Origin of the sequence: Futiania mangrovi (genome assembly GCF_024158125.1) — a bacterium.
GTDB lineage: Bacteria > Pseudomonadota > Alphaproteobacteria > Futianiales > Futianiaceae > Futiania > Futiania mangrovi.
Genome location: NZ_JAMZFT010000003.1, coordinates 1 through 53,437, shown reverse-complemented (window position 1 = coordinate 53,437; position 53,437 = coordinate 1). Strand labels below are relative to the sequence as shown.

Genomic DNA, 53,437 nt, shown 5'->3' with positions numbered 1-53,437 from the left:
TCCGGACAGTGGATACAAGAGCCGTGCCGCGCGTCCGGGACCGTCTAGCACGAAAGGCCCTCCATGTGGCAATGGGCGAACCGCGGAGCAAGGCTGCGCCCGAAACAGGCCATATGCGCTTTGCCTATGCCAATCCTCGGCGGGCTCCTGTAAGAAAACCTTCATGAGGCACGCAGATCCAGGAACGGTGGCCTATCGAACGCGCCGCCGGCTGGCGGCGCTGCCGGCAAATCTGCGGGGCGCACTGTGGATGATCGCCGCGGTGATGGGGTTCACGCTGATCTCCGTTCTTGTCCGCATGTTGGGGGATAGCGGGGTTCCTGCTGTACTCACCGGGTTCATGCGCGGTGCGATCGGTCTCGTGGTCATTCTCCCCCTGCTTGTCAGGTTCGGCGGCTTGCGCCAATTGCGCACGCGCCACGCCCACATCCATGCGCTCAGGGTCGGGATCGGGGCCACGGGCATGTTGCTCGGCTATTACGCGATCACCAAGCTGCCGCTCGCGGACGTGACGGCGATTTCCTTCACCGCCCCGCTGTTCACGGTCATCCTGGCGGCCACGATCCTGCGCGAGAAGGTCGGTTGGCGGCGGTGGCTTGCGACGGTCGTGGGCTTTCTTGGCGTTCTCGTCATCCTGCGGCCGGGTGCGGACGTGACGGTGCTGCCGCTTCTTCCGGTGCTGGGCATGCTTGCCATGGCGTTTGCGATCGCCTGCGCGGTGACGCTGCTGAAGTTCTTTCCGGAAGGGGAGAGCCAACTCAGCATGCTGACATGGTTCATGGCAGGCTCCGTGGTGATCGCGTCGCCCTGGGCGATCCCGCTCTGGCAGCCGTTCACGCCCGCGCAGTGGCTGATGCTGGCTGGCGTCGGCGTGTCGGCGATCGTGTTCCAGTGGATGATCATCAAGGCCTTCCGTACGGCCGAGGCAAGTTTCCTTGCGCCCTTCGACTACACCAAGCTGCTGCTCGCGATCGCGCTCGGCTGGGCGCTGTTCGGCGAGGTTCCCGGCGCCTGGACCTATGCCGGTGCGGCGATGATCGTCGCCGCCACCCTCTACATCGCGCAGCGGGAGGCGCGGCTGGCGCGGGCAGGGCGGCGCTAGGGCTCAGCGCCCGCGTTTCCGGTTGCGCAGGATGTGATCGTAGGCCTCGATCACCCGGCGGGTCAGCGCGCCTGCGCAGTCGACGAGCGCCGGGTGCAGGCCCGAGGCCTCGGCCTGTTGCGGGTGCAATTGCCGCAGCAGCGCGTAATAGGCCTGCTTGATCGCCTCGTCGCTATCGTCGCTGTGCACGCCCAGGACCGTGTAGGGGTCGCCGGTGAAGATCGCGTGTGCAGGGCCGCGCCCCTCGAAGGGGCGAACCGCGCGGATCTCGTCCTTGGCGATCAGGACGAATTCGCCCGTGATCGTCTCGAAGGGCAGGAAGCGGCGCGCATCGTTCACGAGGTCGACGAGACGTTCGCGCTCTGCGATGAACAGAAAGCCGTCGAGCATGTGCCCTTCTGTCAGCGCCATCGCCACCCGCACGCGGGTACGCGGTCGCAGCTGCGGGCTTGCGGGTTCGGTGCGCATCCGGCTTGCCCCCTCCGGCCCGTCAGGCGGGTGGCGCTTCGGCCTTGGCGCGTCTTTCGCGCTCGGCCGTGATCTCGTGGTAGGCCGCCGTGACGAGTTGTGTTCGTTCGGTGGCGTACTGAATGAACTCCTCGGCGAGGCCGGCTGCCCGCACCCGGTCGGGATGCAGCGCCTTCACGAGGGTCAGGTAGGCGGTACGCAAATCCTCCGCGGTCGCATCCGGCGTGACGCCGAGGATCTTGCAGGGATCGGCGTTGAGGCCGACCGGCTTGCCCGCGCGGTCGACGGGCGTGATCTCGGTGATCTCGCTCTTTGGTAGGAGCAGGAGCTTGCCCAGTACCGTCTCGAGGGGAAGGAACTTCCGGTCGTCGTTGAGCGCGTCGATCAGGCGCTCGTCATGGGCGAGGAAAAGGCTCGCCTCCATCGCACCCTTGGCGCCGCGCTCAACCAGCACGCGAACGCGCCGCTTCGAACGCTTCATCCGGTCATGATCGAACATATGCAACATACTCCGCTGTACTGGACCGGGTACCTATCCCCGTCACGACAGCGGGAAGCAAGATGTTTGCCAAGCCGCGCCGCCGCCTGGGTATTTTCCCGGAGCCGGAACGAAAAAGGCGCCCCTGCCGGATACGCAAGCAGGAGCGCCGAGACACGAAGCACACTCGGGTCACCCTGAGATACGGTGAGTGACGCAACAGTCCGACGCGTCAGGGTGCGTGCCGGCAGAACTCATCTTCCGGTAGAAAACTTAAGAGATAATGAACGTCTCTGATAGAATCATGTATGCAATAAAGAATTGCAAAACAGATTTGGCGCAACCAGAGAGTGTATTGCGCAGATGGCCGGTCCGGCGTGAGGCGGATTTCGCCCGTGCCGGGGAGGGTGGCTCAGGCCGCCGGTACGTCGATCCGGTTGAGCCTCTCGCGCTGCTCGACGATTTCCTGGTACGCAGCGGCAACGATCTGCGTGCGCTCCGTGGCGTACTGGATCAGCTCATCGCCGAGGCCCGCCGCGCGCACCCGGTCGGGATGCAGGGCCTTCATGAGCGTCCGGTAGGCGTCGTGCACTTCCTCGGGACTCGCATTTCGCGTCACGTTCAGGACCTTGTAGGGATTGGTCTTCAGCCCGACAGGTGCGCCGGTGCTGTCGACCGGCGTGATCTCGGTGATCTCCCGTTTGGGGATCAGCAGGAACTTCCCCAGCAGGGTCTCGAACGGAAGAAACTCGCGATAGTCGTTCATCAGCTCGATCAGGCGTTCGTTCTGACCGAGGAACAGATAGGCTTCGAGCGTTCCCTTGGCGCCGCGTTCGACGCTCACCCGCAGCCGCTGCTTGTACCGCTTCATCCGGTTTTGCTCGAACATCGTGCGTCTTCTCCGATGCCATCCGAAACAAGGCTTCGACCTGCCGGCCGTTCGGGCAGGGTACTCTCCGCGCGGAAGACCGCCGGACGTCAGAAAAGGAACAGGTGACGACGCAAACAGGTGGCACGTTCGATGCCGTGCCTGCGAAACTATTCGGGCGAATTCGGATTAAAAGTAGGTGAACGGCAGCAGCGTTCGGGGCCTAGCGCCGGAATTGCTTGGAAAGGGCCAACGCTTGTCCCTGGTAGTTGGACTGGATGTCGCGGCCGTAAAGCAGATCGGGCAGGGCGGCCATCCGCTCGAACACCAGGCGGCCCACGATCTGGCCGTCGTCGATCAGGAAGGGCACCTCGTGGGTGCGCACCTCCAGTACCGCGCGGCTTCCCGATCCGCCCGCCGAGGCATATCCGAAGCCGGGGTCGAAGAAACCGGCGTAATGCACGCGAAACTCCCCCACGCTCGTATCGTAGGCGAGCATCTCCGCGGCGTGGGTCGGCGGCACGGCCACCGACTCGCGGGTTGCCAGGATGTAGAAATCGTCCGGGTCGAGCACGACGCCCCCGCCCTTGCGGGCGAACACCGGTTCCCAGAAGTCGAGCGGTTCGTAATGATTGACCCGCTCGATATCGACGAGGCCGGCGTGCTTGCGCGCGCGCCATCCGACGATCGGCGGCATGCCGGCACGCGCAGCCAGGGCGCCGGAGCCGGACGCCTCTCCCTGCACGTCGACAGTGAAGGGAAGGCCGCCGCGGATGTCGTCTGCCAACTGCTCCGCCCCGGCACCGCCGAGCAGCGGGTCGGCGGCGTTGAGCGCGCGCACCGCTTCGTCGGTGTCGCGGGCGGCACCCCTGCGCAGCCGGATCTGGACCAGCCGCGTGCCCGTGCGCACCCGGATGGAGAAGGTGCGCGGGCTGATCTCCGCATAGAGCGGCCCGGTGTAGCCATCCGGCACGTCGTCGAACGCTTGCGCGCCATCGGTGATGACGCGGGCAAAGACGTCGAGGCGGCCGGTCGAGGACTTCGGGTTGGCGCGCGCGCTGACGCCGGCGGGCAGGCGCAGGCCCTCCACCAGCGGAACGATATAGACGCAGCCGCGCTCCAGCACGGCACCGTCGGTCAGGTCGAGGGCGTGCATCTGCAGATCGTCCAGCCGCTCCTCCACCCGGAAGCGGGCGCCAGGGAGGAAGGACGCCGGTACACGGTAGGCCAGCCGTCCGAGACGCAGGTCGAGGGACGCCGGCTGCACCTGCGAGGGCTCGACCCGGCGGTCGCCGAACGCCGTGATGTGACCGGCAGCGATGAACGCGCGCAAGGCCTGCGAGGGGAGGATCCCCTGCATCTCCATCGCTGCGGCGAGGCCCTGGTCGGGGCCGGTCGTCGTCACGGTCACGTGTCTCATCCCCGGGCGAAACGTCTCTGGCCTGGGGATGCTATGCGCTTCCGTCCTGCGCGCCAAGGGCAAGGCGTCCCGTCATTCCCGCCCCATGCGCGATATCTTGTGGGTAAGTCCCCGGCTGTTGTCAGATGTAGTGGGATCGGGCCGGGCCGGATGAAGGCACCGAAGATCGCCGAATGTTCCCGCTTGCCCGCCGCGACGGCAACGGGCTAGGGTGCGCCCGGGTCGGGGGGGCCTCCGATCACGGCTGGCAAGGGCACGCTGGTGCAATGGCGCCAGCACCTTATGCACGTTATCCACAGCGGCGCTGTGGATCCTTTTCCCGTGGGCGAATTCGCTTTCCGGAATGGCCGCGGGCCGTCGTGTCAGCCGCCCGTTTCCGGGGTCTCCAGCGTGCGCGCCATATCCCAGCGCCCGATACGCTTGTAGAAATTGATCGCGTTCTCGCGCAGGCGGGCCGTGGTTTCGTGCTCCGGTCCGAGGGTATCCCGGGCAAGCGCCAGTGCATCCACGAACAGCTTCTCCGCCGCCAGCCGGTTGCCCGCGGCAAGTTCCAGCAGCGCCAGGTTGTTCATCGGGACAGCGGCGTCGGCGGCGGTCGCCGGGCCCTCCTGCGCAATCTCGATCGCGCGGCGGTAATGGGGGCGGGCCATGTCGGGCTTCTGCGCCGCACGCCATGCCTCGGCCAGGTTGTTGTGACCCGTGACGAGGGTGCTGCGGTCGACGTTCGGATCCTCCTCCGCGATCGACAGCGCCTCGGCATTGAGGGCGAGCGCATCCTCAACCCGCCCGGCCCGCGCATAGAGGCGGGCCAGATCCTCCATCCGGCGTGCGGCATCCGGACTGCGTGCGCCCGACTGGCGCTTCACGATGTCGAGCGCACGCTCGCCCGCGCGGATCGCGGCAGCCGTGTCGCCCCGCACACCCTCGGCCTGCTGCTGCACGGCGAGAGCGCGGGCCTGGGCAGGCAGCAGGCTGGTGAGCGCGGCCCCCGCTGACGTGGCAGCATCGGCCGCTTCCCCCGCTTCCGCGGCGGTGCGCACGGCAAGGCCGACGTCGCCATTGGCCAGCGCCGCCTCCGCCAAGGCAGCGAGCAGGCGGGCGCGGTGCGCATGATGTGCTGCAAGGTCGGTCGAGGTGTCGCGCGCCTCCTCGAGCCGGAAGAGGGCGGTGCGCAGGGAATCGACGGCGATGCCGGGCCGGTCGACGGCGCCTGCCGCGCGGGCCAGTGCCTCCAGCCGGTCGGGCAGCGGCGGCGGTTCGTCTGCCGGGCGCCGTGCCGCGGCCTCGTAAGCGGCGAAGGCGACGTCGTGTTCGGCCCGCGACTCCGCCGTGCGCCCACGCTCCATGAGGTCGGCAGCATCCGGACCCGGCCGGACAGAAGGCGTCCGCTCCACGGCCTGCACCGGTTCGCGCGGGGGCACGACCAGAGCCGAAAGCTGGACGACCTGCGGAATGTCGTGGGTGCGCAGATACTTCACCCCGGCCGCCGTGCCGACGATGCCAGCGGCACCGGCCAGCGCCACGATGCCCGCGGTGCGCAGCCCCTCGCGGCGCGTGCGCCGGGCCTTGGGGTCCTTGCGGGCGGGGTGCTTGGTCATGCGATCATCTTCCGGGGTACGAGCGGCACGCAACGATCTACCTAGGGTATATTAACTCTTAACGCCTGCGATCGAAAAGGGGCATCAACAACAGTCCCGCGACGAAGCCGCCGACGTGCGCCTCCCACGCGATCGTGGCCCCGCCGACGACGCTCGCCGCACCTGTCCCGAAAAGCCAGTTGAGGCCGAACCACAGGCCGACGAACACCAGTACCCGGCTGTCCGTCAGCCGCCGGAGCGGCAGCCGTTCGCGCGGGTAGCCAAGCGGGGCGGGCGCAAGCGCGAATCGCGCCGCCGACCCCATCATACCCGAGATCGCCGCCGACGCCCCGATCAGGGGCGCGACCGACGCCGGATGCAGCAGCAGGTGCAGCGCCGCGCCGGCCGCCCCGCACAGAAAATAGAGCACCAGGAACCTGTCGGTGCCCAGCCGCCGGATGACCGGCGCCCCGAAGGCGGCCAGCCAGAGGCAGTTGAGCCCCAGGTGGCTCAGGTCGCCGTGCAGGAAGGTGTAGCTGACGAAGTTTGCCGCCGCCGTGACCGGCCCCGCATCGAGCAGCGATCCGATGCCGATCTCCGGGGCGCTGAGGCCATAGCGCGCCGGTACGAACCCCAGCATGTAGATCGCCTCGACCTCGACGCGCAGCGGCAGCAGCATGCGCGCCGCGTGAAACGCCGCCAGCGTACCGATCAGCGCGAGCAGCGCGAAGGGGACATTGAACACCGGTTCGCGCGGCCGGCCATGGGGTGGGGCGGGAAAGGGGCTCTGCATCGCTCCACACATAGGCAGGTGCGGCGGCGGGGGAAAGGGCGAATTCCACCGGCTGCCCGCGTTGCGCGGGCCCGGTGCCCCGCCGGCAAACGCTTGACGAGGTGTTAACCACGCCTGCCGCAGAGTGCCCGATGCAGACTTGTGCCGGGCGCTCGCCGAGAAGGAATGCGCAGATGACCACCGCCGACACCAGCCCAGAAGGGGAGGAGCGGATCCGCTCCGCCGTGCACCGGATGCGGGAAGCGCTGGGCGGCGACGAGGCAGAGGCCGCCGCGCCCGGACGCGAGGCTGCACGCGCCGCCGCCGAGGAGGGGGCCGCCGAGGTCTCCCTCCGCGACCTGGCGCGCCTCTCGGGCACCGCGCACTCCGTACAGCGGACGCTTTACCTGGTGATCGCGCTGCTTGCCCTGCCGATGATCGTCATGGCCTGGCTCAATCTGCGCGAGGCCGTGGCCGACCGCTCCACTGCCATCGGGATCGCCCGGACCAACGCCGCGTTCGATGCGCTCACCGGCGCCGCCGCAGCGCTGGCGCGCGAGAGGGACCTGACCGAGATCGCGCTCGCCCGGCCACGCGCCATGCCGCAGCATGTCCGCGCCGCCATCGGCGATGCGCGGACGGCCGCCGCCGCGGCGCTTCAGCAGTCCCGGACCGCTGTCGCCGCACTCGACCTGCCGGGGGACGGTACCAGGTTGCTGGGGGAACTCGAGACGGCTGCCGACGAGGTGCGCCGGCTGCGCGGACCGGTCGACGACATGATGGCACGCGGCGGTGGGGCAGGCGCCGATCTCGTTTCGGACTGGCTTTCCGGTGCGAACCGGCTGGTTTCCGCGGTCGGTACGCTGAAAGGCGCGGTCGCGGCCCGGGCTGCCGGCGATCCGCGGGCGGCGGATCTCTTCGCGCTCAAGTCGGCTGTGTCCGACCTCGCCAATCTCGCGGGGCGCGAGCGCGGCCGTCTCGGGGCCCGTATCGCTGCCGGCGCACCGGTCGACACCGCGGATGCGCGGGAACTGGGCGAGCTGCGCGGCAGGATTTCCGCGGCCTGGGACGGAATGCTCGGCATCGCGCGCATGCAGGGGGCCCGGATTCAGGGCGAAAGCGGCCTGGCGGATGCGATCGGGACTGCGGACGGACGTTATTTCGACCGCTACGACCGCTTGCGCCAGCAGGTGTACGAGGCCGCGCGCACCGCCCCGGCGGACGGCGGCAGCAGCGTGGCCTATCCGGTCGGCATCGAGACATGGCTGACGGAGTCGTCGCAAGCGCTTGCCACGCTCGAAGGGGTGCAGGCTGCGGTGACCGCGCGGACGCTCGCCTACGCCCAGGCCCTGGCCGACAGCGCGACCTGGTCGCTCGTGCGCGATGCGAGCATCGTGCTCATCGGCATCGTGGCCGCGATACTGTCGGTCTGGTTCGTATCCCGCCGGGTAATCGGGCCGCTGGCCCAGATCACGCGGGCGATGGGACGCCTGGCGGGGGGTGACCTCGACCGTGCGATCCCCGGCCTCGAGCGGACCGACGAGATCGGCGCCATGGCCCGCGCCGTGGCCGTTTTCCGCGACAACGCCCGGGAGGTGCAGCGGCTGGCGGCGGAGCGCGAGGACATGAAGCGGCGCGCAGAGGCGGCCCGGAAGGAGGAGCTGGGTGCGCTTGCCGACCAGCTCGACCAGACCGTGTCGGGGGTCGTGGAGACGGTCGCGGCGGCGGCCGCGCAGTTCCAGGCGCTGGCGGGCGCGCTCGCCCACAATGTCGAGCGGACGAACGGGCGCGCGACAAATGTCGCCACCGCGTCCGAGCAAGCGTCGGCCAACGTCCAGACGGTGGCCGCGGCGGCGGAGCAGCTGGCCAGTTCGCTGGGCGAGATCAGCCGCCAGGTCACGCAGTCGAACTCCGTCGCCACGCGCGCAACCGCGCAGGCGACCGACACGAATGCGACCGTCCTCGGCCTGAACCAGGCAGCCGAGAAGATCGGCGAGGTCGTGGACCTGATCACCGAGATCGCGCGTCAGACCAATCTGCTCGCCCTCAACGCGACCATCGAGGCGGCGCGCGCGGGCGAGGCGGGCAGGGGGTTCGCCGTGGTCGCATCGGAGGTCAAGACGCTCGCCAGCCAGACCGCGAAGGCCACCGAGGAGATCGGCGCCCAGATCGCGGCGATCCAGAGCGCGACAGGTGGCGCGGTCGACGCCATCACGCTTATCGCGCGCACCATCGGCGAGGTGAACGAGATCGCTGCCTCGATCGCGGCCGCGGTCGAGGAGCAAGGCATCGCCACGCAGGAGATTGCCCGCAACGTCCACGAGGCCGCCCGCGGCACCGAGGAGGTGACCGTCAATATCTCCGGCGTGACCGAGGCCGCGCGCGAGACGCGCGATGCCGCGGCCCAGCTCCTGCAGGCCGCGGGCGAACTGGGCCGGTCGTCGGAGGAACTGCGTACCGAGGTCGCGGGGTTCATCGCGAGGGTGCGCGCCGCCTGACGCGGAGAGCCCGTTTCGGTCGCCGCTCCTTTCGGATATGCAGGGGGCATGATGGGTTTGCCGAGTCGTGTGTCCCCCGTGATCTTCCGCGCCGTCCGCGCCGTAACCGCGGGCGCACTGGCCGTTTTCCTCGCGCTTGGGGCGGGTGCGGCCGGCGCGCAGACGCTGGCCGAGGTCCGCGCGCTCGTTGATGCCGGAAAGGCTGCCGAGGCGCGCCGCCTTCTCGCCCAGGTGCCGGAGCCCCAGGATCCGGTGCAGCGGACGGAGTTCGTTTTCCTCGACGGTCTGACCGCGCTGGAGCTCGGGCATCCCGAGGAGGCGATCGTCCGGTTCAGGCGCATCCTCGTCGATCAGCCCGGTCTCGTGCGGGTGCGGCTGGAGCTTGCGCGCGCCTATTTCGAGGTGGAGGACGACGAGAACGCGCGCAGGCAGTTCGAGCTTGTGCTCGCCGCCAATCTCCCGCCTGCGGTGACGGCGAACATCGAGGCGTTTCTCGATGCGATCCGCGCGCGGCGGAAGTGGAGCCTGTCGGTCACCTTCGCGCTTGCCCCCGACACCAACGTCAATGCTGCGACAGACGCGCGCCTCGTGGAGATCGGCGGGTTTCCCTTCCTGCTCGACCCAAACGCGCGCAAGACGAGCGGTCTTGGCATGCTGACGGCGGCGCAGGCAGGCTACCGGCTGCCGCTGGCGAAGGACTGGCGCGCCGAGGCGGAGCTTTACGCGAGCCACCGCCAGTACGACAACGACGACTTCAACGACAGCTTCCTGCGTCTCGGCCTGGGGCCGACCTGGCTGCCGCCGGGTGGCGAGGTGGCGCTGCGCGGCGTGGTGCGGCGGCGCTGGTTCGGCAACGATGCCTATAATTGGGGCGCGGGTGGCGAGATCGCTGCCAGCATGCAGGCGACCCCGCGGCTGGGGCTCAGCACGCGCCTGGAGGTCATCGCGCAGAATTATGACGACGATCGGCGCCAGGATGGCTGGGTCGCAACGGGCAGCATCGGGGCGCGCTACGGCATCTCGTCGAGCGCGATGGTCCGCGCCGATCTGACGTTCCTGCGCAACGAGACCGAAGAGGCGCGCTTTTCCTATGACTTCCCCGGTCTCAGCGTAGCGTGGCTGCAGGAGTTTCCCTGGGGCATCACGGCGGAAGTGGGGGGCTTCGCGGGATATCGCGATTTCGACGGGCCCGACCCGCTGTTCGCCTCGACGCGCAAGGACTGGCGCTATTCCGGCTCGCTCTATCTGACCAAGCGGGACTGGAGCATCGGCGGCTTCGCGCCACTCGTCGGCGTGCGCCACACGATCAACGATTCCGATATCAATTTCTACGACTACGACCGGACCGAACTGATGTTCGGCGTCACGCGGCAGTTCTGAGTCCCGGCTCTGAGAGGCGCGCAGCCTCAATCGTGGGATAGCTCCTCGAGGATGGCGCAGCGCGACCCCGCACCGCCCGAGCAGGCTTCGACGAGGTGCGCCAGCTGGCGGCGCAGGGCTTTCAGCTCCGCGATGCGGGAATCGACGGCGGCAAGGCGTTCGCGCGCGATGGCGCGCACCTCGCCGGCGTGCCGCTGTTCGTCCTCGTAGAGCGAGAGCAGCTCGCGGCATTCCTCGACGCTGAAACCGAGCGCGCGTGCCCGGCGCAGGAGCACCAGCCGCGCAACGTCCCCGCGCCCGAAGCGGCGATAGCCATTGGCCTCCCGCATCGGGCGAACCAGGCCGATGTCCTCGTAATAGCGGATGGTCTTTGCCGGAAGGCCGCTGGCCTGCGCCGCCTCGCCGATGTTCATGGGGCCTCTCTCTCTCTTTCCGCGGTGCCGGGCCGATCCTGCATCATGTGGGCAGCGCATCCGCCGCGCCAAGCCCTGTCGGACCGGGCACGTCCCTCGGGACGAGCAGGGCCGCTGCGCGCCTCGCGGGCCTCGCCTCGGGGGCCGCGGCCCGCTATAGGTCGGACATGGAGCAGGTACTCGCCCTGACGATTCCGTTCTTTGCCGTCGCCGGACTCGGCTATGCCGCGTCTGCGGCGGGCATGATGGGCGGTAACGCGGTCCGCTCCCTCAACGTCTTCGTATTCTATTTCGCGATGCCGGCGCTGATGGTCGGCGCGATCGCGCGCAAGCCGTTCGATGAGCTGATCGAGCCCGCGTTTTTCGCAGGCTACACGGGGTCGGGGCTGTTCCTCTTCGTCGTTGCGGCTGTGCTGGGGCGCTTGCTGTTCCGGCTGACGCCCGGCGAGGCGACGGTAATGGGGCAGGCGTCGGTGATTTCCAATTCCGGCTATCTTGGCGTGCCGCTCGCCATCGCGGCGTTCGGCGACTGGGCTGTCGCGCCCGTAGCGCTGGCCATGATCGGCGATTTCATCGTCATTGCGCCCCTGACGCTCGCGGTGCTGGAGGCCTCTCGCGGCGGAGCGTCCTCGGCTGGGCGCGGTATCCTGAGGGCGCTGAAGGGCCTCGCGCTGAACCCCTTCGTGATCTCCATCGTGATCGGCCTTGGCATTTCGGCGAGCGGGCTGGGCTTCACCGGTGTGACGGAGCGGTTCGTGTCGTTCCTTGCGGGCGCGGCGGGGCCGGCGGCGCTCTTCGCGCTCGGCGCCTCCCTCTATGGCCGGCCGATGGCGGAGGGGCTCGTCCCGGTCACCGTGGTCACTGTGCTGAAGCTCTTCGCACATCCCGCGCTCGTCTATGTCGCGCTGTCGAACGCGCCGGGCGTGCCCGACGAATGGGTCGCGGTGGGCGTGCTGGTGGCCGCGTTACCCATCGCCGGCAATGTCTTCGTGATCGCGGAGAACTACGCGATCTTTTCCCGCCGCGTCTCGAGCGCGATCCTGTTCACGACGGCGCTTGCCGCGGTTACGGTGGCGGGTACGCTGGCGCTCTTCCAGAACTAGGGCCGGGGCGGCGGCGCAACCTGTTGCGGAGGAGGTGCGGGCATGGCGCGTCCGGGATTGACGGCTGAGGACATCGACACGCTGGAGGAGCTGAAAGCCCCTCTGCCGAAGGAGGTGGAGGCCAAGGCGCTCAGCGCCGGCGGCTACCCCTACGACGACGAGATGAGCCGGAAGGACTACGACAAGGCACTCTACAAGTTGCAGGTCGAGCTCGCCAAGCTGCAGGATCACGTGCAGCAGACCGGACAGCGCATCGTCGCCGTGTTCGAGGGGCGCGACGCCGCCGGCAAGGGCGGTACCATCAAGCGGTTCATGGAGTATCTGAACCCGCGTTACGCGCGCACCGTCGCCCTGCCGAAGCCGACCGAGCGGGAACAGGGGGAGTGGTATTTCCAGCGCTATGTCCGTCACCTGCCGACGCGAGGCGAGATCTGCCTGTTCGACCGCTCCTGGTACAACCGCGCGGGCGTCGAGCGGGTCTTCGGCTTCTGCAGCGAAGCGGATACCGAACGCTTTTTCGACGAGGTGCCGGACTTCGAGGCGATGCTCGCCCGCGACGGCGTGATCCTGTTCAAGTTCTGGCTGACCATCGGCCGGGAGACGCAGATCGAGCGGTTCCACAAGCGCGCGACCGATCCCCTGAAGCGCTGGAAGCTCTCGACCATCGACATCGCCGCGCTCAAGAAGTGGGACGCCTACACGAACGCCATCTCGGAGATGATGGAGCGCACGGACACCGCGCGAGCGCCGTGGACCGTGATCATGGCGAACGACAAGCGCCGTGCGCGGGTGAACGCGCTGAGGCACTTCCTGTCGCACCTCGACTACGAGGACAAGGACGCCAGGGCGGTGGGGACACCCGATCCGAAGATCGTGCTGGGCGGGCGCGCGCTGATCTGAAAGGGGCGGCCTAGAGCCTCAGGGCCAGCGCCGCGTCGATGATCGCCACGTCGGCCCCGCGCGGCAACGGCAGGCCGCCGACGATGCGCATGTGGTCGCGTGCCTCGCCTGCGCGGGCGCCGTCCTCGCCGGCAAGGAACCAGCCGCTCAGCATCCGCTCGACGCGGAGATATTCCTGCTGGGCGGCGCGCCCGTTCCGGTTCGGCCAGGAATTGTGGACGATCAGCACATCCCGGTCCGGGTTGCCGTGCGCGTCGAGACCGTAGCCGACAAGCGTGAGGAAATGGCCAGACAGCCGCGTCAGTTCGTTGTGCGCGCGGTCGTAGGCGTAGAAGCCGACGGAGAGCCAGACGGCGCTGTCGCCCTTGAAGCTGTCAGTGACAAAGTCGAATGTCGGAACCGCGCCCGCTGCGCCGCCATAGCGGGCGGGCATCGGCCAGCGGCCCTGGTAGATCACGCGGCCGCGCACCCCGTGGTCCGCGAGATACCGGGAGAGGCCCTGCGCGAAGCCGATGTGGCTCGTGCCCCTGCGCGGGTCGGTGTTCATGTATCCGGGGCTGGCGAGCCGGGCTGCGATCTCTGCGGCCTGCTCCATCTCGTCGCCGCGCACCGGCAGCAGGTGACGATAGCCGGTGCGGCCCAGCCAGAGGATCGCGTTGGTCGCGGAGACAGGCACGCAATGCGCCTCCCCTCCGTTCTCCAGGCCGAGGCGACGGTCGGTCTGGGTGAGGTCCGGCATCTCGGCGGCCCGGTCGATGCCCCAGCCCGCCGCGCCCGCGGGCCGCGCGCTCATCAGGTAGCTCATGGCAAGCAGGGCCGTGACGGCTGCCGCCAGGAGGATGCGGGACCGGAGCAAGGGTCTGCCAGACATCAGCCACCTCCGCATGCGGGGGATGTTTCCCGGGACGAAGGCGCAAGGCTAGGGCGCGCGCCTTAACGCGGCGTTGCCGGATGCCAGGGGGCAGAATCGAACCCGCCGGCCGCGATACGCTGCGACCGGCGGGCAAGGTGGGATCGACAAGCTGCCGAAACCGGACCGGATGATACGCACCGGCGGGGTTCCGATTCCGGCTGTTCCCGAGGGGTGGGAACGTCAGATGTATTGCAGGAGGCGTGCCAGCGGCAGCACAGGCCGCTGTCCGGGGCTGCGGGTGCGGCGGCACCGGCGCCTGTCACGATGATTTTACACGATGTGCCAAAGTGAAACAAAATGAAACAGGGCGGTCACTCTGTTCCAAATTGGATCAGCGTGGCCGCCCTGCCTTACGCAGACGTCCTGTCGGATCAGCGCTTCGCCAGGAGGTCCCGGATCTCCTCCAGCAGCACTTCCTGCTTCGGCGGGGCGGCGGGGGCCGCCTCTTCCTTCTTGCGCATGTTGTTCATGCCCTTCACGACGATGAAGAGCGCGAACGCCACGATCAGGAACTTGATCAGCGCGTTGATGAACAGACCCAGGTTGAGCGTCACCGCGCCGGCTTCCTTCGCCGCATCGAGCGAGGCGTAGGGCGCAGCGGTGGCGCCTTCCTTCAGCACGAGGAAGAACTGCGAGAAGTCCAGACCGCCGATGAGCAGGCCGATCGGCGGCATGATGATGTCGTCGACCAGCGACGAGACGATGGTGCCGAAGGCGGCGCCGATGATGATGCCGACCGCCATGTCGAGCATGTTGCCCTTAAGGGCGAATTCCTTGAATTCCTTGAGCATGGATGTCCCCCTTGCGTACATGCCGGTACACCGCGCCCGTGCATGGTTACCGGCCCCTATACACCTGGATGCGAGATTCGTCAGCAAGATACACGCGGGCGGAGAGTGCGCGGCGAAACGCTTGCGCACGCCGCCCCCGGACCGCACCATCGCCGCATGAGCCGCCCCACGGTAGGAGAGTGCCCATGCCGACGACCGCGACAGGCCGCCCCGCCGACCCCGGCGTGCCTGACGACGTCTCGCTGATCGACAGCACCGGGGCGCTGGAGGCGATGCACCATCCGCCGATGAGCCGGGCGACGGACAAGGTGATCGGCCATCTCGACAGGCACTGCCGCGCGATGATCGCGCGCAGCCCCTTCGTCGTGTTGTCGACGGCAGGGCCGGATGGGGTGGACGTCAGCCCGCGCGGCGATCCGCCGGGCTTCGTCGCCGTGCTCGACGACCGGCACCTGCTGCTTCCCGACCGGGTCGGCAACAACCGCTTCGACAATTTCCGCAACGTGCTGGCCGACGGTCGGGTGGGTTTGCTGTTCATCGTGCCGGGCATGAACGAGACGCTGCGGGTCAACGGGCGCGCACGGTTGACCGACGATCCCCGCCTGCTGACCCCTCTCGCCGTGCAGGCGCGCGCGCCCAAGATCGGGCTTCTGGTGACCGTCGAAGAAGCCTTCGTGCATTGCGCCAAGGCCTTCGTGCGGTCCGATCTCTGGAACCCTGCGCACCATATCGACCGGGCGGAACTTCCGCCTTATGCGGAGATGCTGCTCGACCATTGCGCGGGGCTCACGCCGGAGGAAAGCGACCGCCAGGGGCGCGAAATGGCGCGGCGCGGCCTATATTGAGGGCATCGTTTCCTGTGCGGGTAAGGGAGGGTTATCCGATGCGCGCCCAACTTCTTGCTGCCGTGACGGCGGTCGTTCTGACCGCCGGACCTGCTGCTGCTGCCGATGCCGCCTCCGGGAGCGGAGGTGCCGCGGAAAGCTGGTTCTCGCAGGCCGGCCGCGCCCTGGACCGGGCGATGGAGGCGGCCAAGGACGCCTATCCGAAGGTGAAGGAAGAGACGCTGCGCGCCTATGAGGCGACGCGGGAGGCACTGGCCGACCTTTACACGCCAGAGGACGAAGCGGCGCCCGGCGCGCTCGATACGTCGCCCGTCCGCCCTCTGGCCGCGGTGCCGGAGGGGGCCTCCTTCGCGGGCGACGTGATCGGGCGCAAGGTCCGGGTCGCGGGCGTCGAAGGCTGGCTGACGGTGCGCGACATCATGATCGGTCCCGGGGGCAAGGCAACGCATGTCGCCATCGCGGCCGGTGCCGCCGAACGCACCGACGAGACCCGCGTTCTCGTGCCAGTTGACAGGCTCTACGCACTCCCGGACGGGAATTTCGCGGTCGAGATGGCGGCGTCGGAGGCCGCGCTGCTGCCGCGACTGCCGGATCCCGCTGCGACCGGCGGCTAGCGCGCGGCGAAACCTGCCCCGCGCCCTGCCGCCGTGCGCGAAGGGCAGGAATGCGCGCGCGGGGGCTTCCGGCGGGAGCCGGATCGCGGCTTACTCGCCAGCATGACCGAGGCTGTCCGCATCACCCGCGCCGGGATCCTGCACGGCGTGCACCTGTCGCTGCCCGCGCTGCCGGCGGTGATCGGTTTCGGCGCGGTCTTCGGCGTCGTGGCGCAGACAGAGGGGCTCAGCGCGCTCGAAGCGGTGCTGATGTCGGCGTTCGTCTTCGCGGGGGCGAGCCAGTACGTCGCGCTGGAACTCTGGCAGGATCCGATGCCTTACCTGGCGATCGCGATCGGGACGTTCGCGGTCAACATGCGCTTCCTGCTGATGGGCGCGTCGATGCGGCCCTGGCTGCAGCGGATGCCGCCGCCTGTCGCCTATGGCCTGCTGGCCCTGCTCGTCGACATGTCCTGGCTGACCTCCATGCGCTACCGCGCGGAGGGCGGGACGGACGCGGGCATATATCTCGGCAGTTCGCTGCTGATGATGGTGCTGTGGCTGCTTGGCACCGCGCTGGGCGGCGCGGTCGGCTCGCTGATCGCGGACCCGGAGACATTCGGCCTCGATCTGGTTCTGGGGGCCTTCTTCGCCTCCCTGCTGGTGCCGATCTGGAAGGGCCCGGCGCAGATCGCGCCCTGGGCGGCGGCGGCGGCCGTCGCGCTGGCGACAGCCTGGGTCGCGGGCGGCTACTGGCACATCATCACCGGTGCGCTTGCCGGCGCGCTGGTCGCGGGGCTGAAGCGATGAGCGTCGATCCGCAGACCCTCCTGGTGATCGCGATGATGGCGGTGGTCAGCTATGTCACGCGGGCGGCCGGCTATTTCCTGCTGGGCTTTTTCACGCTGACCGATCCGGTCCGCCGGGGGCTGGAGGCCCTGCCGGGCGCGGTGCTGGTGTCCATCCTGGCGCCGATGGCGCTGCGCGACGGGATCGCCGGCCTGACCATCGTGCTCGCCGTTGCCTTCACGCTGCTGACCCGGCGGGAGTGGCTGTCCGTGCCGTTGGCCGTCGCCGCGGCTGCGTCCACGAGAGCCTTGATCGGCTGAAGGCCGAGGCCCGGTTGGAGGCTTGCGGTGTCCCGGCGCATTGCGCCAAGCTTTCGGCGGACACAGGCAGGGAGCGCGGCGATGAACGGCGGCGAGCATGAGCACGAGCATGGAGACGGGCACGCCCACCCCGGCGTGCAGCCCGACCACCCCGAACCGATGAGCGATGCGGCCCTGCTGGGCGTCGCACTCTGCGACCTGCTGATCGAGAAGGGCTACTGGACGGCGGAGGACGAGCGCCGCAAGGTCGAGGAGATCGACGCGATCACGCCTGCGCTCGGCGCGCGGATGGTTGCGCGGGCCTGGGTCGATCCCGGCTACCGCGCGCGGCTGCTGGCCGATGCCTTCAAGGCCGCGGAGGAGCTTGGGATCGAGGCGGGCTACGTGCAGATGACGGCGCTCGAGAACACGCCGGCGGTCCACAATGTCGTGGTGTGCACGCTCTGCTCCTGCTATCCGCGCACGCTGCTCGGCCGCCCGCCCGCCTGGTACAAGTCCGCGGAATACCGTGCCCGCGTGGTCCGCGAACCGCGCAAGGTGCTGGCGGAGTGGGGGACGCACATCCCGCACGACCGCGAGCTGCGGGTCCACGATTCCACCGCCGAGCTGCGCTACATCGTGGTCCCCATGCGGCCCGCTGGGACGGAGGGGTGGGGCGAGGAGGACCTTGCCCGCCTCGTCACCCGCGATTCGATGGTCGGCGTGGCGGAGGCGCTGGCGCCGGAGGCCCTCCAGCCGGGCGAGGCAGCGCAATGACCGGCACCCCTCCCGCACACTTCGCTCTCGCCAAGGCGGTGGCCGCCGTGCCGCAGGGCGCGCCCGTGCCCGCCGCGGAGATCTTCGCGCACGGCACGATGAAGCTGGAGTTCTACGCCCCGGACGGCGTTGACCGGCAGCAGCCGCATGCCCAGGACGAGCTTTACATCGTCCAGCAGGGCAGCGGCGTCTTCCTGCGCGGGGAGGAGCGGTTCGGCTTCGGTCCCGGCGACGCGCTGTTCGTGCGCGCGGGCGTCGTCCACCGGTTCGAGGACTTCAGCGACGATCTCGCCGTCTGGGTCGTGTTCTGGGGGCCGGATGGCGGCGAGGCGGCCTGACCGGCACCCCGCGCGACCCCTGCATCTGTGGGAAACCTGTCCAGCGTGCGCCGCGCGGTTCGAGGGGCTTCTAAGCCGCATGCCGATCGGCTAGCTTCCGCGCCCGTAAATCCGGGGCCGTATAGCGCGTCCCCACGCCATCGGGAGCCTGTCGCACATGAAGCCGTTCCACCTTGCCTTCCCCGTCCGCGATCTGGAGGAAGCGCGCACCTTCTATCTTGATATCCTCGGCTGCGGGCTGGGCCGCGAGGATACGACCTGGATCGATTTCGACCTGTTCGGCCACCAGGTCGTCGCGCACTACAAGGCGGGAATGGACAAGGGCGTGGCCGTGCATAACCCCGTCGACGGCGACGACGTGCCGGTGCCTCACTTCGGCGTCGTGCTTTCGATGGATGAGTGGGAGGTGCTCGCGGCGAAGCTGGAAGCGCGCGACGACATCAACTGGGTGATCCGGCCGCGCGTCCGCTTCAAGGGCAAGCCGGGGGAGCAGGCGACCTTCTTCCTGCTGGACCCGTCGGGAAACGCGCTGGAGTTCAAGGCGTTCCGCGACATCGGCCAGCTGTTCGCAACGGCCTGACAGGATGGGTGCGACGCCATGACGGAGCCAAGGCTCACCTCCGGCTTCCGGGTGGCGGCGCACATCCGCACGCTCGCCGCGTACGACATCCCCGCCTTCGTCGTCCGAAAGGGCGACGAGACGGCGGGGCAGGTGCTGGTGAAGATCAACCGCCTCGTCCACCGGGGAGAGCCCGGTTGTCGGGTCTTCGTGCAGAGCTACGATGCCGGCGGCGGGAGGGTCTGGCGTGCAGGCACCGGGCCGGGCGAGGTGACCGAGGCCGAAGCCGACGCCTACATCGATCGGACGGTGCGCTACGATCCCGACGCATGGGTGATCGAGGTCGAGGACGCGCAGGGCCGCCACATGCTGGAGCCGGTGGAGGGCGACGGGGACGCCTGACCGCTCAGCGCGCGTCGTGGCTGCGCGCGAGGTCGAGGATGTCGAGCGGCGTTGCCATGACGCCGCCCAGTTCCTCCGTGAAGAACGCGAGAAAGCCGTCGAGCCAGGCGAGCAACCGGTCCCGGTCGGCCATCGTCCGCACATAGGGCGTGAGGCCCGGCACCATCGACGGCGAGTGATAGGCGAGCGTGAAGACCCGCACCCCGTCGCCCGCCAGTGCGCGGGTCAGGTCCGTCGCTTCGCGCAGGGGCACGCCCTCGGGCGACAGGTTCGCATTGTTGAGCAGGCCGAGGCGCGACAGGATGCCCGGCAGGTGCAGCCTATGCCCCAGCCCGTGCGACAGGGACGGGTAGATGCGGTGGCCGTGGCGCCGCAGAAGGCCGGTGAAGCCGCCCGTAAGCGGGATCTCGAGCAGCGCGCCGCCAGGCCCGAACCAGTAGGGGCGCACCGGCGCTGACCAGAAGTCTGGCCCGTAGCGCGGGGCGTAGGAGCGCGCGGGATAGACACTCACGTCGATCTCGTAGCCCAGGTCCCACAGGATTTCCGCCGTGTTCGGCCCGATGCCGTAACGCCCGGCCTTGTAGATCGTCGGGCGCAGGCCGAAGGAATCCTCGATCCGCCGCGTCAGGGTCTCGAGCTTTGCGCGTTCCAGCGCCTTCGGCAGGTTGCCCGCGTAGGAATTGCGCTCCGACACCTCCTCCTCGTGCGGCGGGTTCACCCACGGGTGCAGGTGGGCGCCGAGGATCGCGGTCCCATCCGCGACATACTCCCTGAGCGCGGCGACGCTGTCCGGGTTCTCCGCCACCGGATGGTCGATCACATAGGTCGGCACCGCGCCATAGCGTGCGAGCAGTTGCATCGCCGGGTCCTGGTGGGAGAGGTTGCCGACCCCCGTTTCCGCGCGGGAAAAGGGCTGGTTCCAGTCGAACTCCTCCTCGGTGTCGACGACGACGACGAGATGGGGGGCAAGGCTTTCGGGCAGCCGCACGGCCTGCGACGGCTCCGGCGACAGGTGCGGCTGCACACGGGTCGCGCCGGCGGGCAGGCGCGCGCAGCTGCCAGCCCGGTCCGTTCCGGCCTCCTCCGCCGCCAGGTTTGCCCCGGTCCCGTTCTCCATCGTCCTTCCGAGCGCCAGTTGTCTGTCCGCAATCATGCTAGCAGCCCAGTCCCCCGCCACGAAAGACCGGCGCAGGCTGGCCAGGGGGCCGCGGTCCCTGCCCGGTTTCTCGGGCGGCACGGTTTCAAGGTTAACTCAAGCTTCCCTAATGATCCGTGAGCGACATCGACGGGCGCGGCCGCGATCAGCCGGACCGGAGAAGGCACAGGCCGAGGGCGATCAATGCATCGGTCACGGCTGCGGCCTGGCGCGTGCGATCGGCCCGGCTGCCGCCCTGCAGGCCCTTGGCGATCTCGCCGAGGGTCTGGCGGCCGTCGATCAACCGGACGACCTCGTCCGCGCCGGGCGGCAGGCGGAGCGGGCGGGTCAGGCCGTCGAATCCGACCGGCGGCGTGCGGCCCGTGCCGAGTACCCGGGCGAGCGCAGCCATGTCGAGCCGGTGCGGCACCGGCACCGCATCCGGCGCGAGACGTGCCGGGCCGCGCGGCCCCTTGCCGCCCGGCTTGACGGCATAGGCGACGTGGACCTTCAGGTTGCCCGCGATCTGTTCCGCGGTGGCATGGGCTTCGCGCGCGCCGAGGCGTCCGGCGCGCCGGACAAGTTCCGGATCGTCGAGATAGAATGCGGGATCGTAGCGGGCGGCGGGAATGAAGCGGGAGAGCGTCAGGCCCGCCCCCTCGATCAGGTCCCACATTTCCTCCACGCCATAGGCCCTGTCGCGCCCGTGCAGCAGCAGGTCGACCAGCCCCGCGTCGCCGCCGGTCCGATGGTCGCCGACCGCCGGATTGAGGGCGAGCCAGTTGGTCGCGGGCAGGTTGGCGAGATAGGCGCGGGCGAGCGCGACCCGGCCGGCCAGCGGTTCGTCCGCGCCGGACAGCGCCCGCAGCACCGCCTGTGCGTCATAGACGCCGCGCCGTCCGATCCGTCCGTAGAGCATCAGCCCGATCCCGCCGCCCGGGACCAGCGCCTGCGCCAGGGCGGACAGCCCCGCGGCCGGATCCTCCAGGTGATGCAGCACGCCGCAGCAGTCGATGTAGTCAAAGGTGCCGTGGCTGGCGGCATCGAGGAGGCTGCCCGTCTCGAACCGGAGATTGGCGAGGCCGCGTGCCTCCGCCCGTTTCTCCGCAACCGTCCGCGAGGCGCGGGACAGGTCGAGATAGAGAACCTCCCCCTCGAGCCCGGCGTCGGCCATGTGCTGGGCAAGCTGGATGGCCGCGTCGCCGGTGCCGCCGCCCGCGATCAGGGCGCGGAAGGGGGCGGGCAGGGGGCGGCCTGCGAACACGTAATGGCGAATCTCTGCGAGCGCGGAGGGTGAGCCCTCCACCAGGCGGCGCCTTTCCTCGGCCGGGTCCCGGGCCGGGTAAGGATAGTTCTCGTATTGCGCTTCGACATCGCTCATTCAGGCGCTTCTCCGGCAGTTTTCGCGGCGCTGCACACTTGGCTGCACTGTTCCATGGTTAACTTTAACTTTCCCTTCATGTCCTGCGCCTAGTCTCGGCAGCGTCGCGGCGGGCCGGGCAGCGGCTTCAGGTCCGTCGCCTGCCGCGCCCGCCAATATAGGGAATTTCGCTCCATGCCGCGTATGTTCGACACTGCCTTCATCCGCCGCCGGTATGTCGCCGCCCTTGTGATCATCGCCTTCATGGCGGTCGGAGGGACGCTGGCGACGGTCTGGCAGCATGGCCGGCACGCCGAGATGCAGGCGGCCTACCAGACGGTTTCCAACGTCCGATATGGTGCTGCCCGCCTGTCCGTCTTCTCCGATCTCTCGGGGATGGCGGAGGTTGGCCAGTACAGCGCGGATATCCGCATCCAGGCGCGCGCGGCGCTGGAGGGCCTGCGCGCGGACAGCGCGGCCCTGACCGCGGGCGGGCTTCCGGGCGAGATGCACGGGCTCTGGTTCGGCGAGGAAGGCGTGGGGGCAGGGCTTGACAGGTTCCTCGACGAGGCGGAGGCCCGGCTCGACGGTGGGGCCACCGTGGCGGCCGGGGTGCCGCTCGCCGTCCTTTTCGAGGCTGAACTCCAGCCGCGCCTTCTGTCCGTCGCGGGCGCCGTCCGCCAACATGTCGCGGCCGCGTCCTCGACCGTGAACTGGCTGGCGCTCAGCTCGGCAGGTATCATCCTGCTCGGCCTTGCGGGGGTGGGCCTCACGATCTTCCGGCCGATGGAAAACGCGATCGGCGAGACCTATACGCACCTCAAGACCGCGCAGCTCAAGGCCGAATCGGCGGACCGGGCGAAGTCGGAATTCCTCGCCAACATGAGCCACGAGATCCGCACGCCGATGAACGGCGTGCTGGGGATGACCGAACTTCTCCTCAAGACTCCGCTCGACCAGAAGCAGCGCTCCTACGCCGAGGTGATCTCGAACTCCGGGAATGCGCTGCTCACCGTCATCAACGACATTCTCGACTTCAGCCGGATCGACGCCGGCAAGCTCGAGTTCGACCCGATGCCCTTCAACGTCAAGGTCGCGGTCGAGGACGTGGTGACGCTCGTCTCCTCCCGCGTGAAGGAGAAGAACCTCGAGGTGCTGGTCCGCGTGAAGCCGGGGCTGCCGGAGAACGTCGTGGGTGACGCTGGCCGGGTTCGGCAGGTGCTGACCAACCTCGTCGGCAACGCCGTGAAGTTCACGCATCAGGGCTTCGTCCTCGTCAATGTCGACGGCAAGGTGAACGGCGACCGGCTCGATCTCAAGATCTCCGTGGCCGATACAGGCATCGGGATCAAGAAGGACAAGCTGCTCCGGATCTTCGAGAAGTTCGAGCAGGCAGACACCTCCTCGACGCGCCGCTACACCGGCACGGGCCTCGGCCTCACCATTTCCAAGCGCATCGTCGAGGCGATGGGCGGGCAGATGGGCGTGCGTTCGCAGTACGGCAAGGGCTCGGCGTTCTGGTTCACCTGCTCGTTGCCGCTCGACACCCGCAACGTCGAGGTGCCGGTGCATGTGCCCGACCTCACCGGAGTGCGCGCGCTGATCGTCGACGACAACGCGGTCAACCGCGACATCCTGCGCGAGCAGGTGGAAAGCTGGGGCATGCGGGCGCTCGTGTCGGTTTCGCCGATGGACGCGCTGCGCGCCCTGCGCCAGGCGAAGGCCGAGGGAGACCCGTGCCGCGTGGCCATCCTCGACTTCCACATGCCGGAGATGGACGGCAAGATGCTGGCCGAGAAGATCAAGGCCGATCCGATCATCACCGACACCACCCTCATCATGCTGACCTCGGTCGGCCAGAAGGGCGACGGCCGCACCATGCGCGAGATCGGCGTGGCGGGCTACCTGGTGAAGCCGGCGCGCTCGTCCCTGCTGCTCGACACGATCGTGACGGTGCTGCGCGACGAGGAAGTGGGCGAATCCCGCCTCGTGACCCGCCACACCATCGCCGAGGAGCAGGCGGTCCAGCATGCCGAACCCCTGCAGCCGGTGGAGAAGCGCTACACGATCCTCGTCGCCGAGGACAACGAGGTGAACCAGATCGTGGTCGAGCAGATGCTGGAGCGCACGCCGTTCCAGCCGATCATGGCCCCCAACGGCGAGGCCGCCGTGCGTCTCTACCAGGAATACGAGGTGGATCTGATCCTGATGGACGTGTCGATGCCGCAGATGGACGGCTACGAGGCAACCGCCCGTATCCGTGACATCGAGGCGCGCACCGGCGTCCACACGCCGATCGTCGGCCTGACGGCCCACGCGATGAAGGGCGACCGCGAACGCTGCATCGACGCGGGCATGGACGACTACCTGTCCAAGCCGGTACGCCAGGAGGAACTCGGGCGGATGCTCGAGAAATGGGCGCGGGACGAGGCGCGCCGCGATATCGCCTGACCGTCCGGCGCAGCACTCTCCGCTCTGCCAGTGAAAGGCCCGCCTCCCCGAGGCGGGCCTTTTCCGCGTGGCGGAACGGGCCAGCGGGGCCCTTCCGCCCTTAACCATTGTTTCACAGGGAGGAAAGTAGAGTGAAACAATGTGAAGTTGCGTGCGCCATGCGACTTCAGTTCGGGGAAATGGAGGCGCATAGGATATGTCGCGTATCATCGACACAAGATTTCTGAGGTCCCGATATTACTCGGTTCTCCTCATTCTCGGCCTGATGGCGGTCGCGTCTCTGGTCTACACCAACCATCTGCTTGGCCAGATCGAGCGCACCCACAGGGCCGCCGTCACGGTCAAGCAGGAGCAACTGACGGTCGAGACCGTCGTCAAGCGCTCGTTCGCCCTTCTGGGGGCGCCGGGCGTCATCGAGCGCAACGTCCAGTCGATGCGCCTGCGTCAGGCGGTCGAACGCCTCAGCGAAAGCCGCGCCGCCACGCGCGCCACCCATGTCCAGGGGGGCAATTCGGCACTATGGGCCGGCCTTGGCGAAACCTTGCAGCAGCTGCACGACTATTCCGACCTCGTGGTCGGCGCGGCGACCGAGTTCGAGGCCGAGGGCGGCCGTGACGCCGCGAAGGTCGACCGGCTCCTGAACATCGCAGACGCCTATCTGACGCCGGGGTACGAGGAGGTGATGCGCACGCTCGACCGTGCCTTGGGGGGCCAGATCGCGCGGATGCGGCTGTCGGCGACAGCGATGGTGGGTGCCATCCTCGGCGTCCTCGTCCTGTTGCTCTTCGTGGTGTTCCGCCCGATGGAGCGGGAGATCCTCTCAACCCAGACCGACCTCGAGACGGCGCGACGCTCCGCCGAGGAGGCCGAGCGCAACGCCCGCGATGCAGCCGACCAGCTGGCCGAAAGCATCGAGGCGCTGTCCGACGGCTTCATCATGCTCGATGCGGACGCCCGTCTCGTGATGTGCAACTCCCGCTTCCGGGAAACCTACGCCCGCGCGGCGCACGCGCTCGTGCCGGGCACGCCGTTTGCCGACATCCTCAAGCAGGGGCTGGAGAACGGCCAGTGGGATGTCCCCCGCAAGGACTGGGGCATCTGGATCGAGCGCCGCATGGAGGTCCTGCGCAAGGGAGCCGGAGAGCTTGTCCAGCAGCTCGGTGACGGGCACTGGGTCGTGGTCCGCGACCGGCGCACCCCGTCCGGCCACTATGTCGGCATCCGGACCGACATCACCCAGCTCAAGCAGCGCGAGGAAGAGCTGAAGGCGATGACCGCCGCGCTGCGCACCGCCAAGGAGCGGGCGGAGGCTGCCGACCTCGCCAAGTCCGAGTTCCTGGCCAACATGAGCCACGAGATCCGCACCCCCATGAACGGCGTCCTGGGGATGACGGAGCTTCTGCTCAATACCGAGCTGGACGACCGGCAGCGCAGCTACCTGGAGATCATCTCCAAGTCGGGTTCTGCGCTGCTCACCATCATCAACGACATCCTCGACTTCTCGAAGATCGACGCCGGCAAGCTCGAGCTCGATCCGATTTCCTTCGACATGCGCCTTGCGGTCGAGGACGTGGTGACGCTGGTCTCCAGCCGTGCCAAGGAAAAGAACCTCGAGGCGATCGTCCGCTACGCTCCCGACCTTCCGGACATGCTGATCGGCGATGCCGGCCGCGTCCGCCAGGTCATCACCAATCTCGTAGGCAACGCGGTGAAGTTCACCGAGGAGGGCCACGTTCTCGTCGACGTCGACGGCAAGATTGTCGACGGCACGGCGAAGCTGCGCGTCTCCGTGGTGGACACCGGCATCGGCATCCCGCGCGACAAGCTCGGCGCCGTGTTCGAGAAGTTCGAGCAGGCCGACACCTCCTCGACCCGGCGTTACACGGGCACCGGCCTCGGCCTGACGATCTCCAAGCGGATCGTCGAGGCAATGGGCGGCCAGATCGGCGTCAGCTCGCAACTGGGCAAGGGGTCGACCTTCTGGTTCACGGTGGACCTGCCGGTCGATGCCGAGGCGAAGGCCGTGCCGAAGATCGTGCCGGACCTGCGGGGCTTGCGCGTGCTGATCGTCGACGACATCGACGTGAACCGCCAGATCCTGATCGAGCAGGTGGCAAGCTGGGGGATGCGCCCTGTCGCCGTTTCCAGCGGGCCCGACGGCATCGCGGAACTGCACGCCGCGAAGGAGGCTGGCGACCCGTACCGCGTCGCCATCCTCGACTACCAGATGCCGGAAATGGACGGGCGCGAGCTTGCCTTGGCGATCAAGGACGATCCGGAGATTTCCGGTACGCTGCTGATGATGCTGACCTCGGTCGGCCAGCGGGGCGACGCGCGCCGCTTCCGCGAGATCGGCGTTGCGGGCTACCTGCTCAAGCCCGCCCGTTCGGCCATGCTGCTCGATACGATCGCGGCCATCGTGCGCGACGACATCGTCGGTGACCAGCGTCTCGTGACGCAGCACAGCCTGCGCGAGGAAGCGGCCCACATGGCCCGTACCGAGGAGACGCCGAGCGCCCCGCCGGTGCGGCGGACCGTGCTGATCGCCGAGGACAACGAGGTCAACCGCCTCGTCGTCGAGCAGATGCTCTTCGGCCAGGATTTCGACCTCCTGTTCGCCGAGACAGGCGCCCAGGCTGTCGTTGCCTTCGAGAAGCATCGCCCGGAGATCGTCCTGATGGACGTCTCGATGCCGGAAATGGACGGCTACGAGGCAACCGCGCGCCTGCGTGCCTTCGAGGATGAGAACGGGCTCGAACGCACGCCGGTGGTCGGCCTGACCGCCCATGCGATGAAGGGCGACCGGGAGCGGTGCATCGAGGCCGGCATGGACGACTACCTGACCAAGCCGGTCAAGCAGGACGAGCTGATCGCGATGCTCCGGCATTGGCTCTTCGGCGAGGAGGCTCCGCTGCGCGCCTCGGCCTGACCCCGCGGCCCGCGTCGGTCCGGGTCTGGACCGCTTGGGGTCACGCGGCTAGTGTGCGCGACGGGCGGCCGGCGTCTTGCCGGCCGCCCGTTCGTTCATTCGCAGCTTGTGCCTTGAGAGGGGGCGTGCGCCATGACCGTGACCGGCGAGAGGGAAAAGCCGCCTGTCCACGCGCTGGAAACGGCCCTGGCCGCCGTGCGGGCCGTGCTGCGGCAGCCGGCGTTGCTTGCACTCAGCGCCGCCGGTCTCGCCCTCATCGAGGCGGCGATCTCGCTTTACGGTCTCATGCCCTCCGGCCAGGCAGTAGCGGTCGAGGTGTTCGGGCTCCTCGTCGCGGGGCTGATCGCGGTGCACCTGTCCGTGGCCTACCTGTGGATGCGGGCGCAACTGGCGCCGCGCGGACGCCAGGGGCCGCAGGTGCGCCGGGCGGTCCGGTTCGGCACCTTCTGCATGGCGATCCTCCTCGTCCTCGCCGTCGCGGGCAACCTCGCGCTTCTCGTGGCCGGGTTCGGGGGCAGCCTGCTCATCCAGGCCGACGTGCTGAGCCGCGCGGCGGGCCAATCGCTCAGCGTCGCAGTTGCTCTCGCCGGCCTCGTTGTCCTTGTCTGGCTCTTCGCACGGATGAGTTTCGTGCTGCCCGCCGCCGCGATCGAGCGGCGGGGCGGCTTCGTTCTCTCCTGGCGGCAGACGCGGGGACGCGGTCTGCGCCTTGCGGGTGCGATCCTGATCGGCCTGTGGCCGATGGTGCTCGCCTTCATCGTGGCGCAGTGGCTTAACCGGCAAGGCGGCTTGCAGTTGAGCGAGGCGGAGGCCGTTGCCTTCTTCCTGTTCCGTGGTGCCTGCCGGGCGCTCTCCACGATCCTGATCGCGTCGGCGGTTGTCCACGCATACCGTGCGCTCGGCCACGCCGACGATCCGGCGCTTGCCCATCCGGCGGAGCGGAAGGCCGGCCTGCCGGATTAGGCCGCCGGGCGCGGCGGGGGTCTCAGTACCGGCCGCCGCGGATGACCGACAGCGCCGGCGCCTTGTGCATTGCGGGCGGAAGCGCGCGTTCGCCGACGGCGATGGGCTGGGGGGCGGCCGCGCGTGCGGCGGCGCCTTGCCCCTGCATCGCGACCAGCACGGGCTTCGGAGATACCGCGGGGCGCGAGACCGTGATGCCGTAGACCGTCGCCGCATCGACCCATTGTTCGCTTACCGGCGCGGCGGAGAACGCGGTCGTGGCGTTGAGCGCAACCGTCGCGCCGAGGATGCGGCTCATCCGGCCGGTATCGTCGGCAAGCGGCAGGTAGAGCGTCTCGTACTCCGCCGTCGCGCCGAGGTCGTTCTCCATCATGCCGCAGACCAGGGCATAGGCCGGTTCGGTCGCCACCCGGTCGAGCGTCAGGGCGAGCCGCTCCCGGCTTTCGCCCTGCCAGAGGGTCAGCATGTTCATGCCGCGCAGTTCCATGCCGAACGCATTGCACAGCCGCGTTCCGGCCAGGCGGAAGCGTGCCTCGCGCGGGCCGCGATGATCCAGGATGAAGACGCGGTCCAGCAGGTCGCGGAACTTGGTCGGGTCGACCTCCGCGCGGTTCGGTGCGGGGCGCCCGGCACGGATCGTGGCCCAGTAGTCGAACAGCTGCTTCAGATGGACATGCATGCTTGCCGTGCTCCGCTGCGCCGCCTCCCTGGCCGCCGGATGTTCTGCGCCTGCAGCGCGTCCCGGTTTCGGACAGGAAGGCAAGGAAATCCTCCAACGCGGGCTGTAGAAGCAACGCACATGCCAGATGGCGCGCCCGTCACCCTTGGACCCGACGGCAAAACTAATCCCCGCCCTGCAAAGCCGGGGTAAACTTCTGCAGGCTTCCCGGAACGACCCGCGAAGTCTCTGCAAACAGGAGAAAAACCCGTGTCCAAGACCCCCGTCCGCAGGGCGCGCGGCGCTGCGCCCGACTGGGACCGGATCCGCGCCGGTTTCGCCGCCGGAGAGCGTGTCGGACTCCTCGCGCGTCAGTTTGGCATACACCACTTTGCCATTTTGAACCGCGCACGGGGCGAAGGGTGGGCCGCTCCCGCCCGGCAGCCGCATCCTGAGACCGCCCCGGCCGCCGCACCCCGCGCGCACCCGCGCACGGCCCGCCGGCGGGCGCCGCTGGAGGTGCGGCTTGCCCGCGTGCTCGACGCCGCGCTCGAGCGGATCGAGGGCACGCTGGCCGAGGCGGGACCCGACGCGCTCGCCGAGCCCCGCACGCTGTCGCGCCTCGACGCTATCCTCAAGCTCTATCCCCGCCTGCGCGAGGCCGCCCGCCGCGACCCCGCGTCCGGCGCCGATCAGGACAGGACCGCCCCCCATGACACTTCCTCCGCCGAGCCCGCTCCCGGCGTCGATGACCTCCTTTGCAAGTTCGATCGCCTTCGCGCCGCGGGAGAGCTTGAGATTCGCGCTCGCCTCCTTGAGCGCGAGCGAGCGGAGGGCGCTTGAGCATGTCTGGCCGCTCTGGGCGCGCGCCGACCAGTTGCCGCCGCAGGGCGACTGGACGACCTGGGTGCTGCTCGGCGGGCGCGGGGCGGGCAAGACGCGCGCCGGGGCCGAATGGGTGCAGACCGCCGTCCGCGCCGGTGCCGCGCGCCGCGTCGCGCTCGTGGGGGAGACGATCCACGATGCCGTCGACGTCATGGTGGACGGTCCCTCCGGCCTCCTGTCGATCGCGCCTGCCGATTTCCGGCCCCGCCTGCAGCGCGGGGAGCGCCGCCTGACCTGGCCTAACGGGGCGCAGGCCTTTCTCTTCTCCGCCAAGGATCCGGAGGGCTTGCGCGGACCCCAGTTCGACCTCGCCTGGGCCGACGAGCTTGCCAAGTGGGCGCGCGCCCGCGACGCTTGGGACATGTTGCAGTTCGGCCTGCGTCTCGGCGCGCGGCCTCGCCAGGTGGTCACGACCACGCCGCGCCCGCTGAAGCTGCTGCGCGAGATCCTCGACGATCCGGGCACGGTCGCGACCTCCGCGCCGACCTACGCGAACCGCGCGAACCTCGCGCCCGCCTTCTTCGACGCCGTGATCCGCCGCTATGAGGGCACGCGCCTCGGCCGGCAGGAGCTGGACGGCCGCCTGCTCGAGGATCATCCCGGCGCGCTCTGGTCCCGCGCCATCCTAGACGAGACGCGCCTGCCGCGCCCGCCGCAACTCGACCGCGTCGTCGTTGCCGTCGATCCGCCCGTCTCGAGCCACGAAGGCTCCGACGAGTGCGGCCTGGTCGTCGCCGGTCTCGCACGCGGGGAGGGGGAGGGGCTGGAGACCGGCTGGCACGGCTTCGTCCTCGCCGATCGCTCGGCGCGCGGCTTGAGTCCCCGGCAATGGGCGGAGCGCGCGGTTGCCGCCTATCACGAGTTCCGTGCCGACCGGCTCATCGCGGAGGTGAACCAGGGCGGTGACATGGTCCGCGCCATCGTCTCGCAGGTCGACAGCCGCGTCGCCTACCGCCCGGTCTATGCCCGGCGCGGAAAGATCACCCGCGCCGAGCCCGTGGCCGCCCTGTACGAGCAGGGCCGCGTCCACCATGTCGGCTGCTTCGAGGCGCTGGAGGACCAGATGTGCGCCTTCACCCTCGACGCGCTGCACGGCCTCGGCACGCGCAGCCCCGACCGTGTCGACGCGCTCGTCTGGGCGCTAACCGAGCTGATGCTCTCCGCACCGCAGGCAGAGCCCCGCGTCCGCCGGGTGTGAGGGGGCGTCCCCGATGCAGGGAGGTGCGGGAAGATAACTTGTTATGAACTTATCATGGTGATAAGTTGTTCCTGGGATGTAGGAACGGATGATGGTTGCGTATGCCGGTCCCCTGGACGCCTGCTGATGCTACTCGGCACATCCGTCAGATCGCGGTTCGCCGGGAGATGACGCTCTATTGGACCGGGCATGCCCGCGACCGTTTGCTGGAGCGCAACCTGATCATGAGCGACGTGCTTCATGTCCTGAAGCGCGGCTTTGTGTACGAGGAGGCGGAGCCATCCACCCGCCATGGGCTTTTCAAGTATGCGATGGAATCCCCGACTCCGAATTCCGGCGCACGTACTGTGCGCGTCGTCGTCGTCCCGGACGTTGGGACGGTCGGGCTCAAGATCGTAACGGTGATGTGGAAAGATGAACCGCGAAACTGACAGCAAGTCTCCCGTTTACCAATACCTGGAGTCAGGACTGGAGAACGTGTTCATCGAAGGGCTGAGCCCATGCACCGACGATTCCGGTGAAGCCTGTTACGCGATCCCGAACATCAACCAGCTTCACCGGGCGATTGCCGAGGCCATCGTCGCACTGCCGCAGAAGATGAGCGGGTCCGAGCTGCGTTTCCTACGGACCGAGATGGGCATGACGCAGGCCGAGCTTGCGCGGATCGTCCACCGCCAGCCGCTCGAGATCAGCCGGTGGGAGCGGGCGGAAACCGACATCGACGACAACGCGGAGGTGGTGCTGCGCTTCCTCGCGGTCGAGAAGCTGGAGCTTCTGCGCGTGGATACCGTGCCGCAGATGTCCGCGCGCGTCGTGAAATCGGCGGTCGAACATCCGATCCGGATCGACGGCTCGAACCCGGATGATTACCGGCCGCTGGCTGCGTGAGGCGGCCTCACGCCGCCTTGCGTGCTGCCTCTGCGCCGAACGCGCCCTCGATCTCGACGAAGTCGTTCGGGTAGAAGCCGTTGAACCAGGTGCGCAGCGACAGCGAGTAGGCGCCGACCTGGCCAACCTCGATCCAGTCGCCCTCGTCCACATCGGGGGGCAGCAGGAAGGGCTTGGGCAGGATGTCGACGGAATCGCACGTCGCGCCCATGATCCGGAAGGCCTCAGGCGCCATGTCTTCCGCCAGCTTGCGGCGCGGCAGGTGCGCGCCCCGGATCAGGCGGACGGGCAGGGAGAGCTTGCCGGTCCACGCATCGCTCAGCGTGCCCCAGACGCCATCGTTGATGTGCAGGCGCTTTCCCTTGCGCAGCGTCACCTGCACGACGACCGACAGGGCCGCCGCGGCGATGGCCCGGCCCGGCTCCGCGATCAGGCGCACGCCGCCGAACCCGTGGGTGCGCACCGCCGCCACGACGCGGTCGAGGATGCGCTCCAGGGGCTCCGGCAGACCGTCGGCGTAAGGGGCGGGGAAGCCGCCGCCGACCGACAGCGCCGCCAGCGGCACGCCAGCCGCGTCCCGCACGGCGGCGGCGCGCGCCACCGCCGCCTCGAACGCCGCGCCGCCTTCGGACTGCGAGCCGACGTGGAAGCACAGCGCCGCCTTCGCGCCGGCCTTCGCGATCGCCTTCAGTAGTGCCGCGGCCTCCCGCGTGTCGGCGCCGAACTTCTTCGACAGCTCGTAGGCCGCGCTCGACTGCGTCGCCAGCCGTACGAACAGCGTCAGTTCGCTCGGGTCGATCTCGGCGGCCTTCGCCACGTCGAGGATCTTCTCCAGTTCCGCCCGGTGGTCGAGCGACAGCGACCGCACGCCATAGGACTGCAGCGCCGCAACGACCTCCGGCCGGCTCTTGACCGGATGCATGTAGAACAGCTCCGCCTTCGGCGAGATGGCGCGGACTGCCCGCATCTCGGCGATGGAGGCGACGTCGAACGCCTCCAGCCCTGCGTGCGCAACGGCGGTCAGCACGATCGGGTCGGGGTTCGTCTTCACCGCATAGGCAACCGTTCCCGGAAACTGGGCGAGGAACGTCCGCGCGGCCTTGGCCGCTTCCTGCGGGCGGAAGCAATAGACGGGGGCTGCCGGTTGCAGGTCGGCGATCGCGTCGTCGGTGGTGGCGTAACGGTCCATCGGCGTCTCCTCCGGGAGAACGGAAAACCCAGGTGCCGGACAAGGCCGGCTTTGGTGGATGCGAAACTGCGCCACACCCTCGCACGCGGGTGTGACGTCCTTTCAGGGCCCTGGCGGCGCTGTCAGAGGTCGTCGAGCAGCGTCCCGATGTAGGGCGGCAGGGCAAATGCGCCCTTGTGCACCTCGGGCGTGTAGTAGCGCGTCCGGCCGTTCAGGCCCGCCGCCTCGAACCGTGCCTTCAGCGTCTCGACGGGCACCTCGCGCAACGCGGCATTGTCGCTCGCCCAGCCCAGCGCCATCTGGCCCCAGACATAGGTGGGCACGGTGCAGATGAAACAGGTGCCATCCCCGAACAGATCGCGGAAGTGCCGGACGGAGTCCTTCAGTTCCGCAGCCTGCGTGAACGGCACGCCGTTCTGCGTCACCATCACGCCGCCGGGCGTCAGCGTCCGCTGGCAGTTCCGGTAGAACGCCTTGGAGAACAAGACCGCGCCGGGACCATGCGGATCGGTCGAATCGACGATTATGACGTCGAACCGCTCCTCCGTCTCGGCCACGAACCTTGCCCCGTCGGCGATCGCCAGCGTCAGCCGCGGATCGTCGAACGCACCGTCCGAGATCTCCGCCAGGTACTTCTTCGAGAAGGTGACCACGCCCTCGTCGATCTCGACCAGGGTGCAGTGTTCCACGCTCTCGTGCCGCAGCACCTCGCGGATTGTGCCGCCGTCGCCGCCCCCGATCACGAGCACGCGTTTCGCGTTCCCGTGCGCGAGGATCGGCGTGTGCGCCATCATCTCGTGATAGACGAACTCGTCCGCCGTCGTGACCTGGGTCACGCCGTCGAGCATCAGCACCCGGCCGAACCGCGCGTTCTCGAAGAGGACGAGATCCTGATGCTCGGTCTTGTCCTCGAAGAGAACGCGGTCCGCGCGGAAGGAGACCTCGACGTCGTCGTAGAGCGTTTCCGATCTCCAGTCCCCGGGCCGCGGCACGCGCCCCCGGGCGCTCATGCCCCGCGGCCCCGCAGGTGCTCGCTCACCACGACCCGCTTGGCGTTGAACGCCTTGCGCAGGATCTCCACGCACACTTCGGGCTTTGCCTCGCCGCACATGAACACGTCGAAGGCAGCAAAGCCGTTCTCCGGCCACGAGTGGACCGAGATGTGGCTTTCCGCCAGCACCGCGACACCGGAGATGCCGCCGTTCGGCGTGAAGTGATGCAGGTGGATATGCAACAGCGTGGCGCCGGCCTCGGTGACGCAATCGCGCAGCACCGACTCCATCAGTTCGAGATTGTCGAGCCCCTCTCCATCGAGCAGGTCGATGATGAGATGGGTCCCGGCGCAGCGGACACCGTTCTTGACGATGAAATGGTCGTATCTCGTGTCCGACGACGTGACGCCGGTGTTGATCTCGATGTTGTCTTCCGTTTGGGCGGTGCTTGGCCTCTGGTCGCGATGCTGAGCCCCCAAGTCCATCCCCAATTGGAAGAGGGCGTGAGCTTCAGACATCTCGTCCTCCCCAACCAGTAGATGTGACCCGGACGTACCGGATTGAGACGCGCGGATATAATGGTTGGGGGGGTGCGATGCAAACCCTTTTTGCGGTTTTGCCTGATTATTTCTGATTATGACAAATCTTTGACCTTCCAAGGGCTTAACAGACGTTTCCGAAGACAGTTTCTGCGCGATTTCAGACCCTTGGGCGGCGTCTGCGCCGGTGGGGTGCAAAAACTTATCCCCGCGCGCTCTGGCCGGGGTAGAGTCGGGAACGGTCGCAAGAAGGCGGCCGCGACGCACACCTCTCTCCGTTTCCATCCGCCCGCGGCGCCGCCGCCTTGTCTCCCGCCGCGCGCGGGGGCCTGGCGGCGGCTGCCTTCCGGAGGTTCCCATCCGATGTTGTCCCTGTTCCGCCGCCGGCGTGCCGCGCCGGCCTCCCTCCCGGCTGTGCCGGCCACGCTCTCCCCGCCGCAGGTCAAGGCGTCCGCCGCCGGCCCGCTCATCGCCTTCTCGGGCGGGGGGCGCGCTGTCTGGAGCCCGCGCGACTACGCTGTCCTTGCGCGCGAAGGCTACGCCGCGAACCCGGTAGTGCACCGCTGCGTGCGGCTTCTTTCCGACGCCGTGTCGATGTTGCCCTGGGTCGTCCTCGCGGATGGCCAGCGCCTCGATACGCACCCGCTTCTCGACCTTCTTCGCCGCCCGAACCCGGCGCAGGGCGGGTCGGAGATGCTGGCCGCCCTGCACGTCTCGCTGATGCTCTCGGGCAATGGATGGCTCGAGGCCGTGAGCGTGCCGGGCCGCGACGGCCCCCGCGTGGCGGAGCTTCACGTGCTCCGCGCCGACCGGGTGAAGGTCGTCCCCGGGCCGGACGGCTGGCCTGCCGCCTACGACTACACGGTGGGCGGGCGCACGCACCGGTTTCCGGGCGGGCCCGAGGGCGCGGTCCTGCACCTGCGCCTGCATCACCCGACGGATGACCACTACGGGCTTTCCCCGCTGGAGGCCGCGGCCCGTGCCGTCGACATCCACAACGCGACGTCGAACTGGGTGAAGGCGTTGCTCGACAATGCGGCCCGGCCGTCCGGCGCGCTCGTCTACGAGGGCACGGGCGGCGCGCCCAACCTCACGCCGGAGCAGTTCGATCGCCTGAAGACCGAGCTTGCGGACCACTACACCGGTGCGGCCAACGCCGGGCGGCCGATGCTGCTCGAGGGCGGTCTCGACTGGAAGCCGATGGGCTTCTCGCCCTCGGACATGGAATTCATCGAGGCGCGCAACGCCGCCGCCCGCGATATCGCGCTGGCTTTCGGCGTGCCGCCGATGCTGTTGGGGCTTCCGGGCGACAACACCTACGCGAACTATCAGGAGGCGAACCGCGCCTTCGCGCGCCAGACCGTCCTGCCGCTGATGGAGAAGACCGCCGCCGCGCTCAGCCGCTGGCTCGCGCCGCGATTCGGGGCGGACGTGCGTCTCGCCGTCGACCGCGATGCGATCCCGGCGCTCCTGCCCGAGCGCGACGCCCTCTGGTCGCGGGTGCACGCGGCGGACGTGCTGACGGTGAACGAGAAGCGTGCAGCCCTCGGTTATCCGCCGGTCGAGGGCGGCGACGCCCCTCCGGGCTGAGCCGCTCCGCGTCAGCCGAGCATGTCGTGCATGCTGGGGCTACCCGCTCTGGGGCGGTCCTGACGGACCTGGACGAGCCGCTGTTTCACGCGCCCCTCGGCGGCAGACGGCATGGGCCTGCCTGCGCGCGGAACGAGGCGGTGCGCCTGCGTTGCGGCGTTCCGCATCTGCCTGCGCGTGCGCACGTAGAGGACGCCCCATCCGATACCGAGGATGAAGGCGAAGACCGCCGCGAATGTCATCGCCGGCAGCATCCATCCATGCAGCGCCATCACCCCTGGCGCGATCGGAAGGCCGCGGCCCTCGTAAAGGCTGGCTGCAGCGGGGAGGGGGATGGCTGCCGCCAGGCTGGCGGCTGCGATCCGGATCGGCATCTGACGCGAAAGCTGTTTCATGGCTTCACCTCTCGATTGAAATCCATCGTAAACGGGGCTGGTAAGCAGACGGTTAATTGCCACTACCGTCGGTTGCGCTGCGGCGCACCACTCCCGGACCTGCCGGAGCGTTCTTCCATGACAACCACGTCCCTCGAAGCGCGGCTCGCCGCGCACGAGGCGGTCGTTGCCGAGCGCTGGGTGCGCGTCGACGACGCGCTGACCCGCCTCGACCGCCAGATCACCCGCCTGGGAGAGCAATGGTGGTGGCTCACCGTCGCGGTCGCCGGTTCGGCGATCAGCGCGGCGGGCGCCCTTCTGCTCGACCGGCTTCCATGACCGGAGCTTCCGCAATGCTGGAAACCAAGTTCACCCGTATCGACGCAGGCTGCCTCGCCGACGGCGTCATCTCGGGGCACGCCTCCCTGTTCGACGTTGCCGACGACTCCGGCGACGTCGTCGCGCCGGGCGCGTTCGCGGCTTCGCTTGCCCGCCGGCCCGCCCAGGCCATCCGCTTTCTCTGGCAGCACGACCCGGGCGAGCCCATCGGCGTCTGGGAAGAGCTTGTCGAGGATGGCCGGGGCCTGCGCGTCCGCGGCCGTCTGGTCGGCGGGGTTCCGCGCGCGGCCTCCGCCGCTGCGCTGCTGTCTGCGGGCGCACTCGACGGTCTGTCCATCGGCTTCCGCACCGCGCAATCCGCACGCCTGCCCGGCGGCGGCCGCCGGCTTCTCGAAATCGACCTGTGGGAGATCTCGCTCGTGACCTTCCCGATGCTTCCCGGCGCCAGGGCCCAGCCGCTCTGGCCGCCGTTCCCGCCTGCGCCGCCACCGGCCGTCCCGGCCGCGGACGATTCCGACGGCCTCGCCGACGCACTGCGCGGCGCCGCCTCCCGCTTTGCCTGACCTGACCCCCTTGCAAGGAGTGACCCGACCCATGACCGCTTCTCACGAGACCCGTGCCGCGCGCACGTCCGACGTCAAGGCCGCGCTCGGCGAGTTCGCCGACGGCTTCAAGTCCTTCCGCGACAGGCTCGACGCGCGCCTCCAGGACCAGGAGCGCCGCCTCGACGGTCTCGCTGCCCGGATGGAGCGTCCGGCGCTCGCGGCCGAGACCAAGTCCGCGCCCTCGCTCCATGCCCGTGCCTTCACCGACTACCTGCGGCGCGGCGACGACAGCCACCTGCGCACGCTCGACCTGAAGGCGCTGTCGGCCAGCGTGGACGGAGAGGGGGGCTATCTCGTCTCTCCGTCCGTCTCCGACACGATCCGCGCCCAGCTCACCGCCACCTCGCCGATCCGTTCCATCGCCTCGGTCGTCGAGACGCAGGGCTCGGGCGTCGAGTTCGTGTTCGACGTCGGCACGTTCGGCGCCGACTGGGTGGCGGAGACCGCCGCCCGGCCCGAGACCGCGACCGGCCAGCTCGTCAAGATCGCGATCCCGGCGCACGAGATTTCCGCGATGCCCAAGGCCACGCAGAAGCTGCTCGACGACGCCGCCTTCGACGTCGAGGGCTGGATCTCGGGCCGCGTCGCGGAAGCCTTCTCGCGTACGGAGAACGCGGCCTTCGTCACCGGCACCGGCTCGGGCCAGCCGCGCGGCTTCCTCAACCATCCGCTCGTGGCCAATGACACCTGGGCGTGGGGCAGCCTCGGCTATGTCCCGACGGGTGCCGCGGGCGCCTTCGCCGCCACCGACCCGGCGGATGCCCTCATCGACCTCGTCTATGCGCTGCCTGCGGCCTACCGGTCGGGTGCCGCGTTCCTGATGAACTCGCGCACCGCCGCCCAGGTCCGGCGCATGAAGGACGCCGACGGCCATTACCTCTGGACCGAGGGGCTGACGGCGGGCCAGCCGGCCCAGCTCCTGGGCCACCCGGTCCGCATCGTCGAGGAGATGCCGGACATCGCCGCCGACGCGCCCGCCATTGCCTTCGGCAATTTCCAGGCGGGCTACACGGTCGTCGACCACCGGGACGTGCGCACGCTGCGCGATCCGTTCTCGGCCAAGCCGCACGTGCTCTTCTACACGACGAAGCGCGTGGGCGGCGACGTGACCGACTTCGCCGCGATCAAGGTGCTGCGCTTCTCCGCGGCCTGATCCGGCGTTCCCCCGCGCGCGTCCTGCCTGTCCCCTCCCTCCCGGGCGGAGCGCGCGCGGGCCTTCCTTTCTCTCTCTCTCTCTCTCTCTTCCACCCGTGTTGCGGAGGTCCGCTCCATGATGCTCGAACCTTTGACCGCGCCCGCCGTCGAGCCCGTCTCGCTCTCGGGCATGCGCGCCCACCTCCGCCTCGACACGCTGGAGGAGGACGCCCCCCTTGCGGACGCCATCGTCGCGGCCCGCGCCTTTGTCGAGGCCCGCACCTCACGTGCGCTGATCGACCAGGTCTTTCGCCTCACGCTCGACGCCTGGCCCGACGACGGCGTGCTGCGCCTGCCGCGCGGGCCCGTCTCCTCCGTCACGGCGGTTGCCGTGCGCGATGCGGAGGGCACCGCGCAGCCGCTCGCGCCCGCCGACTGGATGCTCGAGGCGCGCGCCCATCCCGCCCGCCTCTGGTCCGCGCCCGGCAAGGTCTGGCCCAGGCCCGGCCAGCGCTTTTCCGGCATAGAGGTGACGTTCGTCGCGGGCTACGGACCCGAACCCGACGACGTTCCCGCGCCCTTGCGCCAGGCCGTGCGCCTGCTGGCCGCGTGGTTCTTCGAGCAGCGCCTCGTCGATGCGCCCATCTCCGGCCCGGTGGGGGAGATCGTCGCCGCCCTCATCGCGCCTTTCCGCCTGCCGCGGGTGTTCGCATGAGCGTCAACCGGCTGGAGGAGCGCGTCCGCCTCCTCACGCCCGTCCACACCCCTGACGGGGGCGGCGGGCACGAGATCGTCTGGACCGAGACGGCGAGCCTCTGGGCCGAGGTGCTTGCCCTCTCCGGTTCCGAAAGCCCCGCCGGCGACGGCCGCCTCGTCACCCGCACCGGCTATCGCGTCCGCATCCGTGCGCCGCGCGGCGCCGACCCGGTTCCGCGCGCGGGCGAGCGGTTCGCCTGGCGGGGCGAGGTGCTGGCGATCGGGACCGTCCTGCTGGGCCGGGGCGCTTTTCTCGACTGCCTGTGCGAGCGGGAGAGCTAGTCCGCGAGCGACACCGCCCGGCGCGCTTCTGCCACATGCTCCAGGCATGCCGCCTCGTCGCCCCGCATCGCCGCTGCCCGCGCTTCCGCCAGCGCCTTGCGCGCCTCGGCGATTTCCTGGTCGGCGGCGTACTCGCGGCCCACGCTGATGCCGCCGGGCAGATCGCGCCGGGGCAGGTTCAGCGTGCGTTCGCGCGGCAGTGTCTCGTCGAACTCCCGGCTCGCGCTGCCGGGTGCCGTATGGCCCTGCGTGGCCAGCGAGCCGCGCGACAGCTGGCTCTCGCTCCGCTCGCGTTCCCGCGCCCGCAGCTCGATCCCGTCGATCTCGACCTGCGTGGCCTCGATCTCGTCGACGCAGGCGGCCTGCACCTGGCCTCCGCCAAGGCAGACGAGAGCGGCGAGGGCGATGGCGGCAGCCTTCATGTGTCCCATGACCTTTCCTGACGAAGGGGACGTTCCATGACCTTCCTTACCAGATTCCCGCCTTCCGTGCCTCCCCGCGTTTGCCAGGACCCGCTGCCATGAGCGCCGCCTGGCCGCTGCAGCGCGCGCTGCATGCCGCACTTCTCGCCGATCCGGAGGTGTCCGCGCTCGTCGGCGGGCGCGTCTTCGACCGGGTTCCGCGGCCCGCACCCGGCACGGCCGCCCCCTACCTGGTGATCGGGGAGGCTGCTGCGTCAGACCGTTCCTGCACCGCCGTCGCGGGCGAGGAGCATACGCTTCAGGTCACCGCCGTCTCCCGCGCTGCGGGCCATGGCGAGGCAAAGCGCCTCCTCGCCGCCGTTGCCGTTGCGCTGGAAGCCCAGCCCCTCGCGCCCGAGGGCCACGTCCTCGTGTCGCTTTTCGTGCGCGAAACCCGGTTCGAGACCGCCCGCGACGGGCGCACCACGCTTGGCCGGATGCGCCTGCGCGCCGTGACCGAAGGGCTCTAGCCCGCCCATCGCCTTCCTTCCAGACCCGAAAGGACCATTGCCATGACCGCCCAGCGCGGCAGGGATCTCCTGCTGAAGATTTCCGACGGGGCTGGCGGCTTCGCCACCGTCGCCGGCGTCCGCGCCCGTTCGCTCTCTTTCAACACCCGCGCAGTCGACGTGACGAACGCCGATTCCGCCGGCGCCTGGCGGGAGCTTCTGGCCGGCGCGGGCGCGAAGTCCGCCGCACTCGCCGGCTCCGGCATCTTCCGCGACCAGCCGTCCGACATGATGGTGCGCATCGCCTTCTTCGAGGGGCGCATTGAGACCTGGCAGGTCGTCATCCCCGACTTCGGCACCGTGGAGGGGCCGTTCCAGGTCGTCTCTCTCTCCTACGAGGGCCAGCACGACGGCGAGGTCGGCTTCTCCATCGCGCTCGAATCCGCGGGCGCACTCAGCTTCACGGGGGTCTAGGGCCATGCGTGCCAATCCCCACCGGGGCGAGGTCGCGGCCACGCTCTGCGGCGTGCCGGTCCGCCTGCGCCTGACCCTCGGCGCGCTCGCCGAGATCGAGGAGGCGCTCGCACTCGATACCGCCACGCTCGCCGACCGTCTCGCCGAGGGCCGCCTCGGTGCGCGGGCCGCCGTCGTCATCCTCGCCGCCGCCGCGCGCGCGGGCGGCGCGCCGGAGGTGACGGAGGAGGCGCTCGCCGCCGCCGACATCGAGGGCGGACCCGCCGGGGCCTTCCGCCTCGTCGCCGCGCTCTTCGCGGCGGCCTTCTCGGCGCCGCGGGAGGGGGCATGAGGCGGCTCGCCTTCGCGGCGTTCGTCCGGGCGGGCGTACACGCCCTGCGTCTCCCGCCCGCAGCGGTCTGGGACCTGACGCCGGCGGAGCTTGCGAGCCTCCTGGGCGCGCCCCCTGCCGCCCGCACGCCCCGCGCCGCGCTCGACGACCTCATGCGCCGCTTTCCCGACACCCAAGCCGAACGGGGGCACCCGACCCATGACCGATGAGACGTTCGACACCGCTGCCCGCAACCTCGACGGGGTAGGGGAGGCCGCCCGCACCGCCTTCGCCGCCACCCGCGACGAGTTGCGCGACACCGCCGCCGAGGCCGCCCGCGTCGGCGCGGAGGTCCGCTCCGCTCTGGTCGGCGCGTTCGATGCGGCGATCTTCCGGGGGCGCTCGCTCTCCGACACGCTGCGCGGCATCGGCCGCGACCTCGCCAGCACGGCGCTCCGCACCGCGCTTGGGCCCGTGCAGCAGGCGGCGGGCGGCCTCGTCACCGCCGCGATCGGCCCCCTCGCGGGCGGTCTCGCCGGCCTCGCGGGCCGCATCCTGCCGTTCGCCGACGGCGGTGCCTTCTCGCCCGGCGTCGTGCAGGGACCGCAATTGTTCCCGCTCGCGTCGGGCGGCACCGGCCTGATGGGGGAGGCGGGGGCCGAGGCCATCCTGCCGCTCGCCCGCGACGGCTCGGGCCGCCTCGGCGTCCGCGCCGGGGGCGGTTCGGGGGTGCAGGTGACCGTCAACATCACGACCCCGGACGTGGCGGGTTTCCGCCGCTCCGAAGGCCAGGTCGCCGCCGCGCTTGCCCGCGCCGTGGCCCGCGGCCGCCGCGACCTCTGACCCTCTCGCCCTGACCGGAGACCTGCTCCCATGACCACCGGCGCCTTTCACGACATCCGCTTTCCCGCCGCCATCTCCTTCGGCTCCACCGGCGGGCCGGAGCGGCGCACCGAGATCGTGACCCTGTCGAGCGGGCATGAAGTGCGCAACACGCCCTGGGCGCACGCCCGCCGCCGCTACAACGCCGGGCTCGGCCTGCGCCGCCTCGACGACGTGCACGAGGTACTGTCCTTCTTCGAGGCCCGCCGCGGCCGTCTCTTCGGCTTCCGCTGGAAGGACTGGACCGACTGGAAGTCCTGCCCGCCCAGCGCCGCGATCAGCGCCGCCGACCAGCGGCTTGGCACCGGCGACGGCACCGCAAGCGTCTTCCAGCTTGCCAGGTCCTACGGGCTCGGCGCCGCCGAATACATCCGCCCGGTCACGCGCCCCGTCGCGGGCAGCGTCCGCGTCGCCGCCGACGGCGTGGAACTGGCGGAGGGTGCCGACTTCGCCGTCGACACGGCCACCGGTCTCGTGACCTTCGCCACGACGCCCGCGTCCGGCGCGGTCCTCACCTGCGGCTTCGCCTTCGACGTGCCCGTCCGTTTCGACACCGACACGCTGGAGATCAACCTCGCCGCCTTCGAGGCAGGCGAGATTCCGGCCATTCCCGTCGTGGAGCTGCGCGCATGAGACCCCTGTCCCCCGCCTTTGCCTCCGCCGCCGCGAGGGAAGCCTCGACACTCGCCACCTGCTGGATCGTAACGCGCCGCGACGGTGTCCACCTCGGCTTCACCGCTCATGACCGCCCGATCCTCCTGGACGGCGTGACCTGCCAGCCGCATCTGGGCGCCGACACCGGCGCGCAGGAGGGGGGCGAGGGGCTTGCGCCCTCGACCGCCGAGATTCTCGGCGCGCTGGATGCCGCAGGCCTTGACGCCGCCGACCTCTCCGCCGGTCTCTACGACGGCGCGACGGTTGAGACGTGGCGGGTCGACTGGACCGAACCGGAGGCCCGCCACCTGCTCATGTCCGGCACGCTGGGGGAGGTCGTGCGCGACGGTGCCACCTTCCGGGCGGAGGTGCGCGGCCCCGCCGCAGCCCTCTCGGTGCCGGTCGGCCGTCTCTACCAGCACCTCTGCGACGCCGATCTGGGCGACGCGCGCTGCGGGGTCGATCTCGCGCCCCATTCGGCCACCGCGACGCTCGCCCGCCTCGACGGGGCCGCACGCATCGTACTCGCAGACCTCGCCGCCGCGCCCGGTGCGTTCGCGCGCGGCCGTCTCGTGGTCTCGGGGGGCGAAGCGGTCGGCGCGCTCCGCCACATCCGCGCACACCGCGTCGTCGCGGGCGAGCATGTGCTCGACCTCTGGGAGGGCGCGCCCGGCGGCCTCGCGCCCGGCGATCCGCTCGACCTCGTGGGCGGTTGCGACAAGACCTTCGCGACCTGCCGGGACCGTTTCGCCAACCTGCTCAACTTCCGGGGTTTCCCGCACATGCCGGGGACCGACTGGATCACCTCCTACCCGGTGAAGGGAGACCGCAATGACGGAACGCGCCGTACCGGCTGAGGCTGCAGTACCGGCGGGCCACCGCCGCGCGTTCGAGATCGTCAGCGCCGCGCGCGCCTGGATTGGCACGCCCTACCGCCACCAGGCCGCATGCCGGGGCGCGGGCGCCGATTGCCTCGGCCTCGTACGCGGCGTCTGGCGCGATCTGAAGGGCCGGGAGCCCGAGACGCCGCCGCCCTACGACCCCGGCTGGGGGCTCGCGGCGGGTGCCGAGGACATGCGCGACGCCGCCCGCCGTCACCTCGTCGAGATCGCAGCCCCCGCCCGCCGCCCGGGCGACGTGCTGCTCTTCCGGATGACGGCCGGCGGGCCCGCGCGCCACTGCGCCATCCTCGCCTCGCCCGCGACCATGGTGCACGCCTGGTCGGGCCGCGCGGTCGCCGAGACCTCGTGCGGTCCCGTCTGGCTGCGCCGTCTCGCCCACGTCTTCCGCTTTCCGGACGATTTCTGACGGACAGGAGGCCTGACCATGGCCACGTTGTTACTCACTGCCGCGGGTTCCGCGGCCGGCGGCGCGCTGCTGCCCGGCCTCGGCATCGGCGGCTATGCGCTGACCGGCGCGCAGATCGGCGCGGCCGTCGGCGGCCTTGCGGGCACGCTCATCGATTCCGCGCTGTTTGCGCCCGCGCCCGTCCGCCGGGAGGGGCCGCGTCTCACCGACCTGCACATTCAGGGCGGTGCGGAGGGGGCGGCCATCCCCGCCGTCTTCGGGCGCGCGCGCATCGCGGGGCAGGTGATCTGGGCCGCCCGCTTCCGCGAGACCGCGACGACCCGCAGCGCCGGCGGCGGCAAGGGCCTGGGCGGCGGCGCGTCCTCCACGGTCACCGAGTACGAGTATTCCGCCTCCTTCGCGATTGGCTTGTGCGAGGGGCCCATCGCGCGCGTCGGGCGCATCTGGGCTGACGGCCGCCCGCTCGACCTCACCGGTCTCGCTATCCGCGTTCACAAGGGGGCTGGCGATCAGCTTCCCGACCCGCTGATCGAGATGGTGGAGGGTGCGGGCAACGCGCCTGCCTACCGCGACCTCGCCTATGTCGTGTTCGAGGATCTGCCCCTCGGCCCCTTCGGCAACCGCGTGCCGCAATTGTCGTTCGAGGTCGTCCGTCCTGTCCCCGCTGCGGACGGCGGCCCCTCCTTCGAGGAGCGGATCGAGGCGATCGCCCTCATCCCCGGTGCGGGCGAGTTCGCGCTCGCGACCGATGGCGTGGTCAAGACCGACGGCGCGGGCACCAGTGCGGGCGAGAACCTGAACACCGCGACGGGCCAGCCCGATCTTCTGGCCTCGCTCGACGCCCTCGACGCCGCCGCGCCCAATCTCGGTTCCGTCTCGCTCGTCGTCAGCTGGTTCGGCACCGACCTGCGCTGCGGACGTTGCGAGGTCCGTCCCGGTGTGGAGGTCGCGTCCAAGACCACTGCGCCGCTCACCTGGCGCGCGGGCGGGGTAGGGCGTGCTGAGGCCCATCTCGTCAGCCGGATCGACGGCCAGCCTGCCTATGGCGGCACGCCCTCTGACGACAGCGTGCTCCAGGCCATCGCCGAACTGAAGGCGCGCGGCCACGGCGTCGTTTTCAACCCGTTCCTGATGATGGACGTGCCTGCCGGCAACGCGCTCCCCGACCCGTGGACGGGTGCGCCTTTCCAGCCTGCCTATCCCTGGCGCGGGCGGATCGTCTGCGACCCCGCGCCGGGGGGCGCAAACCTTCTCGCCGATCCGGATCTTGCGGGGCCTGCCTGGGGCCTCGTCGACGGTGCGCAGGTCACGCCGCGCGCCGCCCCGGACCCCGCGGGAGGGGAGGCGGCGGCACTCCTTGCCGATCCCGGCAACGGCTGGGCGCAGGCGGGCCAGACGCTGACCGTCCCCGCGGCCGAGACCACCTACATGCTGTCGGCCTTCATCGCCAAGCAGCCGGGCGCGGCCGCCTTCCCCGTGCTGCGGGCGAACATGCTTGGCGGCAGGCGTGCCGACATCGCGCTGAACCCCGCGACGGGTGCGTTCGCGACCAAGACCTTCTCCGGCGCCGTCATCCTCGAGGCAGGCGTCGAGGATCACGGCACGCACTGGCGGCCCTGGATGCGCTTTCGCAACCCGTCCTCGTCCACCGTCCGGGTCGAGATCTATCCCGCCGTGGGCCTGGTCTCGGCGTTCCCCAATTATTCGGGCGGCGCGACCGGCACCGTCGGCATCTGGCGCGTGGAGTTGCGGGAGGCCCCGGAGCGGCCCGTGGACAATACGCCGCTAGCCGCCGCACAGGTCGCAGCCTTCTTCGGCACGGCCTCGCCTGCCCAGTTCTCGGTATCGGGCAGTACGGTCACCTATTCCGGCCCACCCGAGTGGTCCTATCGCCGCTTCGTCCTGCACTACGCCCATCTCTGCGCAGCGGCCGGCGGCGTCGACGCCTTCCTGCTGGGGTCGGAGCTTCGCGCCCTCACCCAGGTCCGTTCCGGTCCCGGCGTCTACCCCGCGGTCGATGCCTTGCGTGCGCTCGCATCCGACGTGCGCGCCATTCTCGGCCCCTCCGTGAAGATCGGTTATGCCGCCGACTGGTCGGAGTATTTCGGCCACCAGCCCGCCGACGGCACGGGCGACGTCTTCTTCCACCTCGACCCTCTCTGGGCGGATGGCAACGTCGATTTCGTCGGTATCGACGCCTATTTCCCGCTTGCCGACTGGCGGGACGGAGAGGGGCACGCCGACGCGCTTGCCGGCTTCCGCCCCTACGACCCCGCCTATTTCGCGGCCAATGTCGCGGGTGGGGAGGGGTTCGACTGGTACTATCCGGACGAGGCTGCCCGCATCGCGCAGACCCGCGTGCCGATAACCGACGGCGCCTATGGGGAGCCGTGGGTGTTCCGGCCCAAGCACCTCGCCGCCTGGTGGACCAACGCCCACCGCGACCGCGTCTCCGGTATCCGCAAGGCGCAAGCCACCGGCTGGGTGCCGCAGTCCAGGCCCATCTGGCTCATGGAGCTTGGCGTCCCCGCCGTCGACAAGGGCGCGAACCAGCCGAACCTCTTCCTCGACCCCAAGTCGTCGGAGAGCGCGCTTCCCGCCTTTTCCGACGGCGCGAAGGACGAGTTCGTGCAGCGCCGCGCGCTCGACGCCGTGCTTGGCTACTGGCAGCCGGAAGCCGGAAACAATCCCGTCTCTACCGTCTATGGCGGACCGATGGTCGATCCGGCGCGCATTCATCTGTGGGCGTGGGACGCGCGCCCCTTTCCGGACTTCCCGGCCCGCCTGTCGGTCTGGCGGGATGGCGAGAACTGGCGGCGCGGGCATTGGCTCACGGGCCGCCTGGGCCTCGTGCCGCTGGCCGACCTCATAGCGGTGCTGTGCGCGCGCGCCGGCGTGACGAACGTCGACGTGACCCGTGTCGAGGGTCTCGTCGCGGGCTATGCGCTCGACCGGGTGATGAGTCCGCGCGCTGCGCTGGAAGCGTTGCTCGCCACCTGGCGCGTCGACGTGGTGGAGCGGGGCGCAACCCTTGTCTTCGCGACCCGCGGCGGTGCGGTGCCGCGCGACATGGACCTTGCCGGTCTTGCGTTGGCGAGCGAGGACGAAGCGCCGCGCCTTCCTGCCCTGCGCCAGACCCGCGCGGACCCGGGGCCGCTGCCCGCGAGCGTCAAGCTCTCCTTCGTCGATGCGCTGGGCGACTATGCCCGCAGCGCGGTCGAAGCGCGCCGCGCCGCCACCCTGACGCGCGGGGTGGAGGTTGCCGACGCAGCTGTGGTCCTCGCCGCCGACGACGCCGTGGCGCTGGCGGAGGCTGCGCTGGCCGAGGCCTGGTCGGCGCGCACAGTCTGGCGGTTCGCCCTGCCGCCTGCCTTCCTCGACGTGGAGGCAGGCGACGTCCTGCGTCTCGCGCTGCCGGAGGGGCCGCGCCTCGTCCGCGTCACCCGCACCGGCTGGACCGACCGGGTGGAGGTGGAAGCCGTCGCCCACGACGGTGCGGTCCGCGTTCGTGCCGACGGGGACGCGGGAACGCCAAACCTCGCAAGCCCTGCCCTTCGGGGGCCGGTCGACCTCGCGTTTCTCGACCTGCCCCTGCTCGACGGGGAGGATGCCGCGCACCAGCCCTGGGCGGCGGCCTTCGCCGAACCCTGGCCGGGCGGCGTCGCACTCTGGCGGGTGGGGGAGGGCGGCGCGCTCGCCCTCGATCTGCGGCTGGACCGCCCTGCGCTCATGGGCCGGACCGATACCGACTTCTATGCCGGTCCCGTCGGCGTCTGGGATCGCGGCAACCAGCTCTGGGTGCAGTTTCCGCAAGGGGGCGAGCTTCTGGCACGCCCCGACGGCGCGGTACTCTCGGGCGCGAACCTTGCCGCGGTCGAAGGCCCTGACGGCCGGTGGGAGGTGCTGCAGTTCGCAGCCGCGGAGCTCGTCGCGCCCGGCAAGTACCGCCTCTCCCGCTTCCTCCGCGCGCAAGGGGGGACGGAGGATGCGATGGCGAACCCGGTCCCGGCGGGTGCGCGTTTCGTCGTGCTCGACGGGGCCTTGCGGCAGGTTCCGCTCTCGCTCGACCAGCGTGGCCTGCCGATCTCCTGGCGCTACGGGCCGTCGGGCCGTGCCCCCGATCATGCCTTCTACCGGGAGGAGACGCGCACCTTCGCTGCCTTCGGCCTGCGCCCGCTTTCGCCCGTGCATCTGCGCGCCCGCCGTGATCCGGCGACCGGCGACATCGCGTTCGGCTGGATTCGCCGCACCCGTCTCGGTGGCGACAGCTGGGAGGGCGAGGTGCCGCTCGCCGAGGAGCGGGAGGTCTATCGTCTCGAGATCCTGTCGGGAGCCACCCCCGTCCGCATCGTCGAGACGGCCACGCCCACCTGGAGCTACCCCGCCGCCGCGCAGACCGCCGATTTCGGCGCGCCCGTCGGCGGCGCCCTCACCGTCCGCGTGGCGCAGGTCTCCGCCCTCTTCGGGCCGGGACTTGGGCGCACCGCGACGCTTTACCTCTGACACGAACCAAGGGGAGGCCGCCTCATGGCGTCCAGCACCAATCTCCAGCTTGCGCTCCTGCAGCCCGCGCAGGCGCAGAAGCATGTCACGGTCAACGAGTCGCTCCAGACCCTCGACCTTGCCGTTCACCTCTCTGTCGAAAGCCGGTCGCTGACCGCGCCGGTCCCGTCGCCCGCCGATGGCGCCCGCTATCTCGTCGCATCCCCTGCAACGGGCGCGTGGGCCGGTGCCGAGGGCCGCATCTCCGCTTGGCAGGGCGGCGCGTGGCGCTTCCTCGACGCGCGTGCGGGCTGGCTGTGCCATGTCGCCGACGAGGGGCGCCTCATTCGTCACGACGGCCTTGGCTGGACCGACAGCCTCGGCACGCTGACGCTGTCGTCCCTCGCGCTCGATGCCCCGGTCGAGGGGTCGGCGAGCGCCGGCTCGGCTGCGCTCCCTGCCCAGCCCGCCGGCTTCGTTTCGGTCGCGGTGGACGGAAGCGCCTACCGCATCCCCCTCTATCTGCCCTGAGCGGGGAGGGGACCATGACCGAACTTTCTCCGCTCGCCGCCTCCGTCCGGCCGGAGGACATGGACGTCCTCGCCCGCACCATCTGGGGGGAGGCCCGCGGCGAGGCGCCCGAGGGCCGCACCGCGGTCGCCTGGGTCATCCGCAACCGTGCCGCCCTCGCGGCGGAGCGTATGGCCCGCAAGGCCACGCCGCACCCGCTCTTCGGCGACGGCTCGCTCGCAGGCGCGTGCAAGGCGCGCTGGCAGTTCTCCTGCTGGAACGCGAACGACCCGAACCGCGGGCCGATGCTGGCAGTAGGGTTCGCCGATGCCGCCTTCGCCGACGCCTTCGCGGTCGCCTGCCGGGTACTGCATGCCGCCGTGCCCGATCCGACGGGCGGGGCGACCCACTACCACAACCATCGCATCGAGCCGCACTGGACCCGCGGCGCGCGCCCGACCGCGATGATCGGCCGCCACGTCTTCTACACCGACGTGCCCTGAGCGCGGACACGTCGCAGCCTGAATCTGAAAGGACCTTAGCCATGGATACGATCCTCTCCCTGCTCGAGGCCGTGCCGGCCTGGCTGACCGCCATCCTGGGGCTCGTCAGCGCAGCGTCCGCCATCACGGCGCTCACGCCCACGCCCCGCGACGACGAGATCGCGGGCAAGCTTTACCGCGTCCTCGAGGTGCTCGCCCTCAATATCGGGCGTGCCAAGGACCAGCCGGCCAACCGGGCCGGCGAGGGGACGGAGTGAGCCCGTGTCCGGCCTTTCCCTCCTCGGCGCGCTCCTCGCCAGTCATGGCCTCGCGCTCTGGTTCGCCTGGCGGCTCGGCCGCCGGGCGGGCCGGGCAGAGGCGGAGGCCGACGCGGCCGACCGCGCGCTCCGGCTTCAGCGCCGGCTGGCGGAAATGGCGGCTCTTCCTTCCCTTGACCGTGACGCTCTTGTGCGCGAGTTGCGCAGCGCCGGGCTTTGAGGCAGGCAGCGCCTGCCCGCCGCTCGTTTCATACGAGCCGGGGTTCGCGGTTCTGCTGGCTGCGGAGATCGAGGCACTTCCGGAAGGCACGGCCATCGCGCGGGCGATCGAGGATTACCGGCGCCTGCGCCGGGTCGTAGCCGTGTGCCGGGCCTTTGCCCGTCCTGCCGGTCCCTAGTCCGCATCGGCAGGCAGGCGGTCTCTTGCAGGGGCGCCCACTGCGTCCGATGCCCGTCTTTCTCTGGCCTTTTGCGGCATCATGGCGCTATCGTTCCGGCCTCGGAAGCCGCACTCAAGCGGCGAGGGAGCGAAGGGAGACGGACGGATGCCCAAGGGCTACTGGATCGCACGGGTCGATGTTCAGGATCCGGAGACCTACAAGAAGTACGTCGAGGGGGCCGCGCCCGCCTTCAAGGAATTTGGTGCCCGCTTCATCATCCGCGGTGGCCCGATGGAGGTCCGCGAGGGGGAGGGGAGGGCTCGTAATGTCGTGATCGAGTTCGACTCCGTCGAGACGGCGCGCGCATGCTACGAGTCGAAGACCTATCAGGACGCAGCGAAGTACCGGAAGCAGGCGGCCGTCTCCGACCTGATCATCGTCGAGGGGTATTCTTGACCGGTGCGGGCCCGACCCCACCTTTGTCAGACGCGTCTCAAGTCTGGGATCTGAACCATGAGCGCCGGAAATAGCACGAACGTGGGCTTCAACGTCGTCGGCCGCCGTGCCGAGCTGAAGGAGCTGGACCCCGTCTGGTTCCGCATCCGCGAGGAGGCGGAGGGGCAGGTTCAGGCCGAACCACTGCTCGCCAGCCTGATCCACGCGACCGTGCTGTCGCACGGATCGCTGGAATCGGCACTGTCCTACACGCTTGCCCACAAGCTCGCGAACGAGGACATGCGCTCCATGGCCTTGCGCGCGGTGTTCGACGAGGCGTTCGGTGACGATCCGCGGATCGCCCATGCAGTTCGGGCCGACGTGGTGGCCGTGTTCGACCGGGATCCGGCGTGCGCCGCCTATCTCGACCCGATCCTCTATTTCAAGGGCTTCCAGGCTCTGCAGAGCTATCGTGCGGCCCACTGGCTCTGGAAGCGGGGGCGCCGCGCGCTCGCCCGCTACCTGCAGAGCCGGATTTCGGAGACGTTCGGCGTCGACATCCATCCCGCTGCACGTATTGGCCGCGGCATCATGATCGATCATGCGACGGGGGTGGTGATCGGCGAGACGGCAGTCGTCGGCGACGATTGCTCGCTCCTCCACGGTGTGACCCTCGGCGGTACCGGCAAGGAGGCGGGCGACCGCCATCCGAAAATCGAACGCGGCGTCCTCATCGGCGCGGGGGCGAGTGTGCTCGGCAACATTCGGGTCGGCCATTGCTCGCGGGTCGCGTCGGGAAGTGTCGTGCTGGCCGATGTGCCGCCCAACTCCACGGTGGCGGGCGTTCCCGCGCGCGTCGTGGGGCGGTCCGGCTGTGCCGAGCCGGCGCGCGCGATGGATCAGAGCATCCCGGTGGACGAGCCCGACTATTCCATTTGACGGACAGGCCCCAGCCGGGGGCGGCGCGGTCCATGGGGGTCCGGGACCGCGCTTATTGTGCCGGGCCGAATCCTCCCGCACCATCTAGATTCTCCGGCCTGCGTTCGGGGGGCCGGAACGGAGAGGGAGGAATGGCCCATGACAGCGATCTCCACCATCCTTAGGGAAAAGGGCGGGCAGGTCGAAACGGTCCTGGCGGATACCGGCATCGCCGAGGCTGTGAACCTGCTTGCGCAAAAGCGGATCGGCGCGCTTGTCGTTCTGGACGCGCGCAAGCGTCTGTCCGGGATCATTTCGGAGCGCGATATCGTCCGCGCCCTGGCGGAGCATGGGGCAGCCGCTCTCGACATGGATGTCGGCAGCCTCATGACCCGCAAGGTCGTGACCTGCGTGGGCGAGGATACGGTCGACGAGGTGATGGGCGTGATGACATCCGGCCGGTTCCGCCATGCTCCCGTGATGGAGGGGGATCGTCTCGTCGGTCTCGTGTCGATCGGCGACGTCGTCAAGTACAAGATTGCCGAGGCGACGGCGGAGGCCGAGGCGCTCAAGACTTACATATCCGCGGGCTGACCGGCCGCGCGAGAGGCGGGGTTTACCGCGCGGCCGCGATCAACGCCTTCAGGTCTGGCAGGATCTCGCGTACTGCGTCGCGCCCGGCGCGGATGGAGTCATCTGCCTTGTCGAAGTCCAGCAGGCCCACGTGCGCCATCCGCGGCGAGATGATCTGGTCGGGCGGGTCGCCTGCGAGGCGCGCGCGTGCGATGCGGTCAAGCATGATGCTCAGCGAGTTGATCATCACGGTCGAGAGGCCGGGGCCGGTACGTCCGCGCCCCAGTATCTGGCGCAGCATGCGTGTGCGCGTCGTGGCTAGCAAGCCGCTGCCCGGGGCGTCAGCGGCCTCAGCCCGTGCTTCCAGCTCCTCAACCGATGTGTCCGCGTGCCGCGCGATCCCGCGCCGGATGTCGAAGGTCACGCCTATGACGATGTCTGCGCCCAGTGCCCGGCAAACGGAAACGGGCACGGGATTGACCAGGGCACCGTCTACCAGGTGCCGGCCATCGATCTCGACCGGCGGGAAAACCCCGGGCAGGGCGTAGGACGCCCGGATCGCGGGGACCAGCGCGCCTTCGGCAAGCCACACCTCGTTGCCCGTGTCGAGGTCGGTTGCCACGGCCACGAAGCGGGGCGAGAGATCCTCGATCCTTTGCACGGGGATGTCCGTGGCCAGCAGGGTGGCCAGGCGCTCCCCCGCGATCAGGCCGCCGCTGCCGAGACGCACGTCGAGATAACGCAGCACGCCGCGCGCTGTCAGGCTGCGGGCGAAGGTCTCCAGTGCGGAAAGCGCGTTACCTGCGAAAGCGGCACCTGCAACTGCACCGATCGAGGTGCCGGCGATCACGTCCGGCCGGATGCCGGCCTGCGAAAGCGCGTCGAGGATCCCGATGTGCGCCCACCCCCGCGCGATGCCTGCGCCGAGGGCGAGCCCGATGCGGGGCCGGGTTTGCTTGGACATGGCGCTCTGCGGGCCTCCCGGTGGAAGCGCAAGGGGATGCTGCCCAAAGGTTTGCGCAGCCTTGCGCCAGGTCAATTACAGGTAGAGGAAAAAAGTGCATTTTTCCTGTTTACAGGGTGGGCAGGCAGGGCTATACACCGCGCCCGCACCGACGGGGCAGCGACGGCAGAGACGCCGAAAAAAAGCGCTTGACGGTGAGGGTCGGAGAGGTCAGAAAGCGGCCTCCTGATTTCGGGGCTCCGGCCCCGCGCTCTTTGACAGATTTGAGGATTGAGGAGACGTGTGGGCGGCGGTGCATGGGCACTGTTATATGGTCGCTCATATG

The 53,437-nt window shown here is 69.7% G+C and carries 60 protein-coding genes; 42 read left to right on the top strand and 18 right to left on the bottom strand.

Translation table 11 applies throughout. The features are described 5' to 3' along the window. Positions 1 to 163: 163 nt before the first annotated feature. Positions 164 to 1,102: a DMT family transporter gene (locus NJQ99_RS12965; RefSeq protein WP_269333290.1), complete on the top strand. Its 939-nt coding sequence runs from the start codon at positions 164 to 166 to the stop codon at positions 1,100 to 1,102. Positions 1,103 to 1,105: 3 nt separating this feature from the next. Here the strand turns inward: NJQ99_RS12965 and NJQ99_RS12960 are convergent, their stop codons facing one another. The 6 genes from NJQ99_RS12960 to NJQ99_RS12935 form a co-directional block, all read right to left on the bottom strand. Then, the gene (locus tag NJQ99_RS12960) at positions 1,106 to 1,570 is read right to left on the bottom strand and encodes a J domain-containing protein (RefSeq protein ID WP_269333289.1); all 465 of its coding nucleotides are present in this window, start codon (positions 1,568 to 1,570) and stop codon (positions 1,106 to 1,108) included. 22 nt (positions 1,571 to 1,592) lie between these two features. Beyond that, the gene (locus NJQ99_RS12955) at positions 1,593 to 2,069 is read right to left on the bottom strand and encodes a J domain-containing protein (RefSeq protein ID WP_269333288.1); all 477 of its coding nucleotides are present in this window, start codon (positions 2,067 to 2,069) and stop codon (positions 1,593 to 1,595) included. 391 nt (positions 2,070 to 2,460) lie between these two features. After that, entirely contained in the window at positions 2,461 to 2,937 is a 477-nt protein-coding gene (locus NJQ99_RS12950; RefSeq protein WP_269333287.1) for a J domain-containing protein, read from the bottom strand. 202 nt (positions 2,938 to 3,139) lie between these two features. Further along, positions 3,140 to 4,282 carry a 2'-deoxycytidine 5'-triphosphate deaminase gene (locus tag NJQ99_RS12945; RefSeq protein WP_269333651.1) on the bottom strand — a complete coding sequence of 381 codons (1,143 nt, stop codon included), beginning with the start codon at positions 4,280 to 4,282 and terminating at the stop codon, positions 3,140 to 3,142. Positions 4,283 to 4,698: 416 nt separating this feature from the next. Further along, entirely contained in the window at positions 4,699 to 5,934 is a 1,236-nt protein-coding gene (locus NJQ99_RS12940; RefSeq protein ID WP_269333286.1) for a tetratricopeptide repeat protein, read from the bottom strand. Between the two features lie 58 nt (positions 5,935 to 5,992). Then, a complete protein-coding gene (locus NJQ99_RS12935) occupies positions 5,993 to 6,706 on the bottom strand; it encodes a rhomboid family intramembrane serine protease (RefSeq protein WP_269333285.1) in 714 nt (237 codons plus the stop codon). Between the two features lie 173 nt (positions 6,707 to 6,879). On the opposite strand from NJQ99_RS12935, the gene NJQ99_RS12930 reads away from it, so the two are divergent. Together NJQ99_RS12930 and NJQ99_RS12925 are read left to right on the top strand one after the other, a co-directional pair. Then, positions 6,880 to 9,183 carry a methyl-accepting chemotaxis protein gene (locus tag NJQ99_RS12930; RefSeq protein WP_269333284.1) on the top strand — a complete coding sequence of 768 codons (2,304 nt, stop codon included), beginning with the start codon at positions 6,880 to 6,882 and terminating at the stop codon, positions 9,181 to 9,183. A 48-nt stretch (positions 9,184 to 9,231) separates the two neighbouring features. Then, positions 9,232 to 10,563 carry a surface lipoprotein assembly modifier gene (locus NJQ99_RS12925; protein WP_269333283.1) on the top strand — a complete coding sequence of 444 codons (1,332 nt, stop codon included), beginning with the start codon at positions 9,232 to 9,234 and terminating at the stop codon, positions 10,561 to 10,563. Positions 10,564 to 10,589: 26 nt separating this feature from the next. On the opposite strand, the gene NJQ99_RS12920 is transcribed toward NJQ99_RS12925, so the two are convergent. Then, the gene (locus NJQ99_RS12920; RefSeq protein ID WP_269333282.1) at positions 10,590 to 10,976 is read right to left on the bottom strand and encodes a MerR family DNA-binding protein; all 387 of its coding nucleotides are present in this window, start codon (positions 10,974 to 10,976) and stop codon (positions 10,590 to 10,592) included. A 167-nt stretch (positions 10,977 to 11,143) separates the two neighbouring features. Between NJQ99_RS12920 and NJQ99_RS12915 the strand changes: the two genes are divergently transcribed. After that, positions 11,144 to 12,079 (top strand): AEC family transporter, encoded by a 936-nt coding sequence (locus tag NJQ99_RS12915; RefSeq protein ID WP_269333281.1) that lies wholly within the window; start codon positions 11,144 to 11,146, stop codon positions 12,077 to 12,079. A 42-nt stretch (positions 12,080 to 12,121) separates the two neighbouring features. Then, positions 12,122 to 12,979: a polyphosphate kinase 2 gene (ppk2, locus tag NJQ99_RS12910; RefSeq protein WP_269333280.1), complete on the top strand. Its 858-nt coding sequence runs from the start codon at positions 12,122 to 12,124 to the stop codon at positions 12,977 to 12,979. Positions 12,980 to 12,989: 10 nt separating this feature from the next. On the opposite strand, the gene NJQ99_RS12905 is transcribed toward ppk2, so the two are convergent. After that, positions 12,990 to 13,850, bottom strand: coding sequence for a cysteine peptidase family C39 domain-containing protein (locus NJQ99_RS12905; RefSeq protein ID WP_269333279.1), 861 nt, complete (start codon positions 13,848 to 13,850; stop codon positions 12,990 to 12,992). Positions 13,851 to 14,263: 413 nt separating this feature from the next. Beyond that, positions 14,264 to 14,683, bottom strand: coding sequence for a large conductance mechanosensitive channel protein MscL (gene mscL, locus NJQ99_RS12900; RefSeq protein WP_269333278.1), 420 nt, complete (start codon positions 14,681 to 14,683; stop codon positions 14,264 to 14,266). Between the two features lie 185 nt (positions 14,684 to 14,868). Between mscL and NJQ99_RS12895 the strand changes: the two genes are divergently transcribed. The 8 genes from NJQ99_RS12895 to NJQ99_RS12860 all read left to right on the top strand — a co-directional run bounded on the left by NJQ99_RS12895 (position 14,869) and on the right by NJQ99_RS12860 (position 19,285). Further along, on the top strand, positions 14,869 to 15,528 hold the full coding sequence (locus NJQ99_RS12895) for a pyridoxamine 5'-phosphate oxidase family protein (protein WP_269333277.1): 660 nt from the start codon (positions 14,869 to 14,871) through the stop codon (positions 15,526 to 15,528). A 38-nt stretch (positions 15,529 to 15,566) separates the two neighbouring features. Continuing rightward, entirely contained in the window at positions 15,567 to 16,142 is a 576-nt protein-coding gene (locus tag NJQ99_RS12890) for a hypothetical protein (RefSeq protein WP_269333276.1), read from the top strand. Between the two features lie 102 nt (positions 16,143 to 16,244). Then, positions 16,245 to 16,931: an AzlC family ABC transporter permease gene (locus NJQ99_RS12885; RefSeq protein WP_269333275.1), complete on the top strand. Its 687-nt coding sequence runs from the start codon at positions 16,245 to 16,247 to the stop codon at positions 16,929 to 16,931. Then, positions 16,928 to 17,230 (top strand): AzlD family protein, encoded by a 303-nt coding sequence (locus NJQ99_RS12880; RefSeq protein ID WP_269333274.1) that lies wholly within the window; start codon positions 16,928 to 16,930, stop codon positions 17,228 to 17,230. Before NJQ99_RS12885 ends, NJQ99_RS12880 begins: the two co-directional genes overlap by 4 nt. Positions 17,231 to 17,311: 81 nt before the next feature. Further along, a complete protein-coding gene (locus NJQ99_RS12875; protein ID WP_269333273.1) occupies positions 17,312 to 17,986 on the top strand; it encodes a nitrile hydratase subunit alpha in 675 nt (224 codons plus the stop codon). Then, positions 17,983 to 18,324, top strand: coding sequence for a cupin domain-containing protein (locus tag NJQ99_RS12870; RefSeq protein ID WP_269333272.1), 342 nt, complete (start codon positions 17,983 to 17,985; stop codon positions 18,322 to 18,324). The genes NJQ99_RS12875 and NJQ99_RS12870 overlap by 4 nt, the downstream gene beginning before the upstream one ends. Positions 18,325 to 18,481: 157 nt before the next feature. Next, on the top strand, positions 18,482 to 18,904 hold the full coding sequence (locus tag NJQ99_RS12865) for a VOC family protein (protein WP_269333271.1): 423 nt from the start codon (positions 18,482 to 18,484) through the stop codon (positions 18,902 to 18,904). Between the two features lie 18 nt (positions 18,905 to 18,922). Further along, entirely contained in the window at positions 18,923 to 19,285 is a 363-nt protein-coding gene (locus tag NJQ99_RS12860; RefSeq protein ID WP_269333270.1) for a DUF1491 family protein, read from the top strand. Between the two features lie 4 nt (positions 19,286 to 19,289). Here the strand turns inward: NJQ99_RS12860 and NJQ99_RS12855 are convergent, their stop codons facing one another. After that, positions 19,290 to 20,438 carry a polysaccharide deacetylase family protein gene (locus NJQ99_RS12855; RefSeq protein ID WP_269333269.1) on the bottom strand — a complete coding sequence of 383 codons (1,149 nt, stop codon included), beginning with the start codon at positions 20,436 to 20,438 and terminating at the stop codon, positions 19,290 to 19,292. 148 nt (positions 20,439 to 20,586) lie between these two features. Further along, a complete protein-coding gene (locus NJQ99_RS12850) occupies positions 20,587 to 21,801 on the bottom strand; it encodes a class I SAM-dependent methyltransferase (RefSeq protein ID WP_269333268.1) in 1,215 nt (404 codons plus the stop codon). Positions 21,802 to 21,975: 174 nt separating this feature from the next. On the opposite strand from NJQ99_RS12850, the gene NJQ99_RS12845 reads away from it, so the two are divergent. The 3 genes from NJQ99_RS12845 to NJQ99_RS12835 all read left to right on the top strand — a co-directional run bounded on the left by NJQ99_RS12845 (position 21,976) and on the right by NJQ99_RS12835 (position 28,123). Then, positions 21,976 to 24,231 carry a response regulator gene (locus tag NJQ99_RS12845; RefSeq protein ID WP_269333267.1) on the top strand — a complete coding sequence of 752 codons (2,256 nt, stop codon included), beginning with the start codon at positions 21,976 to 21,978 and terminating at the stop codon, positions 24,229 to 24,231. A gap of 196 nt (positions 24,232 to 24,427) precedes the next feature. After that, positions 24,428 to 27,160, top strand: a complete 2,733-nt coding sequence (locus tag NJQ99_RS12840; protein ID WP_269333266.1) for a hybrid sensor histidine kinase/response regulator — start codon at positions 24,428 to 24,430, stop codon at positions 27,158 to 27,160. A gap of 132 nt (positions 27,161 to 27,292) precedes the next feature. Further along, entirely contained in the window at positions 27,293 to 28,123 is an 831-nt protein-coding gene (locus NJQ99_RS12835; RefSeq protein WP_269333265.1) for a hypothetical protein, read from the top strand. 22 nt (positions 28,124 to 28,145) lie between these two features. Here NJQ99_RS12835 and NJQ99_RS12830 read toward each other — a convergent pair whose 3' ends face one another. After that, positions 28,146 to 28,802, bottom strand: a complete 657-nt coding sequence (locus NJQ99_RS12830; RefSeq protein ID WP_269333264.1) for a PAS domain-containing protein — start codon at positions 28,800 to 28,802, stop codon at positions 28,146 to 28,148. Positions 28,803 to 29,051: 249 nt separating this feature from the next. Between NJQ99_RS12830 and NJQ99_RS12825 the strand changes: the two genes are divergently transcribed. From NJQ99_RS12825 to NJQ99_RS12810, 4 genes are all read left to right on the top strand, one after another. Further along, a complete protein-coding gene (locus NJQ99_RS12825) occupies positions 29,052 to 29,624 on the top strand; it encodes a hypothetical protein (RefSeq protein ID WP_269333263.1) in 573 nt (190 codons plus the stop codon). Beyond that, positions 29,530 to 30,864 (top strand): DNA-packaging protein, encoded by a 1,335-nt coding sequence (locus tag NJQ99_RS12820; RefSeq protein WP_407933370.1) that lies wholly within the window; start codon positions 29,530 to 29,532, stop codon positions 30,862 to 30,864. Before NJQ99_RS12825 ends, NJQ99_RS12820 begins: the two co-directional genes overlap by 95 nt. Positions 30,865 to 31,031: 167 nt before the next feature. Then, positions 31,032 to 31,295 carry a DUF4258 domain-containing protein gene (locus NJQ99_RS12815; RefSeq protein WP_269333261.1) on the top strand — a complete coding sequence of 88 codons (264 nt, stop codon included), beginning with the start codon at positions 31,032 to 31,034 and terminating at the stop codon, positions 31,293 to 31,295. Beyond that, complete coding sequence (locus NJQ99_RS12810) at positions 31,279 to 31,752, top strand: transcriptional regulator (RefSeq protein ID WP_269333260.1); 474 nt, start codon at positions 31,279 to 31,281, stop codon at positions 31,750 to 31,752. The genes NJQ99_RS12815 and NJQ99_RS12810 overlap by 17 nt, the downstream gene beginning before the upstream one ends. 7 nt (positions 31,753 to 31,759) lie before the next feature. On the opposite strand, the gene NJQ99_RS12805 is transcribed toward NJQ99_RS12810, so the two are convergent. The 3 genes from NJQ99_RS12805 to speD all read right to left on the bottom strand — a co-directional run bounded on the left by NJQ99_RS12805 (position 31,760) and on the right by speD (position 34,451). Further along, entirely contained in the window at positions 31,760 to 32,941 is a 1,182-nt protein-coding gene (locus tag NJQ99_RS12805; RefSeq protein WP_269333259.1) for a type III PLP-dependent enzyme domain-containing protein, read from the bottom strand. Positions 32,942 to 33,063: 122 nt separating this feature from the next. After that, a complete protein-coding gene (speE, locus tag NJQ99_RS12800) occupies positions 33,064 to 33,951 on the bottom strand; it encodes a polyamine aminopropyltransferase (protein ID WP_269333258.1) in 888 nt (295 codons plus the stop codon). Further along, on the bottom strand, positions 33,948 to 34,451 hold the full coding sequence (gene speD, locus NJQ99_RS12795; protein WP_269333257.1) for an adenosylmethionine decarboxylase: 504 nt from the start codon (positions 34,449 to 34,451) through the stop codon (positions 33,948 to 33,950). The genes speE and speD overlap by 4 nt, the downstream gene beginning before the upstream one ends. 384 nt (positions 34,452 to 34,835) lie before the next feature. Between speD and NJQ99_RS12790 the strand changes: the two genes are divergently transcribed. Further along, positions 34,836 to 36,062, top strand: a complete 1,227-nt coding sequence (locus NJQ99_RS12790; protein WP_269333256.1) for a phage portal protein — start codon at positions 34,836 to 34,838, stop codon at positions 36,060 to 36,062. An 11-nt stretch (positions 36,063 to 36,073) separates the two neighbouring features. Here NJQ99_RS12790 and NJQ99_RS12785 read toward each other — a convergent pair whose 3' ends face one another. Next, positions 36,074 to 36,457 (bottom strand): hypothetical protein, encoded by a 384-nt coding sequence (locus NJQ99_RS12785; RefSeq protein WP_269333255.1) that lies wholly within the window; start codon positions 36,455 to 36,457, stop codon positions 36,074 to 36,076. A gap of 117 nt (positions 36,458 to 36,574) precedes the next feature. Here NJQ99_RS12785 and NJQ99_RS12780 point away from each other — a divergent pair, with 117 nt between their 5' ends. The 5 genes from NJQ99_RS12780 (at position 36,575) to NJQ99_RS12760 (ending at position 39,552) form a co-directional block, all read left to right on the top strand. After that, on the top strand, positions 36,575 to 36,775 hold the full coding sequence (locus NJQ99_RS12780) for a hypothetical protein (RefSeq protein ID WP_269333254.1): 201 nt from the start codon (positions 36,575 to 36,577) through the stop codon (positions 36,773 to 36,775). A 14-nt stretch (positions 36,776 to 36,789) separates the two neighbouring features. Continuing rightward, positions 36,790 to 37,338, top strand: coding sequence for an HK97 family phage prohead protease (locus NJQ99_RS12775; protein WP_269333253.1), 549 nt, complete (start codon positions 36,790 to 36,792; stop codon positions 37,336 to 37,338). A gap of 31 nt (positions 37,339 to 37,369) precedes the next feature. Then, positions 37,370 to 38,533 carry a phage major capsid protein gene (locus NJQ99_RS12770; RefSeq protein ID WP_269333252.1) on the top strand — a complete coding sequence of 388 codons (1,164 nt, stop codon included), beginning with the start codon at positions 37,370 to 37,372 and terminating at the stop codon, positions 38,531 to 38,533. 117 nt (positions 38,534 to 38,650) lie between these two features. After that, entirely contained in the window at positions 38,651 to 39,229 is a 579-nt protein-coding gene (locus tag NJQ99_RS12765) for a head-tail connector protein (protein WP_269333251.1), read from the top strand. Further along, complete coding sequence (locus tag NJQ99_RS12760) at positions 39,226 to 39,552, top strand: head-tail adaptor protein (RefSeq protein ID WP_269333250.1); 327 nt, start codon at positions 39,226 to 39,228, stop codon at positions 39,550 to 39,552. Before NJQ99_RS12765 ends, NJQ99_RS12760 begins: the two co-directional genes overlap by 4 nt. On the opposite strand, the gene NJQ99_RS12755 is transcribed toward NJQ99_RS12760, so the two are convergent. After that, positions 39,549 to 39,983 carry a hypothetical protein gene (locus NJQ99_RS12755; protein ID WP_269333249.1) on the bottom strand — a complete coding sequence of 145 codons (435 nt, stop codon included), beginning with the start codon at positions 39,981 to 39,983 and terminating at the stop codon, positions 39,549 to 39,551. The genes NJQ99_RS12760 and NJQ99_RS12755 overlap by 4 nt on opposite strands. Before the next feature lie 89 nt (positions 39,984 to 40,072). Between NJQ99_RS12755 and NJQ99_RS12750 the strand changes: the two genes are divergently transcribed. The 16 genes from NJQ99_RS12750 (at position 40,073) to NJQ99_RS12675 (ending at position 52,169) form a co-directional block, all read left to right on the top strand. Continuing rightward, positions 40,073 to 40,483 carry a DUF3168 domain-containing protein gene (locus NJQ99_RS12750; RefSeq protein ID WP_269333248.1) on the top strand — a complete coding sequence of 137 codons (411 nt, stop codon included), beginning with the start codon at positions 40,073 to 40,075 and terminating at the stop codon, positions 40,481 to 40,483. A gap of 42 nt (positions 40,484 to 40,525) precedes the next feature. Further along, positions 40,526 to 40,936 carry a phage major tail protein, TP901-1 family gene (locus NJQ99_RS12745; RefSeq protein ID WP_269333247.1) on the top strand — a complete coding sequence of 137 codons (411 nt, stop codon included), beginning with the start codon at positions 40,526 to 40,528 and terminating at the stop codon, positions 40,934 to 40,936. A gap of 4 nt (positions 40,937 to 40,940) precedes the next feature. Next, a complete protein-coding gene (locus NJQ99_RS12740) occupies positions 40,941 to 41,267 on the top strand; it encodes a GTA-gp10 family protein (protein WP_269333246.1) in 327 nt (108 codons plus the stop codon). Beyond that, complete coding sequence (locus tag NJQ99_RS12735; RefSeq protein ID WP_269333245.1) at positions 41,264 to 41,476, top strand: phage tail assembly chaperone; 213 nt, start codon at positions 41,264 to 41,266, stop codon at positions 41,474 to 41,476. Before NJQ99_RS12740 ends, NJQ99_RS12735 begins: the two co-directional genes overlap by 4 nt. Continuing rightward, a complete protein-coding gene (locus NJQ99_RS12730) occupies positions 41,466 to 42,089 on the top strand; it encodes a phage tail tape measure protein (RefSeq protein ID WP_269333244.1) in 624 nt (207 codons plus the stop codon). The genes NJQ99_RS12735 and NJQ99_RS12730 overlap by 11 nt, the downstream gene beginning before the upstream one ends. Positions 42,090 to 42,119: 30 nt before the next feature. Beyond that, a complete protein-coding gene (locus NJQ99_RS12725) occupies positions 42,120 to 42,761 on the top strand; it encodes a DUF2460 domain-containing protein (RefSeq protein WP_269333243.1) in 642 nt (213 codons plus the stop codon). Next, complete coding sequence (locus NJQ99_RS12720) at positions 42,758 to 43,639, top strand: DUF2163 domain-containing protein (RefSeq protein ID WP_269333242.1); 882 nt, start codon at positions 42,758 to 42,760, stop codon at positions 43,637 to 43,639. The genes NJQ99_RS12725 and NJQ99_RS12720 overlap by 4 nt, the downstream gene beginning before the upstream one ends. Next, positions 43,614 to 44,090 (top strand): NlpC/P60 family protein, encoded by a 477-nt coding sequence (locus tag NJQ99_RS12715; protein WP_269333241.1) that lies wholly within the window; start codon positions 43,614 to 43,616, stop codon positions 44,088 to 44,090. The genes NJQ99_RS12720 and NJQ99_RS12715 overlap by 26 nt, the downstream gene beginning before the upstream one ends. A gap of 18 nt (positions 44,091 to 44,108) precedes the next feature. Further along, positions 44,109 to 48,593: a baseplate multidomain protein megatron gene (locus NJQ99_RS12710; RefSeq protein WP_269333240.1), complete on the top strand. Its 4,485-nt coding sequence runs from the start codon at positions 44,109 to 44,111 to the stop codon at positions 48,591 to 48,593. Positions 48,594 to 48,617: 24 nt separating this feature from the next. Further along, complete coding sequence (locus NJQ99_RS12705) at positions 48,618 to 49,103, top strand: DUF2793 domain-containing protein (RefSeq protein ID WP_269333239.1); 486 nt, start codon at positions 48,618 to 48,620, stop codon at positions 49,101 to 49,103. A 14-nt stretch (positions 49,104 to 49,117) separates the two neighbouring features. Then, a complete protein-coding gene (locus tag NJQ99_RS12700) occupies positions 49,118 to 49,585 on the top strand; it encodes a cell wall hydrolase (RefSeq protein ID WP_269333238.1) in 468 nt (155 codons plus the stop codon). A gap of 41 nt (positions 49,586 to 49,626) precedes the next feature. Then, positions 49,627 to 49,842, top strand: a complete 216-nt coding sequence (locus NJQ99_RS12695; protein WP_269333237.1) for a hypothetical protein — start codon at positions 49,627 to 49,629, stop codon at positions 49,840 to 49,842. Positions 49,843 to 49,846: 4 nt separating this feature from the next. Next, positions 49,847 to 50,062, top strand: a complete 216-nt coding sequence (locus tag NJQ99_RS12690) for a hypothetical protein (RefSeq protein ID WP_269333236.1) — start codon at positions 49,847 to 49,849, stop codon at positions 50,060 to 50,062. Between the two features lie 325 nt (positions 50,063 to 50,387). Further along, positions 50,388 to 50,678 (top strand): DUF1330 domain-containing protein, encoded by a 291-nt coding sequence (locus NJQ99_RS12685; RefSeq protein WP_269333235.1) that lies wholly within the window; start codon positions 50,388 to 50,390, stop codon positions 50,676 to 50,678. Between the two features lie 57 nt (positions 50,679 to 50,735). Further along, the gene (gene cysE / locus NJQ99_RS12680) at positions 50,736 to 51,596 is read left to right on the top strand and encodes a serine O-acetyltransferase (RefSeq protein WP_269333234.1); all 861 of its coding nucleotides are present in this window, start codon (positions 50,736 to 50,738) and stop codon (positions 51,594 to 51,596) included. A gap of 138 nt (positions 51,597 to 51,734) precedes the next feature. Then, on the top strand, positions 51,735 to 52,169 hold the full coding sequence (locus NJQ99_RS12675) for a CBS domain-containing protein (RefSeq protein WP_269333233.1): 435 nt from the start codon (positions 51,735 to 51,737) through the stop codon (positions 52,167 to 52,169). 22 nt (positions 52,170 to 52,191) lie between these two features. Here NJQ99_RS12675 and NJQ99_RS12670 read toward each other — a convergent pair whose 3' ends face one another. Beyond that, positions 52,192 to 53,112, bottom strand: a complete 921-nt coding sequence (locus NJQ99_RS12670) for a patatin-like phospholipase family protein (RefSeq protein ID WP_269333232.1) — start codon at positions 53,110 to 53,112, stop codon at positions 52,192 to 52,194. Between the last annotated feature and the right edge of the window lie 325 nt (positions 53,113 to 53,437).

Coding starts and splice junctions, on each gene's coding strand:
- NJQ99_RS12940 (WP_269333286.1), bottom strand. CDS start 5,934: ATGACCAAGCACCCCGCCCGCAAGGACCCCAAGGCCCGGCGCACGCGC.
- NJQ99_RS12945 (WP_269333651.1), bottom strand. CDS start 4,282: ATGGAGATGCAGGGGATCCTCCCCTCGCAGGCCTTGCGCGCGTTCATC.
- NJQ99_RS12950 (WP_269333287.1), bottom strand. CDS start 2,937: ATGTTCGAGCAAAACCGGATGAAGCGGTACAAGCAGCGGCTGCGGGTG.
- NJQ99_RS12820 (WP_407933370.1), top strand. CDS start 29,530: ATGACCTCCTTTGCAAGTTCGATCGCCTTCGCGCCGCGGGAGAGCTTG.
- NJQ99_RS12705 (WP_269333239.1), top strand. CDS start 48,618: ATGGCGTCCAGCACCAATCTCCAGCTTGCGCTCCTGCAGCCCGCGCAG.
- NJQ99_RS12730 (WP_269333244.1), top strand. CDS start 41,466: ATGACCGATGAGACGTTCGACACCGCTGCCCGCAACCTCGACGGGGTA.
- NJQ99_RS12675 (WP_269333233.1), top strand. CDS start 51,735: ATGACAGCGATCTCCACCATCCTTAGGGAAAAGGGCGGGCAGGTCGAA.
- NJQ99_RS12870 (WP_269333272.1), top strand. CDS start 17,983: ATGACCGGCACCCCTCCCGCACACTTCGCTCTCGCCAAGGCGGTGGCC.
- NJQ99_RS12865 (WP_269333271.1), top strand. CDS start 18,482: ATGAAGCCGTTCCACCTTGCCTTCCCCGTCCGCGATCTGGAGGAAGCG.
- NJQ99_RS12960 (WP_269333289.1), bottom strand. CDS start 1,570: ATGCGCACCGAACCCGCAAGCCCGCAGCTGCGACCGCGTACCCGCGTG.
- speD (WP_269333257.1), bottom strand. CDS start 34,451: ATGTCTGAAGCTCACGCCCTCTTCCAATTGGGGATGGACTTGGGGGCT.
- NJQ99_RS12670 (WP_269333232.1), bottom strand. CDS start 53,112: ATGTCCAAGCAAACCCGGCCCCGCATCGGGCTCGCCCTCGGCGCAGGC.
- NJQ99_RS12725 (WP_269333243.1), top strand. CDS start 42,120: ATGACCACCGGCGCCTTTCACGACATCCGCTTTCCCGCCGCCATCTCC.
- NJQ99_RS12715 (WP_269333241.1), top strand. CDS start 43,614: ATGACGGAACGCGCCGTACCGGCTGAGGCTGCAGTACCGGCGGGCCAC.
- NJQ99_RS12720 (WP_269333242.1), top strand. CDS start 42,758: ATGAGACCCCTGTCCCCCGCCTTTGCCTCCGCCGCCGCGAGGGAAGCC.
- NJQ99_RS12845 (WP_269333267.1), top strand. CDS start 21,976: ATGCCGCGTATGTTCGACACTGCCTTCATCCGCCGCCGGTATGTCGCC.
- NJQ99_RS12965 (WP_269333290.1), top strand. CDS start 164: ATGAGGCACGCAGATCCAGGAACGGTGGCCTATCGAACGCGCCGCCGG.
- NJQ99_RS12750 (WP_269333248.1), top strand. CDS start 40,073: ATGAGCGCCGCCTGGCCGCTGCAGCGCGCGCTGCATGCCGCACTTCTC.
- mscL (WP_269333278.1), bottom strand. CDS start 14,683: ATGCTCAAGGAATTCAAGGAATTCGCCCTTAAGGGCAACATGCTCGAC.
- NJQ99_RS12855 (WP_269333269.1), bottom strand. CDS start 20,438: ATGATTGCGGACAGACAACTGGCGCTCGGAAGGACGATGGAGAACGGG.
- NJQ99_RS12850 (WP_269333268.1), bottom strand. CDS start 21,801: ATGAGCGATGTCGAAGCGCAATACGAGAACTATCCTTACCCGGCCCGG.
- NJQ99_RS12735 (WP_269333245.1), top strand. CDS start 41,264: ATGAGGCGGCTCGCCTTCGCGGCGTTCGTCCGGGCGGGCGTACACGCC.
- NJQ99_RS12740 (WP_269333246.1), top strand. CDS start 40,941: ATGCGTGCCAATCCCCACCGGGGCGAGGTCGCGGCCACGCTCTGCGGC.
- NJQ99_RS12915 (WP_269333281.1), top strand. CDS start 11,144: ATGGAGCAGGTACTCGCCCTGACGATTCCGTTCTTTGCCGTCGCCGGA.
- NJQ99_RS12710 (WP_269333240.1), top strand. CDS start 44,109: ATGGCCACGTTGTTACTCACTGCCGCGGGTTCCGCGGCCGGCGGCGCG.
- NJQ99_RS12785 (WP_269333255.1), bottom strand. CDS start 36,457: ATGAAACAGCTTTCGCGTCAGATGCCGATCCGGATCGCAGCCGCCAGC.
- speE (WP_269333258.1), bottom strand. CDS start 33,951: ATGAGCGCCCGGGGGCGCGTGCCGCGGCCCGGGGACTGGAGATCGGAA.
- NJQ99_RS12860 (WP_269333270.1), top strand. CDS start 18,923: ATGACGGAGCCAAGGCTCACCTCCGGCTTCCGGGTGGCGGCGCACATC.
- NJQ99_RS12760 (WP_269333250.1), top strand. CDS start 39,226: ATGAGCGTCAACCGGCTGGAGGAGCGCGTCCGCCTCCTCACGCCCGTC.
- NJQ99_RS12835 (WP_269333265.1), top strand. CDS start 27,293: ATGACCGTGACCGGCGAGAGGGAAAAGCCGCCTGTCCACGCGCTGGAA.
- cysE (WP_269333234.1), top strand. CDS start 50,736: ATGAGCGCCGGAAATAGCACGAACGTGGGCTTCAACGTCGTCGGCCGC.
- NJQ99_RS12815 (WP_269333261.1), top strand. CDS start 31,032: ATGACGCTCTATTGGACCGGGCATGCCCGCGACCGTTTGCTGGAGCGC.
- ppk2 (WP_269333280.1), top strand. CDS start 12,122: ATGGCGCGTCCGGGATTGACGGCTGAGGACATCGACACGCTGGAGGAG.
- NJQ99_RS12955 (WP_269333288.1), bottom strand. CDS start 2,069: ATGTTCGATCATGACCGGATGAAGCGTTCGAAGCGGCGCGTTCGCGTG.
- NJQ99_RS12875 (WP_269333273.1), top strand. CDS start 17,312: ATGAACGGCGGCGAGCATGAGCACGAGCATGGAGACGGGCACGCCCAC.
- NJQ99_RS12805 (WP_269333259.1), bottom strand. CDS start 32,941: ATGGACCGTTACGCCACCACCGACGACGCGATCGCCGACCTGCAACCG.
- NJQ99_RS12925 (WP_269333283.1), top strand. CDS start 9,232: ATGATGGGTTTGCCGAGTCGTGTGTCCCCCGTGATCTTCCGCGCCGTC.
- NJQ99_RS12765 (WP_269333251.1), top strand. CDS start 38,651: ATGATGCTCGAACCTTTGACCGCGCCCGCCGTCGAGCCCGTCTCGCTC.
- NJQ99_RS12895 (WP_269333277.1), top strand. CDS start 14,869: ATGCCGACGACCGCGACAGGCCGCCCCGCCGACCCCGGCGTGCCTGAC.
- NJQ99_RS12745 (WP_269333247.1), top strand. CDS start 40,526: ATGACCGCCCAGCGCGGCAGGGATCTCCTGCTGAAGATTTCCGACGGG.
- NJQ99_RS12695 (WP_269333237.1), top strand. CDS start 49,627: ATGGATACGATCCTCTCCCTGCTCGAGGCCGTGCCGGCCTGGCTGACC.
- NJQ99_RS12810 (WP_269333260.1), top strand. CDS start 31,279: ATGAACCGCGAAACTGACAGCAAGTCTCCCGTTTACCAATACCTGGAG.
- NJQ99_RS12790 (WP_269333256.1), top strand. CDS start 34,836: ATGTTGTCCCTGTTCCGCCGCCGGCGTGCCGCGCCGGCCTCCCTCCCG.
- NJQ99_RS12935 (WP_269333285.1), bottom strand. CDS start 6,706: ATGCAGAGCCCCTTTCCCGCCCCACCCCATGGCCGGCCGCGCGAACCG.
- NJQ99_RS12780 (WP_269333254.1), top strand. CDS start 36,575: ATGACAACCACGTCCCTCGAAGCGCGGCTCGCCGCGCACGAGGCGGTC.
- NJQ99_RS12685 (WP_269333235.1), top strand. CDS start 50,388: ATGCCCAAGGGCTACTGGATCGCACGGGTCGATGTTCAGGATCCGGAG.
- NJQ99_RS12880 (WP_269333274.1), top strand. CDS start 16,928: ATGAGCGTCGATCCGCAGACCCTCCTGGTGATCGCGATGATGGCGGTG.
- NJQ99_RS12885 (WP_269333275.1), top strand. CDS start 16,245: ATGACCGAGGCTGTCCGCATCACCCGCGCCGGGATCCTGCACGGCGTG.
- NJQ99_RS12775 (WP_269333253.1), top strand. CDS start 36,790: ATGCTGGAAACCAAGTTCACCCGTATCGACGCAGGCTGCCTCGCCGAC.
- NJQ99_RS12830 (WP_269333264.1), bottom strand. CDS start 28,802: ATGCATGTCCATCTGAAGCAGCTGTTCGACTACTGGGCCACGATCCGT.
- NJQ99_RS12840 (WP_269333266.1), top strand. CDS start 24,428: ATGTCGCGTATCATCGACACAAGATTTCTGAGGTCCCGATATTACTCG.
- NJQ99_RS12890 (WP_269333276.1), top strand. CDS start 15,567: ATGCGCGCCCAACTTCTTGCTGCCGTGACGGCGGTCGTTCTGACCGCC.
- NJQ99_RS12905 (WP_269333279.1), bottom strand. CDS start 13,850: ATGTCTGGCAGACCCTTGCTCCGGTCCCGCATCCTCCTGGCGGCAGCC.
- NJQ99_RS12770 (WP_269333252.1), top strand. CDS start 37,370: ATGACCGCTTCTCACGAGACCCGTGCCGCGCGCACGTCCGACGTCAAG.
- NJQ99_RS12700 (WP_269333238.1), top strand. CDS start 49,118: ATGACCGAACTTTCTCCGCTCGCCGCCTCCGTCCGGCCGGAGGACATG.
- NJQ99_RS12920 (WP_269333282.1), bottom strand. CDS start 10,976: ATGAACATCGGCGAGGCGGCGCAGGCCAGCGGCCTTCCGGCAAAGACC.
- NJQ99_RS12755 (WP_269333249.1), bottom strand. CDS start 39,983: ATGGGACACATGAAGGCTGCCGCCATCGCCCTCGCCGCTCTCGTCTGC.
- NJQ99_RS12930 (WP_269333284.1), top strand. CDS start 6,880: ATGACCACCGCCGACACCAGCCCAGAAGGGGAGGAGCGGATCCGCTCC.